Source organism: Stenotrophomonas sp. FW305-C-20-S1, from assembly GCF_058783335.1.
The window spans coordinates 1-57671 of record NZ_JBYTEK010000017.1; the positions used below are offsets into that span (position 1 = coordinate 1).

Below are 57671 nucleotides of genomic sequence, written 5' to 3' on the forward strand. Positions count from 1 at the left end.
GTTTCGGCTTTTTTTTTCGGGGAAAAGTGGGTCCGACCCCAAGAGCTGGCCCGGCAGATCGCGGAGGTCTGTCGAAGGCGGGGTGGGTCCGGTGGCAGGGGTGTCCGCGGCATGGATGCCGCGGCCAAGCTCCCATGGACGGGTTTACGGCGTCCCCTGCCACCGGACCCACCCCGCCTACCCACAGGAAGCCAGCTTTTGCTCTGGCTCTGGCCTTGGCTTCAAAGCCTCTGCAGGTGCAGGGCGCAGCCCTGCCGAACCACCCGAAACCCTTACTGGAGCAGCGAGCGCAGCATCCACGCGTATTTCTCGTGGGTCTGCAGGCGCTGGGTCATCAGATCCTCGGTCGGGGCGTCGTCAGCGTCGTCGGCCACATCCAGCACTTCACGTGCCGTACGGCATACCGCTTCGTTGGCGACCACCAACTGGCGTACCATTTCACGCCAGTCCGCACTGTCGGTCAGGCCCGGCTCCTCGACGATCGAGGTCAGCGCAGCAAATTCCCGGTAGGAGCCCGGGGCATTGAAGCCCAGTGCGCGGATGCGCTCGGCCACATCGTCCAGTGCCGCCCACTGCTCGGTGTACTGCGTCTCGAACATGGTGTGCAGCGAGTTGAACATCGACCCGGTGACATTCCAGTGGAAGTTGTGGGTCTTCAGATAGAGCGTGAACGCATCGGCCTGGAACCGCGCCAATCCGTCGGCGATCTTCTTGCGGTCGCCCTGGGTGATCCCGATATCGATGTTGGGGGCCGACGGCGCGGAAGCCGCAAGCTTCTGCTTGCCGGTCTTGGGCTTGGTCGTGCTCTTGGTCTTCGCCATGGGGTTCCTCCTTGTGGAATCGTTGGCCTTCACAGTAAATCAGTCGTGATGACTGGTCGCATTCAAAGTTTTAAACGAACCGATTGATGAACGCTATCGACAAAATGCCGCAGTCCCGCCAGCGCCAACAGCGTGCCGCCATCGACGGCGCCATGAGCCGCGACCGTGGACGATTGCTGGGAATGCTCTCGCGTTGCCAGGCCAAGCCACAGGATGCGGCGTTGGCCGCCAGTTTCGAGCAGGCCTTGCAGGTTTCGGTGCAGCGCCGGCAGGCGCGGGCGCAACAACAGCCGGCCATTACTCTGGACCCACAGCTGCCGATTGCGCGTGAAGCCGAGACCATCACCCAGTTGATCCGCGACCATCAGGTGGTGGTGATCGCCGGTGAAACCGGCTCGGGCAAGACCACCCAGCTACCGAAACTGTGCCTGGCCGCCGGCCGTGGCCAGGCCGGCATGATCGGCTGCACGCAGCCGCGCCGGATCGCCGCACGTGCGGTGGCCAGCCGTGTCGCGCAGGAACTGCAGAGTGAACTGGGCCAGCTGGTGGGCTACCAGGTGCGCTTCAACGACAAGGTCGGCGAAGACACCCGCATCAAGTTCATGACCGACGGCATCCTGCTGGCCGAAATCGCCAGTGATCGCTGGCTGTCGAACTACGACACGATCATCGTCGACGAAGCGCACGAACGCAGCCTCAACATCGACTTCCTGCTTGGCTATCTCAAGCAGCTGCTGCGCAAGCGCCCGGACCTGAAGCTGATCGTCACTTCGGCGACCATCGACACCGAGCGCTTCGCCCAGCATTTCGACAATGCGCCGGTGATCAGCGTCGAAGGCCGTACCTATCCGGTGGAGGTGCGCTATCGCGCGCTGGAAGGCGAGGGCGAAGACCAGGGCGAACGCACGGTCAACGATGCGATCGTTGCGGCCATCGACGAAATCACCCGCCTGGATTCCCGTGGCGACGTGCTGATCTTCCTGCCGGGCGAGCGTGAGATCCGCGATGCACACCAGTCACTGGAGCGGCGCAAGTACCGCAATACCGAAGTGCTGCCGCTGTACGCGCGGCTGTCCAACCAGGATCAGGACCGGGTGTTCAACCCCGGCCCGAACCGGCGCATCGTGCTGGCCACCAATGTGGCCGAGACCTCGTTGACGGTGCCGCGCATCCGTTATGTGGTCGACCCCGGTTTCGCCCGCGTCAAGCGTTACAGCCCGCGCAACAAGCTGGACCGGCTGCACATCGAGCCGATCTCGCAGGCCAGTGCCAACCAGCGCAAGGGCCGCTGTGGCCGCGTGGCCGAGGGCATCTGCTATCGCCTGTATGCCGAGGCCGATTTCCAGGCGCGGGCGGAGTTCACCGATCCGGAAATCCGTCGTTCCAGCCTGGCCGGGGTGATCCTGCGCATGCTGCAGCTTGGCCTGGGCCGCATCGAGGACTTCCCGTTCCTTGAGGCGCCGGATGAGCGGGCCGTCGCTGACGGTTGGCAGCATCTGACCGAGCTGGGGGCGATCGACAGCGAACGCCACCTGACCGCGATCGGCAAGCAGATGGCGCGCCTGCCGGTGGACGTGAAACTGGCGCGCATGCTGGTGGCGGCGCAGGCCGCGGGCTGCCTGCGACCGATGCTGGTGATCGCCTCGTTCCTGGGCATTCAGGATCCGCGCGAGCGGCCGCCCGAGGCGCGTGGCGCCGCCGACAACGCACACGCGCAGTTCGCCGATGGCCGCTCCGAGTTCGTCGGTGTGCTGCGCCTGTGGGATGCCTATCGCCAGTCCCATGAGGATCTGACCCAGTCCAAGCTGCGCGACTGGTGCGGCCGCCACTTCCTCGGCTTCCTGCGCATGCGTGAATGGCGCGAGCTGCATCGGCAGCTGCGCCTGCTGTGCGAGGAACTGGGCTGGAAGGAAGAGGCCCACGAAGCATCGATGGCACCGCTGCTGGCCGGCAGCAGTGCGCCGGCTCCGGCGCGCGATGATGCTGCTGCGGTGAAGGCGACCCGTGGCCAGCTGCACCGTGCCGCGCGCCTGGCCCGCGAGGGCAAGACCGAAACGGCGCCCGCGCCGGTCGCGGCCCGTGCGCAGAAGGACCAGGCGCCCGACGGCGGTGGTTACAGCGAACGCGTTCGCGCCACGGCTTACCAGACCCTGCATCGGGCGTTGGTGGCGGGCCTGCCCACGCAGATCGGCCATCGCAGCGAGAAGGGTGATTTCCAGGCGCCGCGCCAACGCCGTTTCCTGCCGTTCCCCGGTTCGACGCTGTCCAAGCGGCCGCCACCGTGGCTGCTGGCTGCCAACCTGCTGGATACGCAGAAGGTGTGGGGCATGACCCTGGCGGCGATCGAGCCGGACTGGGTGATTGCCGAACTGCCGCACCTGCTGCTGCGCAAGCACTTCGACCCGCACTGGTCACGTGCGCAGGGCCAGGTGCTGGCCTCCGAGCAGATCAGCCTGTTCGGGCTGGTGCTGGCGCCGAAGAAGCCGGTGCATTACGGCCGCATCAACGCCGGCGAGGCGCATGACATCTTCGTGCGGCAGGCACTGGTGACCGGTGAGATCAACACCCGCGCCAGCTTCGTGGCCGACAACCAGAAGGTGCTGGAGCAGGCGCGCGAGGAAGAAGCCAAGCTGCGCCGTGCCGGCATTGTTGCCGACGAGGACTGGCAGGCACGCTGGTACCTGGACCGGGTGCCGCCGCAGATCCATTCCGCGTCCGGGCTGGATGCGTGGTGGAAGGCGCTGCCGCCGGAACAGCGCAAGGGCCTGCACTGGTCGTTGATGGATCTGCTGCCGGGCGAAGGCAGCGAGCAGGAGCGCTACCCGAAGTACCTGGCGCTGGGCCAGGCGCGGTTGCCGCTGCACTACCGCTTCGAACCGGGGGCCGAAGATGACGGCGTGACCCTGGACGTGCCGCTGCATCTGCTCAATGCACTGGATGCAGTGCAGTTGGGGTGGCTGGCGCCGGGTTTCGTTGCCGACAAGGCGGCGGCCTTGATCCGCAGCCTGCCCAAGGCGATGCGGCGCAACTACGTGCCGGCACCGGATTTCGCGCGCGCGTTCTACGAGGCTTTCCCGCAGCCCAGCGCCGATGCGATCACCGGCGAGCTGGCGCGCTTCCTGTCCCGTGCAACCGGGGCAACCGTGGCCGCTACCGATTTCGAGCCCGGTTCAATCGAGCCGCACCTGCACATGAACCTGCGCCTGCGCGATGAGCAGGGCAAGGTGCTGGCAACCTCGCGCGACCTCGATGTGCTGCGTGCGAAGTTCGGCGGCCGTGCCGGCGATGCGTTCGCCGCACGAGCCGGGCGCGAGATGGCGGCCGATGGCCTGCGCACGTTCCCGGCCTCGCCGATTCTGCTGCAGGTACCGGGCGAGGCCGGCGTGCCGGCCTATCCCGCGCTGAAGGATGAGGGTGACAGCGTTGCACTGCGCATCTTTGCTGATCGCCAACAGGCCGAGGAAGCACACCCGCTGGGCGTGCGTCGACTGCTGGAGATCGGCCTGGGCGAGAAGATCAAGCAGGCACGCAAGCAGTTGCCGGTAGCAGCGAAAACCGGCCTGTTGTACGCCTCGATCGAAACCCAGGAACGCCTGCGTGGCGATCTGGTCGATGCAGCGATGAATGCCGTGCTGGCCGACGGCCTGGGCGATATCCGCGATGCGGCGGCGTTCGAGCAGCGTCGCGAACACGCCGCAAAAACGCTGTTCGGCGAAGCCATGCAGCGGTTGAAGCTGGCCGAGACGATCCTTGCCCTGGTGGCCGAATTGAAGCCGATGCTGGAAGCACCGTTGATGGGCTGGGCGCGCGGCAATCTGGATGACATGGAAGCGCAGCTGGTTGGGCTGATCCATCCCGGCTTCCTGCGCGACACGCCGGCCGATGCCCTGGCGCAGTACCCGCGATACCTGAAAGCGATGATCCTGCGCACCGAACGCGCCAAGCGCGATCCCCCGCGTGACCAGGCGCGCATGCTGGAACTGCACCCGTTCCTGGAGGCATTGCAGGTGGGCGAGCAGCAGGGCCTGCGCGAGCGGCCGCAGTGGCAGGCCTTGCGCTGGGATCTGGAGGAGCTGAGGGTTTCGTTGTTCGCGCAGGAGCTGGGCGCACGCACCGGCGTTTCGGCGAAGAAACTGGCACAGCGGGTGACCGCACTGCGCCAGGCCTCATAATCCCTGGGCTGGCCCCGCCGGGCACTCGCCGGCGGGGTCAAGCGGAATGGTATCCACGCATGGCGTGGATCTACTGCGGGACGTGGCGCAGCAGGTTGCCGCCGAGCATGGTCTCGGCGGTACCGGCTGGCAGCGCCGTTACTTGGTGCGGCGCACCTTGGGCTGGGTGTTCACGCCTTCGACCTTCAGGTACCACACGCCCATCACCCCGGGGCTGATGCTGACCTTCGGCGACTGCTTGCGTACACCGGAAATCGAGGTGGCATCGGTCTGTTCCCACTGCTGGCCATTGTCCAGCACGTAGATCCGGCCCTTGCCGAAACCGCGGAACTCGCCCTGCAGCACGCCGCTGATCGGCTCGTTGCTGCCGAAATCGAAGAAGCCGCGGTTCTTCACGATCACTTCCTGACGGCCTTCCTCGCGCGCTTCTTCGCGCACCGCAGCGACGGCCTCGGTGGTGGCGGCTTCAACTTTGCCCTGCAGCCAGCGGTTCAGCGTGGCCAGCTCGGCGGCATTGAGCTTGTCCAGGCCTGCGGCCTTGAATTCGGCCGGTGACATCTGCTGCTGCAGGTCACCCTGCACCACGCGCTGGGCCAGCGCAGGCGCCGACAGGGACAGCAGCACGGCGGCACAGGCCAGCAGGCGAGGGCGGAAAGGCAGGGTGATCGAAGGCATGGCGGAACTCTCCCGTGGATGTCGGCGAGTGTAGCGGCATGTCCACATTCCCGGCGATGCTGGCCGCGGCGATTGTTCCTGAACGGCTGCGGCGCTAGTGTAGGGGCTTCTGTCTTGCCTGCTCGATGCTGTGAACCGCGCTTCCGTCCCCGGCCTGGATGCCTTGTTGAACCGCCCCTCGGCAGCCGTGCTGCCGGCTCCGCTGCGCCAGGCCCTGCGCGGGTATTGGGAAGCGCCCGACTGCGACCCGCAGATGCGTGCCAGCTGGTCGGTGCTGGGCGATACCCTGGACGCGCTGGCGATGCTCTCGGCAGACGAGGGCGCCGTGGTGGCGGCCCTGCTGTTCGATCTGCCGGGCCTGCGCGTCCATCTCGACGCACTGCCGCTGGGCAGCCACAAAGCGGCGGTGATCGGCCTGCTTGATGGACAGGATGCGGCCGATCCCGTCTGGGCACTGCATGCCGGTCGCGAGGCCGGCCGCAACAGCGAAGGCCTGCGCCGGTTGCTGCTGGCGATCATCCGCGACCTGCGGGTGGTACCGATCCTGCTGGCCCGGCAGCTGGCGCGCATGCGCGCGGCCGACAAGCTCGATGAGGAGCAGCGCCGCGCGCTGGCCCAGTTGACCCGCGACATCCATGCGCCGCTGGCCAACCGGCTCGGTATCTGGCAGTTGAAGTGGGAACTGGAAGACCTGGCCTTCCGTCACCTGGAGCCGGACACCTACCGGCGCATCGCGCGTGAGGTCGACGAAACCCGCATCGCCCGCGAGCGCTACGTCGAGAATGTGAAAAAGGTGCTGTCGCGCGAACTGGGCGTGCAGGGCATCCGCGCCGAGGTCAGTGGCCGGCCCAAGCACATCTACAGCATCTGGCGGAAGATGCAGAAGAAGCGCCTGGCCTTCGACCAGCTGTATGACATCCGTGCGGTACGGGTGATGGTCGACGACGTCGCCGCCTGCTACGCCGCGCTCGGCGTGGTGCATGCGCTGTGGGCACCGGTGCCGAGCGAGTTCGACGATTACATCGCCCGGCCCAAGGCCAACGATTACCGCTCGCTGCACACGGCGGTGGTTGGCCCGGAAGGGCGCACCATTGAAGTGCAGATCCGCACCCACGACATGCACGCGCAGGCCGAGCTGGGCGTGGCCGCGCACTGGAAGTACAAGGAAGGCGGCAAGGGCGCGGAGAAGTCGTTCGATCGCAAGATCACCTGGATGCGGCAGCTGCTGGAGCAGGCGCAGGACGGGCAGGGCAATGAACTGGCCGGGGCGCTTGATGCCGAGCTGACCGAAGACCGTGTCTACGCGCTGACCCCGAAGGACGAGGTGCTGGACCTGCCGCAGGGCGCAACACCGCTGGATTTTGCCTACCAGGTGCACACCATGGTCGGGCACCGCTGCCGTGGGGCCAAGGTCAACGGCCGCATCGTGCCGTTGACCTACCGCCTGCGCAGCGGGGATCGCGTCGAGATCCTCACCGGCAAGGAGGCCGACCCGCGCCGCGACTGGCTGATGCCGGCCAACGGCTTCCTGGCCAGCAACCGCTCGCGCGAGAAGGTGCGCAGCTGGTTCCACAAGCTGGACCGTGCGCGCAACGTGCAGGCGGGGCGCGAGCTGCTGGAGCGCGAACTGAAGCGGCTGGGCCTGCAGCATTCGGACCTGTCCGCAGCGGCGAAGAAGTTCCACGCCGACAGCGTCGACGACCTGTACATCCAGGTGGCCCTGGGCGATACCGGCCCCAACCAGGTCAGCCGTTCGCTGCTGGAGGCCGAGCGTGCGGCCAGCCAGCCGGCGCCGACGTCGGCCTTGCCGCGGCCGACCGCGCGCCGCGAGAACCTGGGCAAGTCCAAGTTCACCGTACAGGGCGTGGGCAACCTGCTGGTGCAGCTGGCGCGTTGCTGCCAGCCGGTGGCGGGTGAACCGATTGTCGGCTACCTGACCCGTAGCCGTGGTGTCACGGTACATCGTGCAGACTGCGTGGCACTGGCACGGCTGGCTGCGACCAGCCCGCAGCGGATCCTGCCGGTGGAATGGGGCCAGGCCGGCGGTGGCTATGAAGTGGACGTGGTGGTCGACGCGGTCGACCGCCGCTGGTTGCTGAAGGACATCACCAACCTGATCGCACAGGAAGACGCCTACGTGCTGGACATCCACAGCGACAACGTCCGCAATAGTGGCCGCGCGCATCTGCGCCTGCGGTTGAAGGTCAGCGACTACGGCCAGTTGTCGAATCTGCTGGGCAAGCTCGATGCGTTGCCGGGCGTGAGCGAGGCGCGTCGTCTGGGCTGAGCTTCACGCTGCCCCGGCTACCCTGCACGCATGGAACGCGAGCCCCCGCATCGCTCACACGGCGCCGCACATCCGGCGCTGGATCGCGTTCGCCGTGAAAGCCGCTGGTGGTGGCTGCAGGCGCGCCATGCACGACGGGTGTGGCGTTGGGCACTGCTGGCTGCCGCAGCCGTGTTCGTGCTGCTGGTACTGGTGCGCAAACCGCTGGCGGACTGGTTCTGGGATGAGCCACAGATAGAACAGCTGCTGGCCGAGGGCGATCGCGCACTGAGCGAAGGACGCCTGACCGCGGCCGACGGCAGCGGCGCGCGAGAACGCTACCAGGCGGTGCTGGCCCTTGATGGCGACCGCCCGCAGGCGCGACAGGGCCTGGCCCGCACCGGCGCGGCAGCGTTGCAGCAGTCGCGTGAACGACTGCAGGCGGGCGACCTGGACGGCTGCGCGCAGGCGCTGGCGTTGGCACGTGAGCTGCAGGTGCCGCGCGCCGAGGCAGATGCGGTGGCCCAGCAGCTGCAGGCGCGTCGTCGTGCCGGCGCTGGCATCGGCGCCTTGCTTGCGCAGGCCCGCAATGCCTTTGCAGCGGGGCGGCTGGACGACGGCGACAGCAGCGCGCTGCCGTTGTTCCAGCGCGTGCTGGCACTGCAGCCGGACAACCTGCCTGCACTGGAGGGGCGCGAGGATGCATTGAGCGATCTGCTGCAGCAGGCGCGTGCACAGGCGGGGCGCGGCGAACTGGCTACGGCGGCAGCGATCCTGCAGCGCGCACGCCAGTTCGATCCAGGTCATTCCGAACTTCCTGCCAGCCAGGAAGCGCTGGCCCGTGCAATCGACCAGCGCCTGCAGCAGGGGCAGCGCGCGCTCAAACGGCAGCAGCTCGAGACGGCTGCCGATAGCTTCCAGGCCGTGCTGGCAGTCACCGCCGACGATCCCACGGCATTGCGTGGGCGCGAGCAGGTCGTGCAGGCGTTGCTGGCGCGCAGCCAGAAGCGGGCCGACGACTTCCAGTTCGAGGCGGCCGACAAGGACGCTGCGCTGGCCGCGGGGCTGGGTGCCTCGCAGGCAGCGCAGCAGCTGCTGGCACAGCGCCTGCAGCGTGCGCGCCAGGCGCGGCAGTCATTGCAGCAGCCGGGCATCAGCGCGGCCCAGCGTGAGCGCCAGCTGCGTGATCGGTTGCGCCAGATCGACCGCGCCGAGCGCGCCGGACAGTGGATCAGCCCTCCAGGTCACAGCGCCTTCGATGCGCTGCGCGAAGCGCAGGCACTGGCGCCGCGCGACAGCCGGGTCAAGGCAGCGGCAGCGCGTCTGCTGCCCGCCAGCCGGTCCTGTTTTGATGACAACCTGCGGCAGAACCGGGTGCAGGCTGCGGGCGCCTGCCTGCAGGCCTGGCAGACCCTGGCGCCGACCGCCACAGGGTTGCCCGATGCGCGTGCCCGCCTGGCACAACGCTGGCTGGCGATCGGCAGCGAACGGCTGGGTCGCGGTGATGTGGAGTTTGCCGCCTCGGCCGTAGAGCAGGTGCGGCGGCTGCAACCGGATCTGGCCGAGCTTCCCGCGTTCGAGGACCGCCTGCGGCACGCAGGCGGTCACATCGACTGATCGAAGAACACCCGCTGCACGGTTGCCGATGCGGCATCCAGCGAGAAATGCTCGGCCACGTTGGCCAGGCCGGCTGCTGCCAGCTGCTGCCACAGCACAGGGTCCTGGTACAGGCGGACCACCGCATCGGCAAAGCCGGTTGCATCGTCGGCCACCAGTACATCCTGGCCGGCGCGCAGGTGCATGCCTTCCACCGCGCAGGTGGTGCCGACCACGGGCTGGCCATGAGCCATGCTCAGGTTGATCTTGCCCTTCACGCCGGCGCCGAAACGCAGCGGCGCGATGGCGATGCGGGCACCGTCCATGTACGGAACGATGTCTTCGACGAAGCCATGCATCACCACGCCCGGCTGGGTAGCAGCCAGGTCAAGCAGCGTGTCCGGTGCGCCGGCACCGATGCAATGCAGGCGCACCTGCGGCAGTGCTGCGCGGATGTGCGGGAACACGTCGCCGATGAACCACTCCATCGCGTCCAGGTTCGGCGGATGGCGGAAGCCGCCAACGAACACCAGGTCGTGGCGCTGTGCGAACGGCGCGCCGGTGCCGGCGACTTCATGCAGGTTGGAAATCAGTTCCACCCGGACCTGGGGGGCATCAGCCTGCAGCTGTTCGCGCTCGGCGGCGCTGACCAGCACGGTGATGTCGCACCGGTCCATTACTGCCAGTTCGCTGGCGCGGGTGCGTTCGGCGTTGCGCAGCAGGCCAGCATCGCCGGCCACTTCCGCACCCCGGCGTTCGCGCAGGTAGTGCAGGTCGACGGTGTCGAACACGGTGCGCGCCTGCGGTGCATAGCGTTCAAGCAGCGGCAGGCATTCGTTGGCGACATGATGGCGCACCATCATCACCACGTTGAAACGGGTGCCGTGGCTGCGCAGCCAGCCTGCGACACCGTCCAGGAAGGGCGCATACCAGACTTCCACGCCCATCCGCTGCAGGGCTTCGGTCGCCACACCGCCGTGTTCGCGCCGGGTGGGCACGAACACCACGTGGGCGCCGCCCTGCAGCAGCAGGCGGATCAGGTTGACCTGGCGCAGCGAGCCGGAGTCGCGCTCCGGGCGCGGTACTTCCTCATCGAGGATCAGCACCTGGCGGCGGCCGCGCAGCAGCAGCGCCGGCGACGGTACCTCGCCGACCTTTGGATGGGAGGCCAGTTCAGCGGCCCATCTGGCTGCGAAAATTCCCTGGTTGCGTACCTGGTAGGCCTTCACACCGCTGCCGGTATCGGTGCCGTTGCTGGTGCCTTCATCGTGGATCACCCGGCTGGCCGGTTGCACCAGTACCCGCAGGCCCTGCGCACGCACGCGGAAGGCCAGGTCGGTGTCTTCGTAGTAGGCGGGCTTGTAGCGGGTGTCGAAGCCGCCCAGCTGCTGCCACAGGGCACGTGGCAGCATCAGCGCGGCGCCGGAGCAGTAGTCGACGTCGCGCAGGCTGGCAAAGCGCGGATCATCGGCCGCTTCGAAACGGCCGTAGCTCCAGCCGCTGCCATCGCTGAAGATCACCCCGCCCGATTCCTGCAGGCGGCCGTCGGGGTACAGCAGCTGGCTGCCGACCAGGCCGGCATCGGCGACGGTCGCAAAGGTGTCCAGCAATGCCTCCAGCCAGCCCGGCTGCGGCACGGTATCGTTGTTGAGCAGCACCACATAGCGGCCGCGCGTGCGCGACACGCCATCGTTGCAGGCCTCGATGAAACCACCGTTGTGCTCGCGGACTTCGTAGCGCAGGCCACTGATCTGCGGCATCCACTGCACCGTTGCGTCGCTGCTGCCGTCGTCCACCACCAGGATTTCGCAGGCCACCGACGGCGGGTGCGCGGCCAGGGCGCGCAGGCAGGCCAGGGTATGGTCGACGTGGTTGTAGACCGGAATGACGATGCTGACGTCCGGGGTATCGCTGGTGGGCACCGCAAAGGGAGCGAACGGTTGTGCCGGTGGCAGGTACAGCGGCTTGCGCGGTGCGGGCACCGCGCGCTGGGTGTGCACCCGTATCCGCTGCCAGGTGGCCCGCCAGCCGCGGGTACGCAGGCTGGCCAGGCTGCGGCGGGCCAAGCCGGTCAGGCGATTGATCAGGTAGCGGATTTCGGCCAGGGACATCGCCATCCGGTTGCAACTCCAGCTTAAGCAGGGGGGCCGGGAGAATTCGCCTGCCGCAGCGGCTGGGGTAGACTCGCCAGACCCTACATTGTCGCATTCCCGTGCCCCGACGCTACGATTCCGACGACATCGACGATTCCGACGACGACCTGCAGGACGATGGCAGCCCGCTCTGGCGCCGCCGACTGATCACCTGGACCATGGCGGCGGTCGCGTTGGGATTGGGTTTCCTGATCCCCTATACGCTGTACCTGAACCAGCAGGTGACGCAACGCTTCGGTGAACTGCGCTGGCAGATCCCGACGCGCGTCTATGCACGCCCGCTGGTGCTGATGCCCGGCAAGGCGATGGATGCGGCCACCCTGAAGACCGAACTGGCCGCCTCGGCCTATCGCGATGATGGCCAGGGCAAGGATCCGGCAACCTATGCGGTGCAGGGCGGGCGCTTCGTCATCTCCAGCCGCGGCTACAACGATGTCGATGGCCACGTTGCTGCGCGCCGGGTCGAGCTGTCGCTGTCCGGCGGCAGCATCGCCTCGCTGCGCGACGCCGACAGCCGCAAGGCGCTGAAGGCAGCCCGCATGGATCCTGCGCGCATTGCCACGCTGTATGGGCAGAAGCAGGAAGAACGCCGCCTGATCCGCATGAATGAGGCGCCGGACCTGTTGGTCACTGGCCTGCAGGCGGTCGAGGACAAGGACTTCAACCGCCATCACGGCATTGATCTGTCCGGCATCGCGCGCGCGGTCTGGGTGACTGTCCGCTCCGGTGGGCAGAGCCGCCAGGGCGCTTCCACCCTGACCCAGCAGCTGGCCCGCAGCGGCCTGCTGGGAATCGGCAAGGAACAGACCGTCACCCGCAAGTTCAACGAGGTGCTGTACGCGCTGATCATGGAAGCGCGCTATGACAAGCGCACCATCTTCGAGGCGTACCTCAACCAGGTGTATCTGGGCCAGCGCGGCAGCCAGGCGATCCACGGCATGTCCTCCGGTGCCGAGTTCTGGTTCGGCCGCGATCTCTCCTCGCTGGAAACCGAGCAGATCGCGCTGCTGATCGGCCTGGTCAAGGGACCGTCCTACTACGACCCGCGGCGCAATCCCGAGCGCGCGCTGGACCGTCGCAACTTCGTGCTGGGCAAACTGCACGAGGCGACCCTGATCGACGATGCCGAGTACCAGCGTGCGTTGAAAGCGCCGCTGGGCGTGCCCAAGACCCCGGGCCTGGTGGCAGCCAACCGTTTCCCGGCCTACGTTGACCTGGTGCGTCGCCAGCTTGCCCACGACTATCCGGAATCCGCCCTGCAGGGCGCTGGCCTGAGCGTGATGAGCGGCATGTCGCCGTCCGCGCAGGCTTATGCCGAAGGTGCGGTCACGCGCACCATCAAGTCGCTGGAAAGCAAGCGTCGCCCCGAGCTGCAGGCCGGCCTGGTGATGACCGACGTGCACAACGGTGACGTGGTGGCGGTGATCGGCAGCCGCGAAGTGTCCGAGGTCGGCTTCAACCGTGCCATCGAGGCGCAGCGCCCGGTCGGCTCGCTGCTCAAGCCATTCGTGTACCTGCTCGCACTGGCGCAGCCGGACCGCTATTCGCTGGCCAGTTGGGTCGATGATTCACCGGTGACGGTGCAGCTCAGCCGCGGCCGAAACTGGAACCCCGGCAATGCGGACAACCGCAGCCACGGCACCGTGCGCCTGATCGATGCGCTCGCCCACTCCTACAACCAGGCGACGGTACGGGTGGGCATGCAGGTCGGCCCGGAACGGGTGACGCAGCTGATCCACGTGCTGGCCGGCATCAAGGCCGAGGCGAACCCGGCGGTGATCCTCGGCTCGACCGACCAGAGCCCGTACGCGATGGCGCAGCTGTACCAGTTCCTGGCATCGGGCGGCGAGATCCAGCCGCTGCACGCGGTGCGTGGCGTCCTTGATCCGCAGGGCAAGCTGCTCAAGCGCTACGACAAGACCCCGGCACCGGCACAGGAAGGTGACTCGATTGCCGCCAACCTGATCAGCATCGGCCTGCAGCAGGTGGTGGCCAGTGGTACCGCGCAGCGTTTGAATGCCGATGGCCTGGGCCGCCTGCAGCCGGCCGGCAAGACCGGCACCACCAACGATGGCCGCGACAGCTGGTATGCCGGTTACACCGGCGATCACCTGGCGGTGATCTGGATGGGCAATGACCAGAACGAACAGGCCGGCCTGTATGGCGCCACCGGCGCGATGCGGGTGTGGTCGGGCATCTTCCAGCGCCTGCCGACGGCGCCGTTGAAGGTCAGCAACAAGGGCCTCGACTGGCAGCCGGTTGCGGCCACGGGAACCAACAGCACCGATGAAGGGTGCCCGGGTGCCCGCCGCTTCCCGTTCGTGGTGGGCTATGCGCCTGCGTATGAACCGTGCGCACCGGCGGCCTTGCCGGACGCGCAGGGCGGTGCGGAAGGCGAGGGCGGCGGCTGGCGCAGCTGGTTCGGCCTTGACCGTAAGCCCGAACCCGCCGCTGAACCTGCCGCAGCACCCGCTGCAGCGACTCCTCCTCCAAGCCGATGATGCCGATGACTATCCGTTCGCTGTTCCAGCCCCTGGTCCTGAGTGGCCTCAGCCTGGCCCTGGCGGCCTGCGTGAGCAGCGCGCCGCAGGTGGTCAAGCCGGTGGACACCACCACGCCCGCACAGCGGCTGGCAGCCGTGGAAGCCGCAGCCGGCCCGGATGACAAGGAACTGTCGGTGCAGCCACTGCGCGATTCCCAGGTTGAGGATCTGCGGCAGACGGCGCTGACCCAGCGCAAGGCCAATGATCTGGCTGGCGCGGCCGGCAGCCTGGACCAGGCGTTGCAGATCGTGGCCGGTGATCCGTCGGTATTGCAGGAACGCGCGGAACTGGCGCTGCTGCAGGGCCAGTGGGCGGAGGCGGAAACGTTCGCACGCAAGGCTGTGGATCTTGGCTCGAAGACGGGGCCGTTGTGCCGCCGGCACTGGGCGACGATCGAGCAGGCGCGCCTGGCGCGGGGCGAGAAGGAGAATGCGGTGTCCGCGCACGCGCAGATTGAAGGCTGCACGGTGCCGGGGATCAAGCGGTACTGAGTTTCCAGCCAACGGCGCAGCCCCTCGTGGCTGGCTGCCTGGTCGCGCAAAAGCCGCGCTGGCCGGGCAGGTTGGATTCGCGGGGGACGCCGTGAACCCATCCTTGGGGGCTTGGCCGCGGCATCCATGCCGCGGACACCCCCGCGAACCCAACCTGCCCGGCCTCTGACAGTTTCCGTGTGCGGCCAGCCACGGAAAAGAAAAAGAAAATCAATAGCGGGTCGCGCGCTGCGCGCACTCGCTGCGGGGTCGGATCCGTTTTCCGCAGGAGAACGGATCCGACCCCTTCCACTTTCTCCGTTACACCAACCGCATCTGCTCTGCCTTTGCATTCCGTTACCGGGAAACTGTCGAAGGCGGGGGGGCTGTGGGTTTGCGGGGTGTCCGCGGCATGGATGCCGCGGCCAACCCCCCAGGGATGGGTTTACGGCGTCCCGGCAGACCCACAGTCCCCCGCCAGCCCTCAGTCCAACCCAGAGCCATGAACAAACGCTGTTGCCGTTGCTTTTGCTTGTGCTCTGGCCTGAAACGGGTGCCGGGCAACGCCCGGCCGGGTATCCTTTCCACCTGATGTCCGACCTTGTCCATGCCAGCCGCGAAGCCCTCAGCGAAGGCGGCGCGCTCGCCTCCCATCTGGATGCGTTCGTCCCGCGTCCTGCGCAGCTGCGCCTTACCGAGGCCATTGCCGCGTCGATGCAGCAGCGCGACCTGCTGCTCGCCGAAGCCGGTACCGGCACCGGCAAGACCTTTGCCTACCTGGTGCCGGTGCTGCTGTCCGGAATGCGCACCATCATTTCCACCGGTACCCGTGCGCTGCAGGACCAGCTCTACCACCGTGACCTGCCGCGCGTGCGCCAGGCCCTGGGCGTCGGCCTGCGCAGCGCGCTGCTGAAGGGGCGCAGCAACTACCTGTGCCGCTACCGCCTGCAGCAGGCACGCGGCGAGCCGCGCTTCTCCAGCCCGGAACAGGCGGCACAGTTCCAGCGCATCCTGGCCTGGTCCGGTCGCTCGGAATCGGGCGATATCGCCGAACTCGATGGCCTGGCCGACGACTCGCCGCTGCTGCCGATGGTCACCTCCACCGTCGACAACTGCCTGGGCAACGAGTGTCCGTTCTGGGATGACTGCTTCGTCGTGCGGGCCCGCCAGCGTGCCCAGGCCGCCGACCTGGTCGTGGTCAACCACCACCTGCTGCTGGCCGACCTGGCGCTCAAGCAGGAGGGCTTCGGTGAACTGCTGCCCGGTGCGCAGGCCTTCGTCATCGACGAGGCCCATCAGCTGCCCGAACTGGCCGCGCAGTTCTTCGGCGAAGGCTTCGGCATGCGCCCCTGGCAGGAACTGGGCCGTGACTGCCTGGTTGAAGCGCGCGGCGTGGGTGGCGCACAGTCTGCACTGCAGGAACCGGTCGATCATCTGCAGCAGGCATTGTCTGCGCTGCGTACTGCGATGGAGGGGCTGCCCGCGCGTGGCACCCAATGGCGCGCGCTGGCAATGCCGCAGGTACGCGAGGGTTTCGATGCGGTGATGTCCAGCCTGGTGGTGCTGGAGCAGGCATTGCAACCGCTGCGCGAAGCCGCTGCTGGCCTCGATGCCTGCCATGCGCGCGCACGTGAGGCGATTTCGCGGCTGGGCCGTTGGCTGGGGGATGAAGAACCCGCGCTCGACTTCGATGCCGATCCCGCAGAAGCGACCGCCGGCGCTGCTGACGTGCTCTGGTATGAATTGACCGCGCGCGGTTTCCGCTGCCAGCGCACGCCGATGGATGTGTCCGCACCGCTGCGCGAACATCGCGAGCGCAGCCATGCCGCATGGATCTTCACTTCCGCCACGCTGACCGTTGGCGGTGGCTTCGAGCACATCGCCACGCGCCTGGGCCTGGATGATCCGCAGACGCTGGTACAGCCCAGTCCGTTCAACTGGCCCGAGCAGGCACTGTGCTACCTGCCTGAAGGCCTGCCGGATCCGGCTGCGCGCGGTTTCGGAACCGTACTGATCCAGGTCCTGCGTCCGGTGCTGCAGGCGTCGCAGGGCAGGGCGTTCCTGTTGTTTGCTTCGCATCGTGCGCTGCGCGAGGCGGCCGAGGCGCTGCGTGATGGGCCTTGGCCGCTGTTCGTGCAGGGCGAAGCGCCGCGCGCGACCCTGCTGCAGCGTTTCCGCGAATCCGGCAATGGCGTGCTGCTGGGCTCGGCCAGCTTCCGCGAGGGCGTGGATGTGGTCGGCGAGGCATTGAGCGTGGTGGTGATTGACAAGCTGCCCTTCGCCACGCCCGATGATCCGGTGTACGAAGCGCGGCTGGATGCCATACGCACCCAGGGCGGCAATCCCTTCCGCGACGAGCAGTTGCCGCAGGCGGTGATTGCCCTGAAGCAGGGCGTTGGCCGCCTGATCCGCAGCGAGACCGACCGTGGCGTGCTGGTGCTGTGCGACCCGCGCCTGCTCAACCGGGGTTATGGCAAGGTCTTCCTGCAGTCGCTGCCGCCGTTCCGGCGAACCCGGGCCTTGGCCGATGTGCAGGCCTTCTTTGCGCCACAATGGGCGCCCGTGACGGATGCCGCTGCCCCGACCGCCGCCGTGGCGGGGCCGGAGCCGGCTCCCGGCGCCACGTTCCCCCTGTTCTGACCCGATCCGATGAAACTGCTCGCCTTTGAAACCGCCACCGAAGCCTGTTCCGTAGCCCTGCATGTCGATGGGCAGGTACGGGAACGCTTCGAGATCGCCCCCCGCCGGCATGCCGAACTGAGCCTGCCGTGGGCGGAGGAGCTGCTGGCCGAGGCCGGCATCAGCCGCCGCCAGCTGGACGGCATCGCGCTCAGCCGTGGTCCCGGTGCGTTCACCGGTGTGCGCCTGGCGATCGCGTTGGCGCAGGGCATCGCGCTGGCGCTGGATCGGCCGTTGCTGCCGGTGTCGACGCTGCAGGTGCTGGCGCTGCGCGCGCCGGTGGAAGAGAAGCAGATCCTGTCGGCGATCGATGCGCGGATGGGCGAGTTGTACGTGGCACGCTTCGAGCGCGTGGATGGACTGCCGGTGGCGCGGGATGCCGAGCGCGTGTGCGTGCCGGCGGCGGTGTCGTTGCCGGATGCTGCGTCCGTCTACGGCGTCGGCACCGGGTTTGCCGCGGCCGAGGGCGCGCTGGTCGCGCAGCTGGGTGCTGGCCTGCGCCGCTTCGATGCAACGGCGCTGCCATGTGCAGCGGATGTGCTGGCACTGGCGGTACCGGCGTTCGCGCGCGGCGAAGGCATTGCGCCGGAGAAGGTCGAGCCGGCGTACCTGCGGGACAACGTGGCGCTGACGCTGGTCGAGCAGCAGGCGGCGCGGGATGCCAAGGCGAAGGCCAACGGCTGAGCCCCTCGTGGCGGGTGGTGGGTCGCTGAAAGCAGAAGCCGTGGGTTGGCCGGGCGGGTGGGCTGCGCAGGGGGCGCCGTGAATACGTCCATGTAGGCTCGGGCGCGCCATCCATGGCGCTTACGCCCCTGCGCAGCCCACCCGCCCGGCCACGGACAGTTTCCGTGCGCGTTCGCCACGGAAAATCAAAAAAAAATCAAATTCAAAAGCCGGTCGCTTCGCTCGCATCCACGCATGGCGTGGATCTACCGTGCAGGCATGGCGTGGATGCATCGTGTCGACCAAGGTCGACAGCTACCAACAGCAAAGATGCGCCGCGATCGGTCAGGGGTGGGGCGGTGTGGGCTTGCAGGACCGTTGGCGCCATGGATGGCGCCATCGAGCCCCCATGGATGGGTTTACGGCGTGTCCTGCAAGCCCACACCGCCCCGGCAAACCGTACAGCCCAACCGCCGCTCTTGATCTCGCCCTTGCAGTTGCAGCTGCTTGCAGCGGGTCCCGGGCCGCAGGCCCGGGCAGAAAACCTCACCGGTCGTCGCGCAGTTCGCCACCGGGCAGGAACACCCACGTGCGGGTGACCTGCAGGATGTCGATCTGGTCTTCGCTGTCGGGCAACGGCGGGAACGGTTGTGCCAGCTGGATCACCCGCAGCGCGGCCTCGTCCAGCAGCGGCGTGCCGCTGGACTTCAACACCCGGCTGCTTTCCACGCTGCCGTCGCGGCGTACCCCCACGCTGATCACCACCTGTCCCCCCAGCCGGCGCTGCCGCGCTTCGTCAGGGTAGTTCAGGTTGCCGACCTGCTCGGCGCGGTCCACCCACGCACGCAGGTAATTGGCGTAGGCGTATTCGCGCGTGCTGGCCGAAACGAATTTCCGGTTCGGGCGCTTGGCGTACTGCGCCGAACGCAGGTGCACTTCCGCCGCCAGCCGTGCCATTTCAGCATCGCGCTGTTCGCGCGCGGTCATCGGTGCATCCGGTGTTGGTTGCAGCGGGGTAGGGCGCGACTGCGCCACGGCCACGGTGTCCTGGCCATTGCGGCTGCTGACCACCCGCGCCTGCGGTGGCGGCACCGGCGCTGCCGACTGCTGCTGCTGGGGCACCGGACTGATACCGGCCTGGGCCTGCGGCACGATGCCGGCCTGATTGTCGCGGGGGCGCTGCGCACGATCGTGTTCGCCACCGCCTTCCTGGCTGGCGGCAGCCAGGAAATCGGCCTGCTTCGGAGTCAGCGCGGTGCGGGTCTGGCTGAAGATCACTTCCAGGGTCGGCACCAGGGGCGCGTCGCCTTTCACGGCAAAGCCGACCCCGAGGATCAGCAGGGCGTGCACCAGCACCGACAGGGCGATGGTGGCGCCCAGCCGCTGCGCTTCACGCGGCGGCGGGGCGAGGACGGCAGGTGCGGCATCCATCAGCGCAGATCGGCCTCGATCGCGTCGAACAGGGTGCCGGCGATGTTCAGGCCGTACTGCGCGTCCAGCTCGCGCACGCAGGTCGGGCTGGTCACGTTGACCTCGGTCAGGTAGTCGCCGATGACGTCCAGACCGACGAAACGCATGCCGCGACGCTTCATTTCCGGGCCGACCTGGGCGGCGATCCAGCGGTCGCGTTCGCTCAGTGGACGGCCTTCGCCACGGCCACCGGCGGCCAGGTTGCCGCGGAACTCATCGCCCTGCGGAATGCGCGCCAGGCAGTAATCGACCGGCTCGCCATCGACCAGCAGGATGCGCTTGTCGCCGGCAGTGATGTCGGGAATGAACTTCTGGGCCAGGGCGAGCTTGCGGCCGCCGTCGGTCAGCGTTTCCAGGATCACGTTCAGGTTGGGGTCGCCCTGTCCGCTGCGGAAGATCGAGCGTCCGCCCATGCCATCCAGCGGCTTCAGTACCGCCTGGCCGTGTTCCAGCGCGAAGGCCTTCAGTGCCTTGGCGTCGCGGCTGACCAGGGTCGGCGGGCAGCACTGCGGGAACAGCAGCGCGGCCAGCTTCTCGTTGTAGTCGCGCAGGCCCTGCGGGTTGTTGACCACGCACGCACCGGCGGCGGCAGCGACATCCAGCACCTGGGTGTCGTAGACATACTCGGCGTCGACCGGCGGGTCCTTGCGCATCAGCACGATCTGGCCGGGACCGAATTCGGTCCGGCTGAATGCGCCCAGCTCGTACCAGCCGGCCGGGTCGTCGCGCACCTGCAGGGGGGCGGTCCAGGCCACGGCCACCCCGCCTTCCAGCGCCAGCCCGCCCGGGCGCACGTAGTGCAGGGCATGGCCGCGGCGCTGGGCTTCCAGCAGCATGGCGAAGGTGGTGTCCTTGGCGATCTTGATGTGGGCGATGGGGTCCATCACCACGATGACGTTCAACGGCATGGGTGCACCTGTCAGGCAAGGCGTTGATGGTAGCGGCAACGCCGGCCGTGCGCCTCCCCGGCGATGTGCAACGCAGCGTCCCTTGCCGGGCTGCGCAGTGATTGCCAATCCGGTCACGTTCAGCCCGGCGCCACGCCCCGCGCCACGGACCGCCCTTGAAGCGGGCGCGGGAAGTGCGATATAGATACGCTTTCGCAGCGGCTCCCGCCAAAGATTGGGCCGTGCGCTTGGGGAATGGCAATGACTGAAAACACGACTGCGGGCGGGGAGCTCGCAGGACTCCGGGTGATGGTCATCGATGACTCGAAGACCATCCGCAGGACTGCGGAAACACTGCTGAAGCGCGAAGGCTGCGAAGTAGTGACCGCGACGGACGGTTTCGAGGCCCTGGCCAAGATTGCCGACCAGCAGCCGCAGATCATCTTCGTCGACATCATGATGCCGCGCCTGGATGGCTACCAGACCTGCGCACTGATCAAGGGAAACCAGCTGTTCAAGGCGACCCCGGTGATCATGCTGTCGTCCAAGGATGGTCTGTTCGACAAGGCGCGGGGGCGCATCGTCGGCTCGGAGCAATACCTGACCAAGCCATTCACGCGCGAAGAACTGCTGGGTGCCATCCGCACGTACGTCAACGCCTGACCAGGGGGGAAAGGCACAATGGCTCGTATCGTCCTGATCGAGGATTCACCGACCGACCGCGCGGTGTTCACCCAATGGCTGCGCCGTGCCGGCCATGAGGTGCTGGAAGCGGACAATGCCGAAGATGGCCTGCAGCTGGTCCGCGACCAGGTGCCGCAGCTGGTCCTGATGGACGTGGTGCTGCCGGGCATGAGCGGTTTCCAGGCGACCCGGGCGATGGCCCGCGACGCAGCGATCAAGCACATCCCGGTCATCATCGTCAGCACCAAGGCGATGGAAACCGACAAGGCCTGGGGGCTGCGCCAAGGCGCCGCCGATTACATCGTCAAGCCGCCGCGCGAGGAAGAACTCATCGCCCGGATCAACGAGCTGGTGGCCTGATGCGCTCGCCCTTCGACATTCTTGAAGCCTACGAACGGCGCAGCCTTGCCCACGCGGTGCAGCTGCCCGGGCGGCAGTTCGCCCAGGACCTGTGGCGTGGCGTCGGTTTCCGTGTTGGCCAGCGTCGGCTGGTGTCCGATTTCCGCGAAGTGGTGGAGATCGTGCCGATGCCGCCGGTGACCCCGGTGCCATGCGCGCAGCCGTGGCTGCTGGGCGTGGGCAACCTGCGCGGCAACCTGTTCCCGGTGGTCGACCTGAAGTACTTCCTGGAAGGAGCGCGTACCGTCCAGCAGGAAGGCCAGCGCGTGCTGATCATGCGCCAGGCCGGTGGCGACGTCGCCCTGACCATCGATGAACTGTTCGGCCAGCGCAGCTTCGAGCTGACCCAGCAGATCGAGGCCGGTTCACTGGCCGAGGGACGCTACGGGCACTTCGTCGATCGCGCTTTCCATGCCGATGGCAACGATTGGGGCGTGTTCTCGCTCTCGCTGCTGTCGCGTACCCCTGAATTCCGGCAAGCCGCGGCCTGAGGCCGGGCATCGCCCCCTGCATTGAAAATCGAGGTTGAACGATGAGTACTGCTTCGGATGCCACCAAGTCCGGCAAGCTGCGGCTGGGCGGCAGCAACCTCTGGCTGGCGCTGCTGGCCCTGTCGATGATCCTGTTCGGTGTGAACACCGGCGTGTCCACCTGGCAGGGCAGCCGCCTGGCCGATGCCGGTTCCAAGGCCGCGGACCTGCAGGTGCTGTCGCAGCAGCTGGCCAACCAGGGCCGTGACGCGGTCGGCGGCAACGCGCAGGCCTTCACCGCCTTCAAGGCCACCCGCAACGCGATCGAGCAGAACGTGTCGACCCTGCAGGGCCGCTACGGCAACGAGCCGGGCGTGTCCGGGGCGATCTCGACCCTGGCCGACACCTGGGCGCCGCTGGGCAAGCAGGCAGGCCAGCTGGTGGCCAGTGAACCGGCAGTGCTGGCCTTGGCCGGCAACGCCAACAACTTCTCCGGTGCGGTGCCGGGCCTGCAGGCCCAGTTGAACGAACTGGTGCGTGCGATGTCCGCCTCCGGCGCCCCGGCGTCGCAGGTCTACAGCGCCCTGCAGCAGGTGGTGGTCGCCGGTTCGATGGCGCGTCGCGTGACTGAAATCCGTGCTGGCGGCACGGCTGCGGCCGCTGCCGGTGACGCGCTGGCCCGCGACATCACCGTGTTCTCGCAGGTGCTCGACGCGCTGCGCAATGGCAACGAGGATCTGGGCATCACCGCCGTGCGCGGCGCTGCCGCCGTCGCTGCGCTGGAGCAGTCGCAGCAGAAGTGGCAGGCGATGAAGCAGGACGCCGACGCGATCCTGGCCAGCTCGCGCCAGCTGTTCGCCGCGCAGTCCGCTGCCTCCGCACTGGGCCAGGGTTCGGCGAAGATGCTGACCGACAGCCGCAAGCTGTTCGAAGCCTTCTCCTCGTTCGGTTCGGTGTCCGACACCCGCCTGTTCCCGAATTTCTGGATCGGCGTGGTGTCCGGTGCGCTGTCGCTGATCGCGATCATCGGTTTCGTCTCCACCAACGTGCGCAGCCGCTCGCGCGAGCAGGAACTGCGCTACCAGACCCAGGTGGAGTTCAACAGCCGCAACCAGCAGGCGATCATGCGGCTGCTGGACGAAATCTCCTCGCTCGGTGAGGGCGATCTGACCGTGAAAGCCTCGGTGACCGAGGACATGACCGGCGCGATCGCGGACGCCATCAACTACGCGGTGGATGAACTGCGCCACCTGGTGACCACCATCAACGACACCTCGGCCAAGGTCGCGCTGTCGACCCAGGAAACGCAGGCCACCGCGATGCAGCTGGCCGAAGCGGCCGGCCACCAGGCCAACCAGATCACCTCGGCATCGGACCGGATCGGCGAAATCGCCGCCAGCATCGAACAGGTATCGCGCAACTCGGCCGAGTCGGCCGACGTGGCACAGCGTTCGGTGGTGATCGCCGCCGAAGGTGCCGGCGTGGTCCGCGAGACCATCCAGGGCATGGACCAGATCCGCGACCAGATCCAGGAGACCTCCAAGCGCATCAAGCGACTGGGCGAATCCTCGCAGGAGATCGGCTCGATCGTGGAACTGATCAACGACATTTCCGAGCAGACCAACATCCTGGCATTGAACGCGGCCGTGCAGGCGGCTTCGGCCGGTGAAGCCGGTCGTGGTTTCGCGGTCGTGGCCGACGAAGTGCAGCGCCTGGCAGAGCGCACCTCCGGTGCGACCCGACGTATCGAGAACCTGGTGCAGGCCATCCAGGCCGACACCAACGAAGCGGTCACCTCGATGGAACAGACTACCGCCGAAGTGGTGTCTGGTGCACGCCTGGCCGAGGACGCTGGCACCGCGCTGACCGAGATCGAGCGCGTGTCCAACGCACTCAATACCCTCATCAAGAACATCTCCATCGCCGCCCAGCAGCAGTCGTCGGCGGCGTCGGACATCACCCGCACGATGGGCGTGATCCGCCAGATCACCGGCCAGACCTCGCAGGGTGCCGGGCAGACCGCCGAGTCGATCGGCCACCTGGCGCAGCTGGCGGCCGACCTGCGTCGTTCGGTCGCCGACTTCAAGCTGCCGGCGTGACACGGGCAGGGCGGCGAGCAAGGAACCAGTCGATGAAGCATTTCCATTCCCCACGCCAGGATCCGCGCGACCGTCGCGCGGCGGCGACCGGAGCGCATCCATGAGCAGCCTGCGCGATGCGATGAGCCACGCAGCCCTGGGCTGGGTCAAGCCCGAGCTGGACGAGACCCTGCGCCTGGTGCGCAACGAGGTCGAGTACTTCGCCGAAGATCCGGCCGACAGCAGCCGCATGCGCATCTGCGCCGGCTACCTGCACCAGGTGCAGGGCACGCTGCGCATGGTCGAACTGTATGCACCGGCGATGGTGGCCGAGGAGCTGGAACAGCTCGCCATCGCCGTCGGCAAGGGCGAGGTCGCCGAGCGCGACGAGGCCTGTGCCACCCTGATGCGCGGCAGCGTGCTGCTGCCCGATTACCTGGAGCGCCTGCAGAACGGACACCGTGACATCCCGATCGTGCTGCAGCCGCTGCTCAACGAGATCCGCGCCGCCCGTGGCGAAGCGCTGATCAACGACAGCGTGCTGTTCGCGTTCGCGCCCGATTCGGTGACCGCCACCGAAGCGGAACTGGACCATGCACGCGGCAGCCTCAGCGGCCGCAACCGCGAGCTGCTGGACACCGTTGGCAACGCGGTCAAGGAAGAACTGCTGCAGGTCAAGGACGCGCTGGACCTGCACCTGCGTACCGACGGGTCGCTGCAGCAGCTGCAGGAGCAGGTGACCAAGCTGGGTTCGGTGGCCGATACGCTGGGCATGCTCGGCCTGGGCGCTGCGCGGGGCGTGGTCGTGCAGCAGCGCGACGCGCTGCGCGGGGTTGTCGAGGGCCGCCAGCAGATCGACGAAGACATGCTGCTGGATATCGCCGGTGCGCTGCTCTATGTCGATGCATCGCTGGATGACCAGGTCGCACACCTCGGTGCCAGTGGCAGTGGCCAGGATGATCCGAGCGCGGTGGAGAACCGGCGCACGGTGGAAGTGCTGGCGCACGAGGCGATCGCCAATTTCGCCGCCGCCCGCGAACATTTCGTCGCTTTCATCGAAACCAGCTGGAACCACGCCGAACTGCAGGACGTGCCGCGCCTGCTCGGCGATGTCTCCGGCGCATTGCGCATGCTCGACCTGGGCACCGCGGCAGACTATCTGCGTGGCGTGCAGCAGTACATCGAAGCCGAACTGATCGGTCGTCAGCGGGTGCCCAGTGGTCGCCAGCTGGACACCCTGGCCGACGCCATGGCCAGCTTGGAGTACTACCTGGAAGCCCTGCGTGACCGCCGTCCGGGTCGCGAGGACATCCTCGACATCACCCGCAGCAGCCTGGAAGCGCTGCGCTACTGGCCGCTGCCCGAGCGCGGCGTGGTCGCTGCCGAAGACGTGCAGCCGGTCATGCGCGAAGCTGTGGTCGTGCCAGCCGAGCCGCTGCAGATCGAACCGCTGGATATCGACGTGCAGGCCTCCGCGCCGGCACCGGGTGACGTGCCGGCGCCGCTGCCCGATTTCACCTTCGACCCGCTGCCGGAGGCTACGCCCGCCGACAACGGCCTGATGTTCGGATCGCTGGGTACGCCAGCGTTGTCGGCCGAACCGCACGGCACCCCGCCGCCCCTGTTGTTCGCTGCCTCCAGCGCCCCCGCGCCGGAAGTGCCGCAGTGGGAACTGGGCGGATTCGACGCGCCGGCAGGGAGTGCTGCCGGACGCAGCGACGAGCGTGCGCCGACGTTCGACAGCTTCGATCCGGTCAGTTTCGATCCTGTGTCCGCCGAACAGTCCGACGCTGCTGCCTGGACGTTGTCCGCGATTCCGGTGCCGGAAGAGGGCGGCGCGCAGGCAAGCGTCGTAGACGGCAATGATGACGCCTTGCTGGCGACGTCGTTGGACGAGGCGTCGTCTGCCGCGTCGCTGGACGTGGTCATTTCGCCGGCCTTCGATCCGGTTGCCGCCGAGCAGGACGGCCAGACGTCGCTGAGCGACGATGTGGTGTTCCGTTTCGACAGCAGCCTGCTGCACAACGCCGATGACGTGTTGTCGCTGGAGGCAATGGAAACGCTGTCGTTGGACGACGAGCAGGCCTCGCCTGCGACGCTGGAGTTCATTGACGCCGGTGCGGTGGCGCAGGCCGACGATGGCCTGGCCATCACCGAACGGCTCGACTCCAGCGTTGACGGCGACGCCGCGATCGATGCCGCAGTCTACGTCGCACCGGCCGCTGATCTGCCCACATCCGAAGACCTGCCGGCATCGGCGGCTGTGCCGACCGTGGCGCTGGTCGATGTGGATACCATCGCGCCGATCGACTTCAGCGAGGCCGATGCGCAGTTCTTCGCAGAGCTGAATGCCGCCGCCGCTGGCTTCAATCCGCAGGCCATGCCGGCCGCCGTCGTGCCGACTGAGACCGTGCCGCCGGCCGTGGCCGAGGGCGGGTTCGATGCGGGCTTCGACGACGATGCCGAGAACATCGACCAGGACATCCGCGAGGTGTTCCTGGAAGAATTCGACGACGAGCTGGGCAATCTCGGCACGCTGCTGCCGGCATGGCGCATGCAACCGGACAACATGGACCGGCTACGGCCGATCCGCCGCATTTTCCACACACTGAAGGGCAGTGGCCGCTTGGTCGGCGCACGTACCCTGGGTGAGTTCGCGTGGAAGATCGAGGGCATGCTCAACCGCGTGCTCGATGGCACCCGTGCCCCCACGCCGGCGGTACTGGCGATGGTCGATCACGCATACACGGCACTGCCGCAGTTGAACGCGGCACTGCGCGATGGCCAGCGGGTCAGCGTCGACCTGCAGGCGATGCAGGCCATCGCCGATCGCGTGGGTGCAGGTGAAGAAACGTTCTACGTTGCGCTGCCGGGCGCCACCGCGCCGACGGCCGAAGCGCTGACCGATGCTGCCGCGCCGCTGGACAGCGCCGTGCCGGATGTCGATGCCCCCGCACAGAGCGCTGTTGAAGCGCCGGGTACCCCGGCCAACATCGACAGCGTGCTGCGTGAGATCCTGGAGGCCGAGGTGGAACTCCACCAGGCCACGCTGCAGGGCTGGTTGCGCTCGGCGCAGCAGGCGCCACAGCCGGTCAGCGATGCGTTGCTGCGCGCGGTGCACACCATGAACGGTGCCTTCGCGATGACCGAGGTGCCGGAAATCACCGCTGTGACTGGCGGCGCCGAGTCGTACATCAAGCGCGCGCTGGCCGCCGAGGTGGTGCCGGGTGATGACGCCGTGGCGGCCCTGGACGAGACCGCGCAGGCGATCAACGCGACCATGGACGCGCTGCAGGCCGAGCAGCCGCGGATTGCGCCGCAGGCTGAACTGGCGCAGCGCCTGCAGGCGCTGGCCGGCGAGCTGCCGGAAGCACGCTGGCCGATGGCCGGGCTGGACGTCGAGGATGAAGACGAAGACCCGCTGCTTCCGCTGGTCGCAGAAGCGGATGCCGCCGACGCCGACATGGTCGCGCCGGTGCATGCGGTGGAGAGCGAGCCGGAGGTCGAACGCGACACCGGTGCCGAGGTGCTGGAGGCGCTGCAGGTCAGCGAGGACGCGTTGAGCGATGCGGGCCTGGAGTCCGCCGAATTGACCGGCAGCGATGATCTGTCGCGCTACTTCGATGCAGGGTGGCCGTCGATGCCGGACGGCCCGGCGCCGGAGTCGACGCTGGAAGTGGCTGCTTCCACGCTCGTTGCCGCGGAAGTTGAAGCTGGGCAGGCGGTGGCGACATCGGAAGACACCGCATTGGAAGACACCGCGCTGACTGCGGCGGATGATCTGTCGCCGTATCTGGATGCCAGTGCGCTGCCGGTTGACGACCGCGATCCGGATGTCCTGGATGTCGCAAACGACCTGAATACGCCGCTGCCATCCACACCTGAAACGGCGGTGGATGAAGACGCTGCTGCGCTGCCGCTCGACAGCGAGCTGTCCAGCCTGCAGGATGAAATGGCTGTGCCGGGCTTCGCAGACCCGGTCACGCTGGAAGCCGCGCTCGAGGCCGGCCTTCACGTGATCGACGAGGAGCAGGGCCAGGACGAAGACGGGCAATGGCCCGTGCTCGGCCTGCAGGCCAGCGAACTCGCGCCTGGCGAGGCGGAAGCCTTTGCCGAGGATGCGGACGTCGGCGGGGAGGCGGCGGTCGGTGAAGGAGAGAGCACCGACCAGCCGTCCCCGGCGACGGTGGAAGACGTCGGGGCCGCGGAGACGGCGCAGGACGCCATTTCGCCCTCGCGTTTCTTCGAGCTGGAAGATGCTCCGGGCCAGGCTGCCGCGGCGGACAGCGGCATGATCGTGGTGCCGGTCGCGGCGGAAGCTGCGGCGGTCGAGGTCGAACCTGTCGCCTTCGACAGCGTCGATGCGGCGGTGCCGGCGGATGCGCCCCTGCCCGAAGCCCAGACCGAAGAAGCCCAGACCGACTCCGAATCCGAAGACAGCGCCGACCTGCTCGACTTCAGCATCTATGATCGCGAGCTGGTCGACATCTTCGTCGAGGAAGGCAAGGACCTGCTGGATCATTGCGATGGGCTGATCAGCGAGCTGCGCGAAGCGCCGCAGGATCGCGAAGCCCTGGCCGGCCTGCAGCGCGATCTGCATACGCTCAAGGGCGGCGCGCGCATGGCGGGCATCAATGCCATCGGTGATCTCGGCCACAGCATCGAATCGCTGCTGGAGGCTGTCGCTGGCGGGCGCACCGAGATCGAACGTCGTGATGTGCAGTTGCTGGAACGCGGTTTCGACCGTCTGCACCAGCTGCTGACCCGTACCGGCGAACATCGCATCGTCGAGCCGGCACAGGATCTGCTCGACGCCTTTGAAGCACGCACCACCACCGACATCACCGCCGCTGCCAGCGCAGCTGCAGCCAGTGCTGTCGTCGTGGCGGAGCAGGCCCCGCAGGCGGCTCCGGCCGTGGCCGTGGTCGATGCCCCGTTGTCGGCACCGTTGCCGGTGGAAGGTTCCAGCGAGGAAGACCCGCTGGCCCGTCCGCAGCAGGAACAGGTGCGTGTGCGCGCCGACCTGCTCGACCGCCTGGTCAACCACGCCGGTGAAGTGGCGATCTATCGTTCGCGCCTGGAACAGCAGCTCGGCGCCTTCCGTGGCGCGATGGGCGAACTGGAACGCACCAATGCGCGTCTGCGCGACCAGCTGCGTCGCCTGGACCTGGAAACCGAAGCGCAGATCGTGGCCCGCTACCAGCGCGAGCAGGATCAGGCCGACCAGAAGTTCGATCCACTGGAACTGGACCGTTTCTCCACCCTGCAGCAGCTCAGCCGCGCGCTGAACGAGTCGGCCGCCGATCTGGGTGGCCTGCAGGGCGTGCTGGATGATCTGTCGCGCCAGTACGATTCGCTCCTGCAGCAGCAGTCGCGTGTCAGTTCGGAACTGCAGGATGGCCTGATGCGCGCGCGCATGGTGCCGTTCGACGGCCTGGTGCCGCGCCTGCGCCGTGTGGTCCGCCAGGCCGGCATGGATACCGGCAAGCAGGTTCACCTGACCCTGGAAGGCACCCACGGCGAACTCGACCGCAACGTGCTCGATCGCATGGTCGCGCCGCTGGAGCACATGCTGCGCAACTCGGTTGCCCATGGCCTGGAAGCGCCGGAACAGCGTCGTGCCGCCGGCAAGCCGGAAGAAGGCGAAATCGCCATCCGCCTGCACCGCGAGGGCTCGGAAATCGTACTGGACGTGGCCGATGATGGCGCTGGCCTGGATCGTGAAGCGATCCGCCGTCGCGCCATCGACCGCGGCCTGCTGCCTGCCGATGCACAGCCGAGCGAACAGGAACTGGACAACCTGATCTTCGCGTCGGGCTTCTCCACCGCCGACCAGGTCAGCCAGCTGGCCGGCCGTGGCGTCGGCATGGACGTGGTCGGCAACGAAGTGCGCCAGCTCGGCGGCTCGGTCGACATCCAGTCAGTGCGTGGCCAGGGCGTGCGTTTCACCCTGCGCCTGCCGCAGACGCTGGCGGTCACCCAGGCGGTGTTCGTGCAGATCGGCGAAACCACCTTCGCGGTGCCGGTCGCCTCGGTCAGTGGTATTGGCCGGCTGTCGCACGAGCGCTTCGAAGCAGCCGACAGCAGCTACCGGTACGGTGGCGAAGACTATCCGCTGTACGACCTCGGCAGTCTGGTCGGCCAGGCCCCGGCACGCGCTGACGGCCAGGCCCAGGTGCCGCTGCTGCTGGTCCGCGCCGGCGACCTGCGCGCCGCCGTTGCGATCGATCAGGTGCTGGGCAACCGCGAAGTCGTGGTCAAGCCGGTGGGCCTGCAGATCGCCTCGGTGCCGGGCATCTACGGCGCCACCATCACCGGCGATGGCCGGGTGGTGGTGATCCTGGACGTGGCCCCGCTGGTGCGTCGTTTCCTGGCCAACCCGACCGCGCCGGTGCTGGTCAACGCACCCCGCCAGGAACGGCAGGTGCCGTTGGTGATGGTGGTGGACGATTCGCTGACCATGCGCAAGGTCACCGGCCGCATCCTCGAGCGTCACAACTTCGAGGTGAGCGTCGCCCGCGATGGCGTCGAAGCCCTGGAACAGCTGGAAGAGCGCGTGCCGGACCTGATGCTGCTGGACATCGAAATGCCGCGGATGGACGGCTACGAGCTGGCCACCGCGATGCGTGCCGACCCGCGCTACAAGGACGTGCCGATCGTGATGATCACCTCGCGCAGCGGCGACAAGCACCGCCAGCGCGCCTTCGAAATCGGTGTGCAGCGCTACCTGGGCAAGCCGTACCAGGAGCTGGACCTGATGCGTAACGTGTACGACTTGCTGGGGATTGCCCGTGTCCGTGAGTGACCTCGATCCGGTTCCGGCCGTAGCCCTGCTGGCCCGCCCGGGTGCGGCGCGTGAGCGCCTGCGCGAGGCGTTGGCCCATGCCGACGTGCAGATCGTGCTGGAAGACGATCCCATGACGCTGGAACCGCAGGCGCTGCATGATGCGCGCCCGCAGTTCGTGGTGATCGCGCTGGAAGCGGCCATTGAAGACGCGCTGGAGCGCCTGGAACCGGCGCTGTCGGCGCCGGGGTTGACCCTGGTGTTCGACGAGGCTGAATTGGCCGCGCGTCGCGATGGTTGGGAAGCGCAGCGCTGGGGCCGTCACCTTGCCGCCAAGCTGCACGGCCACCAGCAGGTGCTGCCGCCCGGCGCCGAGGACGAACCGGCACTGCAGCTGGAGCCGGGCCTGCCCTCGACGCCGCCGGTGCCGAAGGAAACCGCGCTGCAGCCGCACCTGGAACAGGCCCGTTCGTGGGCCGACGACGTGCCGGCTGATGGTCTCTATTCGCCGCCGGCACACCTGCACGAGCCCGTCGCGCTTGAGCAGGCGCTGGCTGCGCTGCAGCCGGTGCTGCCGGAAACGGCAGCGCCTGTGCAAGCCGCACCGGAACCGCCGCCGGTACCGGCAGCTGCGCCGTCGGTATTCACCGACCACACGGCCTGGTCGCTGGTTGACGAGGCCAGCGACGCGCCGGCAGTTGCATCGGCTGCCACCTCGACCGAATCGGCGGAACCTGCATTCGATACCGGACATCTTTCACTGGTCGACCTGGACGCTGCCGCGCCTGCAGGCAGTCGCTCCGGCGCACTGCTGGTACTGGCCGGTATCGGCGGTCCCGATGCGTTGCGTCGCCTGCTCGCTGCACTGCCCAGCGGGCTGGCCGTGCCGGTGCTGGTGCACATGCGCCTGGACGGCGGCCGCTACGGCAACCTGGTCAAGCAGATGGCGCGCGTATCGCCGCTGCCGGTGCAGCTGGCCGAAGCCGGCCAGCGCGCCACCGCTGGCGAAGTGCACGTGCTGGCCGATGACATCGGCGTGCACGCTGCTGCCGATGGCCTGTATTTCCAGAGCGAAGCGCAGGGCATCTCGATTGCCGCGTTGTCGGCCGAGCACAGCGCGCTGGTGCTGCTCAGCGGTGCCGATCTGGCCCATGTGGGCCCGGCGTTGGACCTCGCCGCCGCCGGTGCCTGGGTGGCCGGGCAGGTGGGCGAAGGCTGCTACGACCCGGCTGCGGCGACGGCGGTGGTCGCCGCCGGCATGGTGGCCGGTGAACCGCAGGAACTGGCGCAGGTGATCGCCGCGCGCTGGGGCCTGGATGACGACGGAGATGCCGCATGAGCTACGCCAGCAATGATGAGATCCGTGGCGTCCTGATCTCGGCCGGTGCCGAACGGGTTCTGCTGCCCAATGCAACCGTGGCCGAGATGATGTCGCGGGTGCCGGTGCAGGCGGTAGCCGACGCGCCGCGCTGGCTGGTGGGTGAGATCGGCTGGCACGGCTGGCAGGTGCCCCTGGTGTCGTTCGCACGGCTCTCCGGTTTGGGCGAAGAGACGGTGGCCGGCCACAACAAGGTGGTGGTGCTCAAGACCCTCAACGGCAACCCGCAGCGCCCCTACTACGCGCTGTTGACGCAGAGCTTCCCGCAGCTGATTTCGGTACCGCGCGATGGCCTGCTGGCCGACGCGTCCGAGGAAAACCTGCCTGACATCGTGCACATGCGCGTGCTGCTGGGCGAACAGAGCGCGCTGTTGCCGAATCTCGACGCGCTGGAAGCTGCGCTGGATTCGCTGACGGCCTGACCGGAATTCGCCGGGCCATGCCCAGCGAGCGCAGCAGCCACCGGAACGGTAGCGCCGGGCCATGCCCGGCGAGCGCAGCGGCCACCGGACCGGAGCCTTACCCCAGATCACCCAGCCGTGCCTGCAACGCTGCGATCGCGGCCAGGCCTGCGGTTTCCGTGCGCAGGATGCGAGGGCCCAACTGCAGGCCCTGGAAGCCTGCGGCGGCGAGCTGCTCACGGTCACGCGGCGACCAGCCACCTTCCGGGCCGATGGCGATCACCACGCCGCCGGCCGGCGCTGCCTGCAGTGTCGACAGCCGGTGCGCTCCCAGCGGGTCCAGGGTCAACCGCAACGTATCGGCGGGCAGTGCCGCGCTGGCCTGTGCCAGCGACTGCGGCGGTCCTACCTGCGGAATGCGCGCACGACCGGACTGCCCGCAGGCCGACTGCACGACGTTGTTCCAGTGCGCCACGCGTTTTTCCGCGCGAGCTGCATCCAGCTTCACTTCGGTGCGCTCGGCATTCACCGGCACGATGGCACTCACCCCCAGTTCGGTGGCCTTCTGCAGGATCAGGTCCATCTTTTCGCCGCGTGCAATGCCCTGCAGCAGGGTGATGGTCAGCGGCGACTCGTTGGCGATCACCTGCACCGCGTCGATGCGTACCTGTACCTCGCGTTTGCCGGCCATGGTCAGCGTCGCGGTGTAGTCATGGCCATCGCCGTTGAACAGCACGCAGGTATCACCCTCGCGCAGGCGCATCACCCGCACCAGGTGGTTGGCCGTCTCTTCCGGCAGGGTCACGGTCTGGCCGCTGTGCAGCGCCAGGTCGATGGGGCAGCGGGTCACGCGCATGCAATCGCCTCGTCGATGGCCGCCAGCGTGGTATGCGCCAGCAGCTCCAGTTGTTCATCGTCCACGCAGTACGGTGGCATCCAGTACAGCACGTTGCCCAGCGGGCGCAGCACCACGCCGCGCTTCAGCGCCGCCTTATAGGCGTGCAGCCCCAGCCGCAGCGCCGGATCGAAGGGCGTGCGCTTGTCACCGTTGCGGGTCAGTTCGAAGGCCACCACCATTCCGGCCTGGCGTACATCGGCCACGTGTGGATGGTCGGCGAACGGCGCGGCCAGGGTGCCCATCACCGAGGCGATGCCGCGATTGCGCGCGATCACATCGTCCTCGCCGAAGATGTCCAGCGTGGCCAGCGCCGCCGCACAGGCCAGCGGGTTGCCGGTATAGCTGTGCGAATGCAGGAAGGCACGTTCGCGCGAATCATCAAGGAAGGCGTCGTACAGCGTCTGCGTGGCCAGCACCGCAGCCAAGGGCAGGAAACCACCGGTCAGGCCCTTGGACAGGCACAGCAGGTCCGGCATCACCCCGGCCTGCTCGCAGGCGAACATCGTGCCGGTGCGGCCGAAGCCGGTGGCGATTTCGTCGGCGATCAGGAACGCTCCATGGGCATCACACAGTTCACGCGCGCGCTGCAGATAGGCCGGATCGTGCATGCGCATGCCACCGGCACACTGCAGCCGTGGCTCCAGGATCACCGCGCAGATCTCGCCCGGATGCTGGTCGAACAGCGTGGCCAGGCCATCGGCGGCCTGGCGTGCGCGGTCGGCCGCACTCTGCCCGGGTTCGGCCAGGTAGGCGTCGGGCGAGGGCGCAAACAGGCCCTCGGCCAGCAGCGGCGCGTAGACCCGGCGGTACAGCGGAATGTCGGCCAGTGCGAGGGCGCCCAGCGTCTCGCCGTGGTAGCCATTTTCCAGCGAGACGAAGCGCGTGCGCCGGGTCTCACCGCGGTTCTGGAAATACTGGAAGGCCATCTTCAGCGCCACTTCGACGCCGGCCGAACCGTTGTCGGCGTAGAACACCTTGGCCAGTGGCGCGCGGCCGGGCTGGCGCGGCGCGAGGGCCAACAGGCGCTCAGCCAGGGTGATCGCGGGCTCGTGGCCGAACCCGGCCAGCATCACCTGTTCCAGCTGCCCGGCCTGGGCAGCGATGGCAGCGCCGATGCGCGGCTCGGCATGGCCGAACAGGTTGGTCCACCAGCTGCTGACCGCATCCAGGTAGCGGTTGCCGTCGTGATCGATCAGCCAGGCGCCTTCGCCGCGGGCGATCGGCACCAGCGGCAACGTGTCCGGATGCTCGCGCATCTGCGTGCACGGGTGCCACAGGACCTTGAGGTCGCGTTGCCGCCAGTGCTGGACCAGCGGAGAGGGGGTTGGGTCTGCTAGCATTTCGGGCTCATGAACATGTTGCTGCCTGCACATTCTATCGGCCTCGGCGCACGCGCCGTCTGCCCCGGAGATTCCGCGTGAACGATGACCGCGCAAGGCGTCCTCTGCCGATCATCCATCGGATCACCGACGAGGAGAACGGGCCCTTCCAGCGCCAGCACCTGGACCTGGAGTTCTCCAACGGCGAACGCCGCCGCTTCGAACGCCTGGTCAGCCGTGGCCATGGCGCGGTGGTGGTGGTGCCGATGCTGGATGAAGAAACGGTGCTGCTGGTACGTGAATACGCGGCCGGCATGCACCGCTACGAGCTTGGCCTGGTGAAGGGCCGGATCGATGCCGGCGAAACGCCGGAGCAGGCCGCCGACCGTGAGCTGAAGGAAGAGGCCGGCTATGGCGCTCGGCGGGTCGACGTGCTGCGCGCGATGACCCTGGCGCCGACCTACATGAGCCATCAGTCCTGGCTGGTGGTCGCGCGCGACCTGTATCCGGAGAAGCTGGCCGGCGACGAGCCGGAGGAACTGGAAGTGGTGCCGTGGAAGCTGGCCGATCTGGACCAGTTGATGCTGCGCGAGGACTTTTCCGAAGGGCGTTCGCTGGCGGCGCTGTTCATCGCCCGCCAGTGGCTGCAGGGAGCACGATGATCAAGCTGACCACGGAACTGCGCGAAACCGCGATCGCCATCGCCCAGGAAGCCGGGCAGGCGATCATGCAGGTCTACAGCAACGGTTTCGATGTGACACTCAAGGACGACGACAGCCCGGTCACCGCTGCCGACCTTGCCGCCGACCGGGTGATCCAGCAGGGGCTGCGCCAGCTGACACCGGACCTGCCGATCCTGTCGGAGGAGTCGCCGCTGGTGCCCTGGGAGCAGCGGCAGCACTGGGGCGCGTACTGGCTGGTCGACCCGCTTGATGGCACCCGCGATTTCGTCAAGCGCAATGGCGAGTTCAGCGTCAACATCGCGCTGATCTACCAGGGCGCGCCGGCCTTCGGCGTGGTCCAGTCGCCGGTCACCGGCATTGTCTGGCACGCGATGCGAGGCGAGCTGGCGTATCGCCGGCAGGGTGTGCATGACACCGTGCTGCGTACCCGTGCACCCGCGACTGCGCCCCTTCGCGTTGCCGCCAGCCGCTCGCATCGTTCAGCGGAGACGAATGCCCTGCTGGCCCGCATGGGCGACATCGAGACCGTGGTGCAGGGCTCTTCGCTGAAATTCTGCCGGATCGCCGAAGGCGGACTGGATGTCTATCCGCGGCTGGGCCCGACCTCCGAATGGGATACCGCTGCTGGCCAGTGCGTGCTGCACGCGGCCGGTGGCGCGGTGCTCTCGGTCGGGACCGGCAAGCCGTTCCGCTACAACCGTCGGCCGACGCTGTTGAACGGCGATTTCATGGCGCTGGGCGATACCAGCCTGCCGTGGCGGGACTGGTTGTCCGATTGATCCAGGAGAAACGCATGAGCACGCACGAAACCCCTGCCACCGGCAACGCCAGCGCGGAGCTGGAGCGCCTGCTGGCCATCATGGCGCGCCTGCGCGACCCGCAGGGTGGCTGTCCCTGGGACCTGGAACAGAACTTCGCCTCCATCGCCCCCTATACGATCGAAGAAGCCTACGAAGTGGCCGACGCGATCGATCGGGGCGACCTCGACGACCTCTGCGATGAACTGGGTGACCTGCTGCTGCAGGTCGTGTTCCATGCGCGCATGGCTGAAGAACAGGGTGCGTTTGCCTTCGCCGAGGTCGCACGCGCGATCAGCGACAAGATGCAGCGGCGGCACCCGCATGTGTTTGCCGATGTCAGCGTCGACGATGCCGACGGCGTGATGCGCAACTGGGACGCGATCAAGCGTGCCGAGCGCGCGGCAAAGGGCGATCAGGACACCTCGGCGCTGGCCGGGATCTCCCGTGGCCTGCCGGAATGGCAGCGGGCGGTGAAGCTGCAGTCGCGCGCGGCCAAGGTGGGGTTCGACTGGCCCGGTCCGCTGCCGGTACTGGACAAGGCGGCCGAGGAACTGCAGGAACTGCGCGAAGAGTTCGAACGCGGTGACATCGTGCGCAACAAGGCGCGCCTGCAGGAGGAACTGGGTGACCTGCTGTTCGTGTGCGCCAACCTGGCGCGCCATGCGGACATCGATCTGGGTGCCGCGCTGCGTGGGGCCAACCACAAGTTCGAACGTCGCTTCCGTTCGATGGAGGCGCAGGCCGAGGCACAAGGCGATTCGCTGGCCGCACTCGATCTGGATGCGCAGGAAGCGCTCTGGCAGCACGCCAAGGCCACCGAAAAAGCGTGAAAACGCTCGGTCTGTTCCTGCTGACCGCGCTGGCCGAGATCATCGGCTGCTACCTGCCGTGGCTGTGGCTGCGCAAGGGTGGCAGTATCTGGCTGCTGTTGCCGGCGGCGGCCAGCCTGGCGTTGTTCGCCTGGCTGCTGACCCTGCACCCGACCGCCAGCGGACGCGTGTACGCAGCGTACGGTGGCGTGTACATCGGCACGGCGCTGTTCTGGCTGTGGCTGGTCGACGGCATCCGTCCCAGCCGTTGGGACATGCTGGGGGCTGCGCTTTGCCTGGCCGGCATGGCGGTGATCATGTTCGGGCCGCGGCAACCGGGGTAAGCCGGCTCGGCGCTCTTTCAACGCGCGTTGCAGCCCAGCGCCGCCAGGTTGATTGCGTCGGCCATGCGCCGGTAGCCCTCGTCGTTCGGGTGCAGATGATCGCGGGTGATGTCCGCCGGCAATGATTCCGTCTGTTTCGGATCACGCAGGGCCGCATCGAAATCCACCACGCCATCGAAGCCGGTGTCCTGGCCACGCGCCCACTGGTTGATCGCGGTGCGGGTGGCGGCCGATACCGGTTCGTAGCGCTCCGAATCGCCGAAGGGCGTCAGTGTGCCGAGATGAGCGCGGATACCATGTGCATGCAGCCGGGTGGCCACCTGGCGGTAGCCCAGCAGCATGTCTGCCGCGCTGCGTCCCGGCAGCGGCTGTGCGCCGCCACCGTGGCGGATGTCATTGATGCCTTCGAACAGGATCACCTGGTCGGCGTCGGCCACTGCGATCACGTCGCGATCCAGCCGTGACAGTGCGCTGTGGCTGCGGCCATGGTCCAGCAGCTTGTTGCCGCTGATGCCCTGGTTGAGCACGACGAAGCGGTCCGGGCACGCCTGCTGCAGGCGCTGGCCCAAGCGCTCGGGCCATTGGTTGAACGAGCCACGTGACGCCGTTGCGCCCTCGGTGATGGAATCACCCAGGGCCACGATCACCTGCGGCCGGTCCGCGCGCTGCACCAGTACCGCAGAGAACACGTTCTGCTGGTAGCCCACGCGCACGCTGTCGGCCACCGCGTCCTGCTTTCCGTCGGCCACCCGCACCACCGTACGGCGCACCGCAGGGCGGGTGGGCTGCGGGAAGTACGCGGTCACGCTGATCTCCTGCAGGGCGGCAACCCGCAAGGGCAGTGCATCACTGAGCAGCGCTGCGCCCACCGGTACGTCGATGGACGTGCGTCCATCGACGGTGACCGGCAGCGCTGCCGCCTTGCCATCCTTCAGGCGCACCCGTACATCTTCCACATGCAGCGGCGTGGTGCCCAGTTCGTTGCTGATGCGCAGCCGCAGCGCATCGCCCCTGCTACCCAGGCGCATGTCCTGGCGCACGGTCTGCGCTGCGAACTGCACGGGCGCGTCAGCGCTGCCATCCTTGCGGTCAGGCGCGGGCGAAGCGGTCCAGGCGGTGACCCAGACCGGTGCGGCCAGCGCCACGGGGGCGGCCACGGCGGTGCCGATGGCCAGGGAAAGCAGGGTGATCCAGCGCTGCATGGGCTTCGATCCGGTCAGGAGAAGTAGGTGCCGCCGTTGACGTCCAGGTTGGCACCGGTGATGAACGCTGCCGCTGCCGACGCCAGGTAGACCGCCGCATCGGCGGCTTCCTCCGGCAGGCCCTGGCGACGCAGCGGCGTCGCGCCGGCCACCGCCGTACGCACTTCCGGTTTGGTGAATTCGTCATGGAAGCGGGTGGCGATCATGCCGCAGCACAGTGCGTTGACGCGGATACCCTTCGGCCCCAGCTCCTTGGCCATGGCCCGGGTGAAGGTCATCACAGCCGCCTTGGCAGTGGCATAGATCGCCGCGCCAGGGCCTCCGCCATCACGACCGGCCTGCGAGGCGAAGTTCACGATCGCCGCGCCTTCGCCCATGTGCGGTACCACGGCGTGGGTGGTCAGGTAGGTGGAGGTCAGGTTGAGGTCGATGACCTTGTGGAAGAACGCTGGGTCGATGTCGGCCAGCGGACGACGCTCGACCATGCCGCCGGCCACGTTCACCAACACGTCGATGCGCTGGCCGAATGCAGCCTGCGTTGCTGCGACCAGGCCGGCCACGGCGGCGGGATCGGTGACGTCGGCGCGGTGGGCGATGGCCTGGCCGCCGGCCGCCTTGATCAGCGCCAGCGTCTCCTGCGCGCTGGCTTCGTCGTTGGCGTAGTTGAGGCAGACGCGTGCACCGGCCGCAGCCAGCTTGATCGAGACGGCACGGCCGATATCACGGCCACCACCGGTGACGATGGCCACCTTGTCCTGGAACGACATGCGGGAAACTCCTTGGTTTGCGGGGGAATGCGAGGGAATGGGGGCTCAACCGTCGGTGCGGTCGAGCTTGTGGATCGGTCCGGTCCACCACCACAGCGCGGCCAGCGACAGCGGCACCAGTGCGGCGACGAGGATGAAAATCGGTGCATAGGAATGGCGGGTCAGCACCGGCACCAGCCAGGTGGTGATCAACGTTCCGGCCACGGCGGCCAGGCCGCCGAGACCGGCCAGCGTGCCCACCGAGCGGCCGTCGAACAGATCGCCGGGCAGGGTCTGGATGTTGCCGATGGCGATCTGGAAACCGAACAGCACTGCTGCAATCGCCAGCACCGCAAACAGCGGCTGGTTGGCCAGTACCGCGCCCAGCAGGGCCGGTGCCATGATCACGCAGCCCAGCGAAATCGACAGCTTGCGCGCACGGTCCACGCTCTGGCCGGCATTGATCAGGCGCCCCGACAGCCAGCCGCCGCTCAGGCTGCCGAGCATGGCGCCGACGAAGGGCACCCAGGCGAACAGGCCGATCTGCTTGATGTCGAAGCCGAAGGTCTCGGCCAGATAGATCGGCAGCCACGACACGAACAGCCACCAGATCGGATCCAGCAGGAAACGGCAGGCGAGCATGCCCCAGCTCTGCCGGTGGGCCAGCAGCGAACGCACGCTGACCTTCGGTGCATCCACGCGTTGCTGGCCAGCCTGGTCTTCCATGATCAGGCGCCGCTCGGCGTCACTCACCCACGGATGCTTGTCCGGGCCGGCGCGATAGACGAACAGCCATGGCAGCAGCCACAGGAAGCCAAGTGCACCGACCAGCACGAAGGTGCCGCGCCAGCCAAGCCACAGGTACATGCCGGCGATGGCCGGTGCCGAAACGATGGCACCGATGGACGCGCCCGCGTTGAAGATGCCCTGTGCGAGGGCACGCTCACGCGCGGGGAACCACTCGGCATTGGCTTTCACCGCGCCGGGCCAGGCACCGGCTTCGCTGATGCCCAGCATCGCCCGCACCACGCTGAAGGAGAGCATGGAGTGGGTGACCGAATGCAGCGCGATCGAGATCGACCACACACTGATCGACAACGCGAACCCCAGCCGCGTCCCGATCATGTCGAACAGGCGCCCGAACAGGAACTGGCCGGCGGCATAGAACAGCATGAACACGGTCACCAGCAGTGCGTAATCGTCCTTGGTCGCGCCGACTTCCCTGGCGATCTCCGGCCACATCACCGCCAGTGCATTGCGGTCGATGTAGTTGATCACCGTGGCCACCGCGATCAGGCCGACGATCAGCCAGCGCACGGCCGAGCGCACCGGCACCTTGCGCAGCGTGGCCACGGCCGAGGGGCCGTTCATCGTGCCTCACCCTTGCTGCGGTCCATGCGCGCATGGCTGCCGCTCCAGCGGTAGGCATGGCCATCCACCGTCACGCTGTGTTCGCCCTTCGCGTCGCTGTCGTCGGCCACGCCGAGTGCGATGCGGGCGCCGCTGGCCAGGCGCAGCTCGAGCACCTCGGCATCATTGCCGCGGGTGCGGCTGATCTGCTTGATGCGGCTGTCGGCACCGTGCACGTACTCGGCGGTGCCGTTGTACTCGCCATGCGGCTCCAGAACGCTGAAGAAGGTCACATCCTTCTGTCCTTCCACGCGCTGCAGCAGCGCCGGTTCGCGGCGCAGGTTGAACTCGGGATCATTGGCACCGCTCTCCACCAGCAACGCCTGCGCCGGCGCGCTGCTGCCGAAGCGGTAGGTGTAGAAGCGTCCGTCGAGCAGCCACGCCAGCGTGCGCGGCTCACTGCCGGCCTTGCTGCGTGCGTCCAGCCACAGGTGCTGGTAGCCGTTGTCGCTGCCGAGCACCGGGCGCTGGGCAGGGAAATGCTCGGCCTCGAAACCGGTGGTGACGATGTGGCCGTTGAAGTGCAGCGGCAGGTCGTAGCGTGCAGCCTTGTCGCCGTGCACCTGCAGCAGGTCCAGCACCACCGGCAGGCCCAGTTCGGGGTGGCGCAGCAGTGCCTGGGTGCGGGTGAACACCACGCCCGGATAGGCATCGCGCATCGTCGCCGAGGCGATCTGGGTATCTGCGTCGGCCTGGAAGAAGCGCACCTGCGGGGCGAGTTCCTCACCGCGCTTCCAGTCGCCCTTGAAGTGGCTCTGCTCGTTCACCACCAGCGTGTTGTGGGCCACGGTCTGCTTGGCCCAGCTGCGGTTCTCGGCCAGATAGATGCCACCGCGCTTGGCTTCCACGTTGAGGAAGCGCGCCGCGCCGTAGTCGGTCACCACGGCGTTGCCATTGTCGTAGAACAGCCAGTTGAGCTTGTCGAAGTGGCCGTGGCCCATGCCCTGCATGGTGTCCTTCTGCACCAGCACCTGGCCGCGTTCGCCGCCCATGCGCAGGATCGCCAGGCCGCCGCGTTCACCGTCCGGGCCGTCGCGCAGCAGCATCGGCCGGTAGTCGAACGGTTTGGCTTTGTTGGCTGCCAACGCCTGCGCCACCTGCAGCCCTTCCGGCGACAGCAGCAGGCGTTTCTGCTGCTGGGCGACCGACAGCAGACGGTCATCGCCGGCCTGCGCATAGGCGATGCCGATGCCAGCCACCAGCTCTTCGGTATCGATGCCCTTGTCCAGGATCGCATCGTTGATCGGGAAGAACAGGCCGTCGTAGCTGGTCTGCACCAGCACGTCCACCGCCTTCAGCAGCACGCCGTCGCGGCGCGCGAAGATCTTCCGCTGCGGCTCGTTGCGTTCGATCGCGTTGGCAAACAGCAGGAACGGCGCCAGCGCATAGCGCTGGTAGTAGGGGCCTTCCTCGTAATACCCATCGGGCGAGAACAGCAGGTCGATCTGCCGCAGGAAACCGAACTGGTCATCCTTGCGGCTGCCGCGCAGCGATTTCTCCACCAGTTCGCGATCACGCAGCACGTAGCCGGTCATGCCGGTGGCGGCCACCGCCCAGGTCGCGTGGTTGTGGATCTGGTCGTAGTTCTTCGGCTCGCTGGCCAGGAACTCGGCCATCGGCCGGAACACCTGCGATTCGATGGTCTGCCGATCCTGCGGCGACAGCGCATCGCGGATCGCGTCGTAGCCCTGGATGGCGTTGACCAGCCAGACCGAATCGTTGAGCACCTGCCAGAACACCCGGCCGGGAATCTGCCCGCGTCCTTCCGGATGCGGGCCGAGGGTCGGGTAGAGCTTGGCGTACTGCAGCAGCATGTCGCGCGAATAGGCGACATAGGCCTTGTCGCCGGTCAGCCGGTACAGGGTGCCGGCGGCCAGCAGGGCCTGGTAGTTGCGCTTGTGCTGCTCATGGGTGCGACCGCCGCCCTTGTCCTTCGGCACCGGCACGTCGATGCCGGCCTTCATCATCTTCTGCAGCGATTTCTGCGTACGCGCCTGTTCCTTGGCGAACCACGGATAGCGGCTGCCTTCGCTGGCCATCTGCTGCCACTGCGCGGCGGTCACCAGTACCGGCGCGGTATCGCCTTGTCGCGCGGCTGCGGCAGGTGCCGCATGCAGCGGTGCCGTCGGCAACAGGGTGAAGGGAGCGGCCAGGGCGAGGGCGAGCGCCAGACGGTGGGAACAAAGGGACAGCGGCTGCAACCTCATCGATCAACTCCGGTGCTGGTGCGTGACAGGGCAACCTCGCCCACCTTGGGATACCAGTCCACCCCCGTCTGTTCGCGCGGGGTCATTGCCAGCGCCGGATCGGCGCCGAGGGTGGGCAGGGGCGTTGCCGGCACCCACAGGCTGCTGGCGGCCTGCTGCAGGGTAATGCTGGCGCTGCTCACCCCGCCCGGGAACACGCTGCTGGCCTGCGGCGACTGCACGTTGTTGCTGAAGGCGATACCGGCCAGCGAACTGGCCGCATTCGGTGGATTCTTGCTGGTGCGGTTGACGATCAGGTTGCCGCTGAAGTGGCTGTTGCTGGCGGCAACCACGATCCCCTTGGTTTCGTCATGGCCCACACCGAAGCTGATCTTCGCCACGTCGACGAAGGTGTTGCGGCTGATGGTCGCGTTGACCACCGGCGCGTAGCCGGACAACGGCGGATTGGCCTGTGCATCCATCACCGCCAGTGCCGAGCGGTTGCTGGAGCCGGCCAGCCGTTCGAAGTAGTTGTTGCTGACGGTCTGGTCGGCATTGATGATGCGCACGCCGCCGGTGCCGGCCTTGTCGTCGCCGAGGAAGAGGTTGTCGACCACCCGGTTGCCGTTGCCATGGCGCAGAGTCAGCGCGCCGGCCGAACGATAGAACACGTTGCTGCGGAAGGTATTGCCGCCGGACTTGCTGGAGACGATCTCGGTCTCGCCATCGCAGCCCTCGAACCAGTTGTGCTCCACCGTGCTGTTGGAATCGCTCAGCGAGGTGTCGCTGGTGCCGACACGGATCGTCTCTCCGCCATTGACGCCCAGCGCTGGCCGCGGGCCGAACCAGTTGTGGTCGATGCGGTGCTGGTTGTCCAGGCCCTGGGTGGCATCGCGCACCACCACCACCGTCGGGCCAGCGTTGGTCTTGCCGCGCAGCTGGCTGTGGTCGAGGCGGTTGTTGCTGCCGTACAGCGACACCCAGTAGTCCTGGTCGCTGCCATCGGGGTTGCTGTAGTCATCGATGACCAGGCCGGTGACGCGGCTGTGGCTGGCCACTGCCTTGCTCGACTCGCGGAACGCCACCACGGCGTCACCCGGGGTGTAGCCGTTGCGGAATACCAGGTTGGAGACCTGCAGGTAGCTGCCGGCCAGGCGCAGGTCCGACCCCCCGCTGAGGATCACCTTGCCCGGCGTCTGCGCGCGCAGCACGATCGGTGCGGCGGCGGTGCCCTGGCCCTTCAGCAGCAGGCGCGCATCGGTCCAGGTGCCATCGGCCAGCACGATTTCATCGCCGGGTTGCAGTGCGGCAGCGGCGGTGGCGAACTCGGCGGCATCATGGACCAGCCAGCTCGCAGCGTTCGCCGGCAAGCTGGTCAGGCAGTATGCCAGTCCAATTGCCAGGCAATATCCAAGGGCGGGTTTCGAAAGGCGGTGCGAAGTCGGTTGAATGCGCATGAAGTCCTTCCAGAGACGGCGGTGCCGCGGTTTCGGAGTGGGTGTGCATACCACTTGGTAGGTGTGTTGTAAGCCACGTTGCGCGCAAAGTCATGCTGCATCAGCACATGAAATGCCGGGCAACCGGTCTGAATCAAAGGTATTACGAAAAATCCAGTCCAGTTGGTTGACATTTCTGTGTCGGCGTGTCGAAGCTGCGTCCCACGCCTACCGTCCGGGCGATCCTTTGGGAGGAGGAAAACCATGCGGCAACCAGCCGGAGTTGTACGTCGTACACCGTTGTCACCCACACCGCTGATCGTGGCACTGCTCGCTGCGTTGGCGGCTTCACCGGCCGTGCAGGCGCAGTCTGCCGGTAGCGGTTCCGGGCAGGACGCCACCACCCTGGACCAGGTCCAGGTCACCGGCATCCGCGAATCGATGCAGAGCTCGATCAACAAGAAGCGCGACGACACGGTGATCGCCGATGTGTTGTCGGCCGATGACATCGGCGACCTGCCCGCGCCATCTCTGGCCGATGCGATCGAAACGCTGACCGGTGCCGCCTCGACCCGCGACAAGACCGGCGCATCGGAAATCTCGATCCGTGGTCTCGGCGCCTTCCTCAGCAGCACCAACTTCAACGGCCGCGAGATCACCAACGGCAGCGGCGACCGCTCGGTGAACTTCAACATGTTCCCGGCCGAGCTGATCAATACGGTGGCGATCTACAAGACCCAGCGTGCCGACATCATCGAAGGCGGTGTCGCCGGCACCATCGGGCTGGAAACGGTCAAGCCGCTGGAGTACGGCAAGCGCTCGGCGCAGATCGATCTGCGCGGCAGCTGGGCCGAGTATGACAAGAAGTACCGCGACGACGATGGCATCGGTTATCGCGGTACCGCCAGCTACATCGACCAGTTCGAATTCGGCAACGGCCAGAAGCTCGGCATCTCGCTGGGCATCCAGCGGCTGGAGGGCACCGATCCGGAGGAGAGCATCACCAGCGGCTCCACCTGGTATGCCTGCGATGGCAGGCAGAACGTGGCCAATGCCAACTGCAATGAAGTCAGCGCCCAGGCCATCGCCAACGGCGCGCCGTACTACCTGGTGCCAAGCAGCCGCATCTATCGCCTGAAGCAGGAACGCAATGATCGCCAGAGCGAATTCGCGGCGATCCAATGGCGGCCCAACGACGTGGTCGAGGTCAACCTCGATTTCGAACATACCGAGCGCAACTGGGACGAGGACCGCAGCGACCTGAGCCTGTCCAATGCACGACGCGGCATCACCCAGCGCGAGGTGGACGAGGACGGCATCGTCCGCCACCTGCATGGCAGCACTTCCATCGATTCGACCTCCAACCGCTACTGGCGCGGCGAGGAATACACCGGTGGTGGCCTCAATCTGATCCTGCGCCCCAGCCCGGCCTGGGAGCTGTCCACCGATCTTTCCTATTCGCATACCAACCGCCTGGACAGCGAGCGCATGACCCGGCTGCGCGCCAACCAGCGCGACGTCAACAATGCCATCGTGCCGGGCATCAGCAGCGGCGCCACCGGCTATGTCGACTACGACTGGGACTGGCATGGCGAGGTGCCGAGCGTCGCGCTGGCGCCGAACTTCGACCCGAACAACTGGGATGCCTACACCGGCGCGGCGCGGGTGACCTCCAGCGCGACCGAGAACGACCACAAGATCAAGGCCGGCCGCTTCGATGCCAGCTTCATGCCCGAGTCCGGTTTCTTCACCCGCATCAAGGGCGGCGTGCGCGCCAGCCAGGCCGACTACCGCCTGCGCGACAACACCCTGGTGACCGACTACGACCAGCGCGTAGCGGCCGACAAGGCGAAGATCATTGCCGCCAACCGTGCCTGCCGTGCACCGTTCCCGCAGGACGATTTCATGGATGCGGCCAGCGGCAATACGATCTCCTCGTGGGCGTACTTCGATCCGAGCTGCCTCTACGCGTCCTTCCGCGGCACCAGCGACAGTGGCCTGGACCCGGACTTCCAGGACCCGAACAACGTCGATGTGATCGAGAAAACCCGCGCGCTGTACCTGATGGGTGAATTCAGCAGCACGCTGTTCGGCCTGCCGGTCACCGGCAATGTCGGCCTGCGCTGGGTCAAGACCGACGTGCGTTCGGAAGGCGTGCGCACCGACCTGGCGGTCATCGACAACGGCGACGGCACGATCCGCTTGCAACCCACTGGTGATTTCACCACCCAGGTGTTCAAGGCGGGCAACGACAAGCTGCTGCCAAGCCTGAATGCCGCGTTCGAGCTGAAGCCGGACCTGTTGCTGCGGGTGGGCGCGTACCGGGCGATGTCACGCCCGGATATCGCCGCACTCGGTGCCGGGCGAACCATCAATGTCAGCAGCGATGCCACCTATACCGGCCTGGCCGACGCGCTGGACGACATCAGTGCCAGCGGCAATCCGGCTGCGCAGCCGCTTATGTCCTGGAACGGCGATGTCTCGCTTGAGTGGTATGCGAACCCGGATACGCTGCTGGCCGGTGCGGTGTACTGGAAGCAGTTCAACGGCGGCACCGCCACCGCGCTGGTGCCGGAGACCTACACCCTCAACGGACAGACGGTGACCGTACCGGTGCGCCAGCAGGTGACCACCGATGAAGACAGCACCCTGACCGGTATCGAGCTCAGTGCCACCCACCGGTTCTCGTACCTGCCCAAGCCGTTCGATGGCCTTGGCTTCAAGGTCAGCTACAACTATGCCGACGCCGACTACCAGACCCAGGATTCGCGGTTGGGCGAGCAGTTGGCCGCCGATGGATCGATCATTCCGGCCATCGTTCCGCCGGCCGGCCTGAGCGGCTTCTCGCGGCATGTGCTGTCCGGTTCCCTCTACTGGGATGTGGGCCGCTTCAACATCCAGGCCATCGGCAAGTTCCGTTCGCACTATTACCAGGACTTCACCGGCAACACGGCGCAGCAGAACCGCTACTACGATGACAACACCAGCGTCGACCTGCGTCTGCGTTACCGGGTGAACAAGCAGCTGTCGCTGTCGCTGGAACTGATGAACCTGACCGACGAGCCACGCGTGGCGTACCAGCCGCTTTACGGGAATTTCCGCGAGGTGGTGAGCTACGGGCGGCGCGCGTATTTCGGTGTACGATACAAGTTCTGAACAGGGCGGCGCGGCCAATGGTCGCGCCGTCGCTCCAACCGGACCCGCACCGTGCCCGGTGGCCGGGGACGGGCCCGGAGGGAACCGCCAAGGGTCAGCCGCATGTCCGCCAACCGTCTCTACCAGACCATCGCCGCCAAGCTCCGCAAGCTGATCGAGGATGGCGAATATCCGTCGGGTTCGCGCCTTCCGGGCGAACGTGAACTTGCCGAACGCTTCGGCGTCAGCCGGGTCACCATCCGTGAGGCGGAAATCGCCCTGGAAGCGCAGGGCTGGATCGCGATCCGTATCGGTTCGGGCGTCTATGTGAAGCCGCGCCCGGCCCAGGCTGCCGGCGGGCTGCCCGATATCAGCGCCTTCGACCTGACCGCGGCGCGTGCCGTGTTCGAAGCGGAAGCTGCAGCGCTGGCGGCAAGCAATATCGATGAGGCCGGCATCGCCGAGCTGCAGGTGCTGGCTGAAGCGCTGTGCCGGCGTGACCTTACCGATGAAGAGGCCGGCGACTACGACCGCCGCTTCCACCTGGCCATCGCCCGCCTGTCGGGCAACCCGGTGGTCGAGTATTTCGTGCAGCAGATCTGGCGCATGCGCAGCGAGCTGCCGCGGGTGACCGAGGTCTACGCACGGGTGTGCCATGACGATGGTGCCAGCCGCGCCGACGAGCACATGGCGATCTTCGAGGGGCTGCGCGCGCGCGATCCCGTCGCTGCACGCAATGCGATGCGCCATCACTTCCAGCGCCTGTTCGAGGCGATGCTGGAGGCGACCGAAAGCCAGGCGCTGGCCGAGATCCGCCGGCAGACCCAGCAGGACCGCGAGCGCTTCCTGGCCACGACCCGGATCTGAGCGGGTTCATCCTGCAGCGCCGGGCCACGCTCGGCTGCTTTCGGCTGGAACGTGCGGTACCCGCACCGCCTGCATCCACGCGCTATGCTGGGCTCCGGACGTCTCCCATAAGGAAAGCGCGATGTTCCCGACCATGTTCTTCAGCGCGGTGCTGGCCTTCGTGGCCGTGGTCATCCTGTTCAAGGCAGTGCGGATGGTGCCACAGGGCTATGAATGGACCGTCGAGCGGTTCGGCCGTTACACCCACACCATGTCGCCCGGCCTGCATTTCCTGATCCCGATCGTCTACGGGGTGGGGCGCAAGGTGAACATGATGGAACAGGTGCTGGACGTGCCCGGCCAGGAAGTGATCACCAAGGACAACGCCGCCGTGCGCGTCGATGGCGTGGTGTTCTTCCAGGTACTGGACGCGGCCAAGGCCGCCTACGAGGTATCGGTGCTGGAAGTGGCGATGATCGCCCTGGTGCAGACCAACATCCGTACCGTGATCGGCTCGATGGACCTGGATGAATCGCTCAGCCAGCGCGAGGTGATCAACGCCAAGCTGCTCAGCGTGGTCGATCATGCGACCAACCCGTGGGGCGTGAAGGTCAACCGCATCGAGATCCGCGACATCCAGCCGCCGCGCGACCTGCTCGATGCGATGGCACGGCAGATGAAGGCCGAGCGCGAGAAGCGCGCGCAGATCCTCGAGGCGGAAGGTTCGCGGCAGTCTGAGATCCTGCGTGCCGAAGGCGAGAAGCAGGCTACGGTGCTGGAGGCGGAGGGGCGGCGCGAGGCCGCATTCCGCGACGCCGAAGCACGCGAGCGCCTGGCCGAAGCCGAAGCGAAGGCGACCCAGGTGGTGTCGGCGGCGATCGCCGACGGCGACGTCCAGGCCATCAACTACTTCATCGCCCAGAAGTATGTGGAAGCGTTCAAGGAACTGGCCACGTCGCCGAACCAGAAGCTGGTGCTGATGCCGATGGAGGCCAGCGGAGTGATTGGTTCGATCGCCGGCGTGGCCGAGCTGGCCAAGCAGGCCCTGTCCAACCAGGAAACCCGGCCGCCGGCAAAGCGGCCGCCACCGATTGGAGGCTGACATGCGCTGGGAAGTCGTTGCCTGGGGTGCGTTGGCCTTGCTGCTGTTCGCCGCCGAAGCGCTGGCGCCCGGCGCGTTCATGCTGTGGATCGGCATCGGTGCGGCGGCGGTGTTCGCGCTGGTAGCGGTGTTCGCCGATATCCCGGTGCTGTGGCAGGTGGTCGCTTTCGTGGTGCTGAGCGTGCTGTCCATCCAGTGCTACCGGCACTGGGGCAAGCCGCGTGCGCGGCAGAGCGACGCGCCGCTGCTGAACCGCCGCGCTGAACAGCTGGTCGGGCGGGTGGTGCCCTTGCAGCAGGCCATCGTTGCCGGGCAGGGCAGGGTCAGCATCGACGACGCGTCGTGGCAGGTGAGTGGGCCGGAGCTGCCGGCCGGCACGCTGGTGCGGGTGGTGGCGGTGCAGGGCAGTGCGCTGGTGGTCGAGGCGGTCGCCTAGGGTTTCCAGCCAACGGCGCAGCCCCTCGTGTGTGGCCGCTGAAAGCAGATGCTGGGTTGGGTCGGGCGGGTGGGCTGTGCAGGGGGCGCCGCAAGTACGTCCTTGTAGGCTTGGCCGCGGCATCCATGCCGCGGACACCGCCGCCGGTCGCTGCGCTCTGTGTGCCCGGGGTCGGATCCCTTTCCGCAGGCAATGGCTTCGACACTTCTCTCCATATATGTATCGACATCCACAACCGCTCTTGCCTTCCGTCCCGTCATCGGGAACCTGTCGGGGTGGGGCGGTGTGGGGTGGAGGGACCGCAGGCGCCATGGATGGCGCCTACGAGCCTACACGGACGTACTTGCGGCGCGTCCCGCAACCCCACATCGCCCCACCAGCCCACAGACGTCGCCGAGCCGATACGCTTTGGCCGTTGCCGTTGCCTGGCTTACAAAGCGCCCGCCGGCCGCAGGCCGGCCAACATCCCCCCGCTGCGCTGCGGCGCGACCTGCGGCCGACCGATCTGGGATAATGCGCGTTCTTGTTTCCTCTGCTGCCGGACCCGGTCATGACCCAGAAGACGCTGCTCAACGATACCCACCGCGCCCTTGGCGCCAAGATGGTCGATTTCGGGGGTTGGGACATGCCCATCCACTACGGCTCGCAGCTGGACGAGCACCACCTGGTGCGTCGTGAGTCGGGCGTGTTCGACGTCAGCCACATGACCGTGGTCGACCTGCGCGGCGACCAGGTCAAGCCGTTCCTGCGCCGCCTGCTGGCCAACTCGGTCGACAAGCTCAAGGCCACCGGCAAGGCGCTGTACTCGTGCATGCTGAATCCGCAGGGCGGCGTCATCGACGACCTGATCGTCTATTACTTGGGCGAGGACTTCTTCCGCATGGTGGTCAACGCCTCCACCCGCGAGAAGGATCTGGCGTGGCTGCGCGAGCAGGCTGCGCCGTTCAACGTCTCGGTCGAACAGCGTCCGGACCTGGCGATCCTCGCCGTGCAGGGGCCGCAGGCGCGCGACATCGTCATCGGCCTGGCCCGCGAAGCCGACCGTGAGTCGCTTGGCAAGCTCGGCCGTTTCGCCGCGCTGCAGGTGCAGTCCGACGACGGCGTTGAACTGTTCGTCGCCCGCACCGGCTACACCGGCGAAGACGGTTTCGAGATCCTGCTGCCGCAGGATGCCGTGGTCGCGTTCTGGAACCGCCTGCTTGCTGCCGGCGTGAAGCCGGCCGGTCTTGGCGCGCGCGATACCCTGCGCCTGGAAGCCGGCATGAATCTGTACGGCCAGGACATGGACGAAGCAATCAGCCCCTACGAAGCGGCGCTGGCCTGGACGGTGTCGCTGGACGAGGGCCGCGACTTCATCGGCCGCGACGTGCTGGAGGCGCAGAAGGCGGCTGGCAACGCACGTCAGATGATCGGCCTGGTGATGGATGAGAAGGGCGTGCTGCGCCATGGCCAGGCGGTCACCACTGCCAGCGGCCAGGGCGAGATCCTGTCCGGCACCTTCTCGCCGACCCTGGCCAAGGGCATCGCATTCGCGCGCGTGCCGGCCGGTGAACTCGGTCAGGTCACCGTCGACATCCGCGGCCGTCAGGTGCCGGTGCGGGTGGTCAAGTTCCCGTTCGTGCGCGAAGGCCAGGCCCAGCCCGGCGTGCTTGGCGACGCCTGATCCAAACATGCCGGTCGTCACTGCCAGCAGTGGCGGCCGGTTGGTTACACTAGCCCCGTTTTTTCCACCCCCTGCATATCTCTGGAGCAGTCCCATGAGCGAGATCCCCGGCGACCTCAAGTTCCTCAAGTCCCATGAGTGGGCCCGTGTCGAAGGCAATGGCCGCGTGACCGTCGGTATTTCCGACCACGCCCAGGGCCTGCTGGGTGACCTGGTCTACGTCGAGCTGCCCGAAGTCGGCGCGACCGCCAAGGCCAACGAGCAGATCGCGGTCGTCGAGTCGGTGAAGGCCGCCTCCGACGTCTACAGCCCGATCAGCGGCACCATCGTCGAGGTCAACTCGGCACTGGCCGACAAGCCGGAAACCATCAACGAAGACGCCTACGGCGATGGCTGGATGTTCGTCGTCGAAGTGTCCAACAGCGACGAGCTCAACGAGCTGCTGGACCCGGACGCGTACGCCGAAGGCCTGGAAGACGAAGAGCACTGAGTCGTCGTTTCCCCGGTACGAAAACGGCCACCCTCGGGTGGCCGTTTTCGATTTGGAGGAGGCTTCGAACTTATGCCGGCCGGTTCGCCGCATGCCATCGCCATGGCATCAGTCGGTGTTGAGCGCGGCCAAAAGGCGTGCGCAGTTTTGCGCAAATCCGCGTTTCCACCCCCGCGGCGGCGCGCCCGGATGTGAAAAGTTTTTGGCCTTGTTGCAGGTCCGTTGTGCTGGCGTTGGCGCGTGCGCTGCCATGCATGGCCGCGCCGCCGCGTAGCGTTCTGCTTCAGGCCCCTACATGACGCAGAGTGCTTATTTCAAGTGTTTTTTCTTCGCTGTTCGTGCGCAGTTGATGGCAGCGACGATGCGCGATGCAGTGTTTGCCGGCGCTCGCGGAGGAACATCGGCAGGCGCGGGAAGGGCTTCCGGGACGCGGCGGATGTGAAAATTTTTCGCGGGGGTTGTTGACAGTAAAAAAAACCGTGATTAGGTTTCGCCTCAGCAGACCTTGCCTGCCAAACCGAGTGCGCAGAATCAATCGTCCGATGCGAAGCAGCCCCTCGAAGACCACCGCGATCCTCAAGACGGTGGACATGGCTCCGCTTCCCCCGGAGAAATGCAAGGCGACCCCTGTTCCGATGCCTGCTCCGCCGATCGTGGCGGGCATCACCGCATCCGTAACGGCGCGCCCGACGCGCCGGCGGTCCCCGCACGCAGCATGGGCGGGTTTGATCCACCTGGGCGTTTCAACTCCCTATCACTGACGAGGAGCCATCACCATGGCAACCAAGAAAGCTGCGAAGAAAAAGCCCGCCGCCAAGAAAGCGGTGAAGAAGGTCGCCAAGAAGGCCGCTGCCAAGAAGGCAGTGAAGAAGGTCGCGAAGAAGGCGACTGCCAAGAAGGCAGTGAAGAAGGCTGCCAAGAAGGTCGCCAAGAAGGCCACGGCGAAGAAGACAGTGAAGAAGGCTGCGAAGAAGGTAGCCAAGAAGTCCACTGCCAAGAAGGCCGTAAAGAAGACCGCGAAGAAGGCCGTCAAGAAGGTAGCCAAGAAGGCCACCAAGAAGACTGCCAAGAAAGCCGCCAAGAAGACCACTGCCCGCAAGCCGGCCAAGAAGGTCGCCAAGAAGGCAGTGAAGAAGGCGACAAAGAAGACCGCCAAGAAGGCAGTGAAGAAGACTGCGAAGAAGGCGACCAAGAAGGCTGCCCCGAAGAAGGCTGCCAAGAAGGTTGCCAAGCGCAAGCCGGCCGCCCGCAAGAAGAAGGCCGCTCCGGTGGCCCTTCCGGCAACTCCGGCACCGCTGATCTAAGTACTTCCCGATAGCCGTACCCTGAGACCCCTTCCCCGACTGCCCAGCGGGGAGGGGGTTTTTTTATGGGCTGTGTGCGCCTGGCCAGCTGCGTTCACCCGCTGCGTCGCAGGGAAACCGCTCGACCAGGAAATCCACGAAGCTGCGCAGCCGGGTTGAGTGATACCGGTCGTGCGGATAGACCACGTGCATGGGCCTACCGCGCCGGCCATGTTCCGGCAGCAACGGGACCAGGCCACCCGCATCGATGTCTGCTGCCAGCAGCAGGCTCGACTGCAGGATGATGCCCAGGCCCTGCAGCGCGGCCAGCCGCAACGCTTCGCCGTTGTTGATCTGCAACCGTCCCGAAGGCGGCGCTGGCAATGCCACTTCGTTGCCCAGCCAGTGCGACAGCGCAGCAGGATCCAGCGACAGGCATTGATGCTGCTGCAGCTCCTGCGCGTTGTGCGGCGTGCCATGCCGTGCGAGATAGGCCGGCGATGCACACAGGGTCAGCCGGTAGGCGCTGAGCGGACGCGCTACGAGATGCGTGGCGTCGGCCAGCGTGCCGATGCGGATGGCGGCCTCGAACCCCTCATCGGCCAGTTCGACCACGCGATCGGTCAGGACCAGTTCGACACTGACCTCGGGGTAGCGGTCCATGTAGGTCGACAGTGCCGGCACCAGCGCATGCGTGCCGAAGATCACCGGTGCACTGATCCGCAGCGTGCCCGCCGGTGCCAGGTGGTGATGCTGGGCCTGCGCATCGGTTTCCTCCACCAGGCGCAGGATCTCTTTGCAGCGGCCGAAGTAGGCCTCACCGAAAGCGGTCATATGCTGCCGACGGGTCGTGCGGTTCAACAACTGCATGCCCAGCCGTTCTTCCAGGGCGCGCAGGTGCTTGCCGGCCATCGTCGCGGAGATGTCCAGTGCCGATGCCGCGGCACTGAGGCTGCCCTTTTCCACGGCCAGCACATAGACCTGCATGCTCTCCAACAGGTTCATCTGACACCCCGGGTTCTGAATGTTGAAACCTCGCCGGAGTTTATCAATCGAGGGTGTTCAAAGAGCATGTCCGCACGGCCAGATGGGCCGGCAGAACTGGCAGGGCAACACATGAAACTGGATCTTGAAGGACGTACCGCGCTGGTCACCGGCGCAGGCAGTGGCATCGGCGCAGGTGTTGCGCGGGTACTGGCGAGGCAGGGTGTGCGCGTGGCGATCACCGCGCGGCGGCAGGCGCCGTTGCAATCGGTGGCGGCCGCGATCGAGGCGGCGGGTGGACCGGTACCCGTCGTGTTGGTGGGCGATCTGACCGACGCCGACGATGTGCAGCGCATCGCCAGCGCTTCGCTGCAGGCGCTGCAGCACGTGGACATCCTGGTCAACGCGGCCGGTGGCGCACGGTTGGCCGGGGTGGCCGCAGCAGACGAGGTGTGGGACGAGGCGATGGCACTGAACTTCTCGGCGGCACGACGGCTGACGCAGGCGTTGCTGCCGTCGATGCGGGCCAATGGCTGGGGGCGTGTGATCAACCTCAGCGGGTCGATGGAGCCGCGTGCGGTGAATGCCGCGAGCCCGGCGAAGGCGGCGCTGCATCTGTGGAGCAAGGGGCTGTCCTGCGATGTGGCGGGCGAGGGCATCACCATCAACTCGATCGCGCCGGGGCGGATCAACAGCGCGCAGATCCTGGATCGGCTGCATCCCACGGAAGAGAGCCGGCGTGAGTTCATCGCCCGCAACATCCCGATGGGGCGTTTCGGCGAACCAGAGGAGGTGGCGCACCTGGTTGCGTTCCTGGCGTCGCCGTTGGCGGGGTACATCACCGGGGCGGTGATTCCGGTGGATGGCGGAATGCACTACTTCGCCCACTAGCATCCCGGGCGCGCCTGATTCTACGAAACGGTGAAGGCAGGGATGCTCAGCGCTGCGTAAACAAGCGAAAAGGGCGACCCGTAGGCCGCCCTTCTGTTTACGGTCGAGCTCGCCAGCTCAGCGCGGCGAGGCCACCGCGCGGTTGCCCGAAGCGCCCTTGCCCTTGCGCTTGTCCTGCTGTGCCGGGGTGGCGCCCTCGGCCATCAGGTTGTCGCCGCCGAAGTCGGTGTCCACGTCCAGCCAACGCTGCGACGGCAGGCCGAGGGCTGCGTCGAGCACGGTCGGCAGCAGGCCGCTGGGCAGGCCGCTTTCACCGTTCCACATGATGGCGATGCCGAGGTCGCGCTCGGGCACCAGTGCAACAAGGCCGCGGTAGCCCTGCACCGCGCCGGCATGGAACACGACATCGTGACCGGCGTAGTCGAAGGTGCGCCAGCCCAGCGCGTAGCCGGCCGAGTGCAGGCGTTCGCGGCGCCAGCCCGAACGCATCTCGCCCGGTGTGTTGATCAGGCTGGAGTGCAGCGTGGCCAGCAGCGGCGCCGGCAGCACGTCCGGACGGTGGCCGGTATGGGCCAACAGCCACTGCGCCATGTCACTGGCACTGGCGTTGACGCCGGCAGCAGGGGCGACGCGGTAATAGGTCGGCTTCGGCGTCAGCGACACCCAGCCATTGCGGCTGCGCACGTGCGGGCGCGCCCAGCGCGAGCTGGCCTGGATGCCGGCCAGGCCGAGGCTGGCATCGTTCATGCCGAGCGGCTTGAAGATGCGGCGTTCGACCGACTGCTCGTAGAAGCTGCCGGAGGCGGCATACACGACGTCGCCGATCAGGCTGAAGGCCACGTTCTGGTAGGCGTAGCAGTCGCCCGGCAGGCACTTCAGGCTGGTGTTGGCCAGCTTCTGGGTCAGCGCGTAGTACTCGGCATTGCCTTCGATGTCGCGATCATAGGCGTTGTACGGCAGGCCGACGCGGTGGCTGAGTACATCGGCCACGGTCAGGCGGTCGGTGGCCTCCGGCGAGTTCAGGCGGAAGCCCGGCACGTAGTCGGTGACCTTGCTGTCCCAGCGCAGGGTACCGTCGTTGACCAGCAGGCCGGCCATGGTGCCGGCAAAGGCCTTGGACAGCGACGCCAGGCGGAACACGGTGTGGGCGTCGACCGGCAACGGGTTGTTGACGTCGGTGACGCCGTAGCCGCGCGCGCTGAGCACGCGGCCGCCCTGCACGATGGCTACTGCCATGCCCGGCACGCGCTCGCCATAGGTGAGCTGCTGCGCCATCGATTCGATGTTGGCGACGTTGAAACCGGCAGCGGGCAACTGCACCTGCGGCACCAGCCCGGTGCGGTAGGCCGCAGGCTGGGTGTGGGCGACGGCGCCACCGGCAGCGGTTTCGATGTTGGTCGGCATCGGCGGCAAGGCCGGCGGGGTCTGCGCGGTGGTGGACAAGGCAAGGGGCATCAACATGCCCAGCAAACCGGTGGCCGCCGAACGGATCGGACGACGCAGGCTGTTCTTTTTCATCGGTTGGAACCCGTGCGCGACTGCTGGGGTTGATTCTAGCGCCGCTTTTCGCCTGTGCACAAACAAAGCGAAGATGAATGCGCATCTCGTTGAAAAAGTTGGATTTTTGACGCCAGAAAAGCGTGTATCACAAGGTGTCCGCCGGGCCAGTCCGTGACACTGCGTTGCAGCCATCGGCGCCGCCTGCGCTGGCGATGTTGCAGTGCATTGGATAACGTACGCGCTTCACTGCCCCCGGAGCCTGCCATGCCGCTGTCCAACCGCCGTTTGCGGGCGAGGGGAGCCGCGTGAGCGCGGCGCGGGAGAGCGGGGCACTGAAGGGCCTGCTGGCCGCGCTGCGCGAGTCGCCGGCGCTGTGGTGGTCGTTCCTGTACTTCTTCTGCCTGCTCAGCGGCTACTACGTGCTGCGGCCGGTACGCGAGGCGATGGCCGCTTCGGCCGACCTGGAGACGGTGTTCCCGGCGGCGTTGATCGCCTGGTTCGCCAGCCATGGCATCGCCCTGAAGGACTTCGTCCTGCAGTTCCTGTTCTCCTGCGTGTTCGTGATCATGCTGGTGCTGCAGCCGGTCTATGGCTGGCTGGTCAGCCGCTTCCCGCGGCGGGTGTTCCTGCCGACGGTGTACGGCTTCTTCATCGCCACCCTGCTGGGCTTCTACGCACTGTTCGACAGCGGCGTACCGGGGCGGGGCATGGCGTTCTTCTTCTGGATCACCGTGTTCAACCTGTTTGCGGTCGCGGTGTTCTGGAGCTTCATGGCCGATGTGTTCTCCAATGCGCAGGCGCGGGCCTACTACGGCTACATCGGTGCGGCCGGCACTGTTGGCGCCTTCCTCGGCCCGATCATCACCAGTGCGCTGGTGCAGCGGGTGGGCATCGCCAACCTGATGCTGGTTTCGGCCGG

Annotated in this window: 42 protein-coding genes (1 of these 42 running past the window's edge); 27 read left to right on the forward strand and 15 right to left on the reverse strand. The window is 67.2% G+C overall.

Going from position 1 to position 57671, the window contains the following annotated elements; all coding sequences use genetic code 11:
* Positions 1–272: 272 nt before the first annotated feature.
* Positions 273–821, reverse strand: a complete 549-nt coding sequence (locus AC3WTC_RS10985; RefSeq protein ID WP_025879374.1) for a Dps family protein — start codon at positions 819–821, stop codon at positions 273–275.
* Positions 822–907: 86 nt separating this feature from the next.
* On the opposite strand from AC3WTC_RS10985, the gene hrpA reads away from it, so the two are divergent.
* Positions 908–4993 carry an ATP-dependent RNA helicase HrpA gene (hrpA, locus tag AC3WTC_RS10990; protein WP_492711418.1) on the forward strand — a complete coding sequence of 1362 codons (4086 nt, stop codon included), beginning with the start codon at positions 908–910 and terminating at the stop codon, positions 4991–4993.
* Between the two features lie 138 nt (positions 4994–5131).
* Here the strand turns inward: hrpA and AC3WTC_RS10995 are convergent, their stop codons facing one another.
* Positions 5132–5668 carry a hypothetical protein gene (locus AC3WTC_RS10995; RefSeq protein ID WP_080150500.1) on the reverse strand — a complete coding sequence of 179 codons (537 nt, stop codon included), beginning with the start codon at positions 5666–5668 and terminating at the stop codon, positions 5132–5134.
* A 130-nt stretch (positions 5669–5798) separates the two neighbouring features.
* Here AC3WTC_RS10995 and AC3WTC_RS11000 point away from each other — a divergent pair, with 130 nt between their 5' ends.
* The gene (locus tag AC3WTC_RS11000; protein WP_492711419.1) at positions 5799–7955 is read left to right on the forward strand and encodes a bifunctional (p)ppGpp synthetase/guanosine-3',5'-bis(diphosphate) 3'-pyrophosphohydrolase; all 2157 of its coding nucleotides are present in this window, start codon (positions 5799–5801) and stop codon (positions 7953–7955) included.
* Positions 7956–7985: 30 nt separating this feature from the next.
* Positions 7986–9551 (forward strand): tetratricopeptide repeat protein, encoded by a 1566-nt coding sequence (locus tag AC3WTC_RS11005; protein ID WP_492711420.1) that lies wholly within the window; start codon positions 7986–7988, stop codon positions 9549–9551.
* Here AC3WTC_RS11005 and AC3WTC_RS11010 read toward each other — a convergent pair.
* Complete coding sequence (locus tag AC3WTC_RS11010; protein WP_492711421.1) at positions 9539–11647, reverse strand: glycosyltransferase; 2109 nt, start codon at positions 11645–11647, stop codon at positions 9539–9541. The two genes, AC3WTC_RS11005 and AC3WTC_RS11010, sit on opposite strands and share 13 nt — an antisense overlap.
* Before the next feature lie 95 nt (positions 11648–11742).
* Here AC3WTC_RS11010 and mrcB point away from each other — a divergent pair, with 95 nt between their 5' ends.
* The 4 genes from mrcB to tsaB all read left to right on the forward strand — a co-directional run bounded on the left by mrcB (position 11743) and on the right by tsaB (position 18059).
* A complete protein-coding gene (mrcB, locus tag AC3WTC_RS11015; protein WP_032974979.1) occupies positions 11743–14184 on the forward strand; it encodes a penicillin-binding protein 1B in 2442 nt (813 codons plus the stop codon).
* Complete coding sequence (locus AC3WTC_RS11020) at positions 14181–14717, forward strand: hypothetical protein (RefSeq protein WP_080150494.1); 537 nt, start codon at positions 14181–14183, stop codon at positions 14715–14717. The genes mrcB and AC3WTC_RS11020 overlap by 4 nt, the downstream gene beginning before the upstream one ends.
* 570 nt (positions 14718–15287) lie before the next feature.
* Positions 15288–17336, forward strand: coding sequence for a DNA repair helicase YoaA (gene yoaA, locus AC3WTC_RS11025; RefSeq protein WP_492711422.1), 2049 nt, complete (start codon positions 15288–15290; stop codon positions 17334–17336).
* A gap of 9 nt (positions 17337–17345) precedes the next feature.
* The gene (gene tsaB / locus AC3WTC_RS11030; protein WP_492711423.1) at positions 17346–18059 is read left to right on the forward strand and encodes a tRNA (adenosine(37)-N6)-threonylcarbamoyltransferase complex dimerization subunit type 1 TsaB; all 714 of its coding nucleotides are present in this window, start codon (positions 17346–17348) and stop codon (positions 18057–18059) included.
* Positions 18060–18584: 525 nt separating this feature from the next.
* On the opposite strand, the gene AC3WTC_RS11035 is transcribed toward tsaB, so the two are convergent.
* Together AC3WTC_RS11035 and gshB are read right to left on the reverse strand one after the other, a co-directional pair.
* On the reverse strand, positions 18585–19469 hold the full coding sequence (locus AC3WTC_RS11035) for an energy transducer TonB family protein (protein WP_025877745.1): 885 nt from the start codon (positions 19467–19469) through the stop codon (positions 18585–18587).
* The gene (gene gshB, locus AC3WTC_RS11040; protein ID WP_049466293.1) at positions 19469–20416 is read right to left on the reverse strand and encodes a glutathione synthase; all 948 of its coding nucleotides are present in this window, start codon (positions 20414–20416) and stop codon (positions 19469–19471) included. Before gshB ends, AC3WTC_RS11035 begins: the two co-directional genes overlap by 1 nt.
* 240 nt (positions 20417–20656) lie before the next feature.
* Here gshB and pilG point away from each other — a divergent pair, with 240 nt between their 5' ends.
* The 7 genes from pilG to AC3WTC_RS11075 all read left to right on the forward strand — a co-directional run bounded on the left by pilG (position 20657) and on the right by AC3WTC_RS11075 (position 32610).
* A complete protein-coding gene (gene pilG / locus AC3WTC_RS11045; RefSeq protein ID WP_005418455.1) occupies positions 20657–21058 on the forward strand; it encodes a twitching motility response regulator PilG in 402 nt (133 codons plus the stop codon).
* 18 nt (positions 21059–21076) lie between these two features.
* A complete protein-coding gene (locus AC3WTC_RS11050; RefSeq protein WP_025877749.1) occupies positions 21077–21439 on the forward strand; it encodes a response regulator in 363 nt (120 codons plus the stop codon).
* Positions 21439–21969 carry a chemotaxis protein CheW gene (locus AC3WTC_RS11055; RefSeq protein ID WP_025877750.1) on the forward strand — a complete coding sequence of 177 codons (531 nt, stop codon included), beginning with the start codon at positions 21439–21441 and terminating at the stop codon, positions 21967–21969. The genes AC3WTC_RS11050 and AC3WTC_RS11055 overlap by 1 nt, the downstream gene beginning before the upstream one ends.
* 41 nt (positions 21970–22010) lie before the next feature.
* Positions 22011–24047, forward strand: a complete 2037-nt coding sequence (locus tag AC3WTC_RS11060) for a methyl-accepting chemotaxis protein (RefSeq protein ID WP_059064855.1) — start codon at positions 22011–22013, stop codon at positions 24045–24047.
* Positions 24048–24147: 100 nt separating this feature from the next.
* Positions 24148–30831, forward strand: coding sequence for an Hpt domain-containing protein (locus tag AC3WTC_RS11065; protein WP_492711424.1), 6684 nt, complete (start codon positions 24148–24150; stop codon positions 30829–30831).
* On the forward strand, positions 30818–32149 hold the full coding sequence (locus tag AC3WTC_RS11070) for a chemotaxis protein CheB (protein WP_492711425.1): 1332 nt from the start codon (positions 30818–30820) through the stop codon (positions 32147–32149). Before AC3WTC_RS11065 ends, AC3WTC_RS11070 begins: the two co-directional genes overlap by 14 nt.
* On the forward strand, positions 32146–32610 hold the full coding sequence (locus tag AC3WTC_RS11075; RefSeq protein ID WP_025877758.1) for a chemotaxis protein CheW: 465 nt from the start codon (positions 32146–32148) through the stop codon (positions 32608–32610). The genes AC3WTC_RS11070 and AC3WTC_RS11075 overlap by 4 nt, the downstream gene beginning before the upstream one ends.
* Positions 32611–32707: 97 nt before the next feature.
* Here AC3WTC_RS11075 and AC3WTC_RS11080 read toward each other — a convergent pair whose 3' ends face one another.
* A complete protein-coding gene (locus AC3WTC_RS11080; protein ID WP_032974971.1) occupies positions 32708–33445 on the reverse strand; it encodes a 16S rRNA (uracil(1498)-N(3))-methyltransferase in 738 nt (245 codons plus the stop codon).
* A complete protein-coding gene (bioA, locus tag AC3WTC_RS11085) occupies positions 33436–34827 on the reverse strand; it encodes an adenosylmethionine--8-amino-7-oxononanoate transaminase (RefSeq protein ID WP_492711426.1) in 1392 nt (463 codons plus the stop codon). Before bioA ends, AC3WTC_RS11080 begins: the two co-directional genes overlap by 10 nt.
* Positions 34828–34904: 77 nt before the next feature.
* On the opposite strand from bioA, the gene nudE reads away from it, so the two are divergent.
* Genes nudE through AC3WTC_RS11105 form a run of 4 tightly spaced genes read left to right on the forward strand, consistent with a single transcriptional unit; the run spans position 34905 to position 37442 of the window.
* Positions 34905–35468 (forward strand): ADP compounds hydrolase NudE, encoded by a 564-nt coding sequence (gene nudE, locus AC3WTC_RS11090; RefSeq protein ID WP_025877762.1) that lies wholly within the window; start codon positions 34905–34907, stop codon positions 35466–35468.
* Positions 35465–36268, forward strand: a complete 804-nt coding sequence (gene cysQ / locus AC3WTC_RS11095; protein WP_492711427.1) for a 3'(2'),5'-bisphosphate nucleotidase CysQ — start codon at positions 35465–35467, stop codon at positions 36266–36268. Before nudE ends, cysQ begins: the two co-directional genes overlap by 4 nt.
* Positions 36269–36282: 14 nt before the next feature.
* Complete coding sequence (mazG, locus tag AC3WTC_RS11100) at positions 36283–37119, forward strand: nucleoside triphosphate pyrophosphohydrolase (protein WP_492711428.1); 837 nt, start codon at positions 36283–36285, stop codon at positions 37117–37119.
* Positions 37116–37442, forward strand: coding sequence for a YnfA family protein (locus AC3WTC_RS11105; RefSeq protein ID WP_032974968.1), 327 nt, complete (start codon positions 37116–37118; stop codon positions 37440–37442). The genes mazG and AC3WTC_RS11105 overlap by 4 nt, the downstream gene beginning before the upstream one ends.
* 17 nt (positions 37443–37459) lie before the next feature.
* On the opposite strand, the gene AC3WTC_RS11110 is transcribed toward AC3WTC_RS11105, so the two are convergent.
* From AC3WTC_RS11110 to AC3WTC_RS11130, 5 genes are read right to left on the reverse strand one after another with little or no spacing between them, the layout of a single operon-like run.
* A complete protein-coding gene (locus AC3WTC_RS11110; protein ID WP_483021545.1) occupies positions 37460–38644 on the reverse strand; it encodes a GDSL-type esterase/lipase family protein in 1185 nt (394 codons plus the stop codon).
* A 14-nt stretch (positions 38645–38658) separates the two neighbouring features.
* A complete protein-coding gene (locus AC3WTC_RS11115) occupies positions 38659–39411 on the reverse strand; it encodes an SDR family NAD(P)-dependent oxidoreductase (protein WP_032974965.1) in 753 nt (250 codons plus the stop codon).
* 45 nt (positions 39412–39456) lie between these two features.
* Positions 39457–40761: an MFS transporter gene (locus AC3WTC_RS11120; RefSeq protein WP_492711429.1), complete on the reverse strand. Its 1305-nt coding sequence runs from the start codon at positions 40759–40761 to the stop codon at positions 39457–39459.
* On the reverse strand, positions 40758–43007 hold the full coding sequence (locus tag AC3WTC_RS11125) for an oligoalginate lyase (protein WP_492711430.1): 2250 nt from the start codon (positions 43005–43007) through the stop codon (positions 40758–40760). Before AC3WTC_RS11125 ends, AC3WTC_RS11120 begins: the two co-directional genes overlap by 4 nt.
* A complete protein-coding gene (locus AC3WTC_RS11130; RefSeq protein ID WP_492711431.1) occupies positions 43004–44356 on the reverse strand; it encodes a polysaccharide lyase 6 family protein in 1353 nt (450 codons plus the stop codon). The genes AC3WTC_RS11125 and AC3WTC_RS11130 overlap by 4 nt, the downstream gene beginning before the upstream one ends.
* A gap of 330 nt (positions 44357–44686) precedes the next feature.
* On the opposite strand from AC3WTC_RS11130, the gene AC3WTC_RS11135 reads away from it, so the two are divergent.
* The 6 genes from AC3WTC_RS11135 to gcvH all read left to right on the forward strand — a co-directional run bounded on the left by AC3WTC_RS11135 (position 44687) and on the right by gcvH (position 52094).
* The gene (locus tag AC3WTC_RS11135) at positions 44687–47578 is read left to right on the forward strand and encodes a TonB-dependent receptor (protein ID WP_492711432.1); all 2892 of its coding nucleotides are present in this window, start codon (positions 44687–44689) and stop codon (positions 47576–47578) included.
* 102 nt (positions 47579–47680) lie between these two features.
* Positions 47681–48424, forward strand: a complete 744-nt coding sequence (locus AC3WTC_RS11140) for a FadR/GntR family transcriptional regulator (protein WP_025877780.1) — start codon at positions 47681–47683, stop codon at positions 48422–48424.
* A 121-nt stretch (positions 48425–48545) separates the two neighbouring features.
* The gene (locus tag AC3WTC_RS11145) at positions 48546–49505 is read left to right on the forward strand and encodes an SPFH domain-containing protein (protein WP_025877782.1); all 960 of its coding nucleotides are present in this window, start codon (positions 48546–48548) and stop codon (positions 49503–49505) included.
* A 1-nt stretch (position 49506) separates the two neighbouring features.
* Positions 49507–49941 carry an NfeD family protein gene (locus AC3WTC_RS11150; protein ID WP_025877784.1) on the forward strand — a complete coding sequence of 145 codons (435 nt, stop codon included), beginning with the start codon at positions 49507–49509 and terminating at the stop codon, positions 49939–49941.
* A 550-nt stretch (positions 49942–50491) separates the two neighbouring features.
* Positions 50492–51604: a glycine cleavage system aminomethyltransferase GcvT gene (gene gcvT, locus AC3WTC_RS11155; RefSeq protein ID WP_218787856.1), complete on the forward strand. Its 1113-nt coding sequence runs from the start codon at positions 50492–50494 to the stop codon at positions 51602–51604.
* A gap of 94 nt (positions 51605–51698) precedes the next feature.
* The gene (gene gcvH / locus AC3WTC_RS11160) at positions 51699–52094 is read left to right on the forward strand and encodes a glycine cleavage system protein GcvH (protein ID WP_025877788.1); all 396 of its coding nucleotides are present in this window, start codon (positions 51699–51701) and stop codon (positions 52092–52094) included.
* A gap of 283 nt (positions 52095–52377) precedes the next feature.
* On the opposite strand, the gene AC3WTC_RS11165 is transcribed toward gcvH, so the two are convergent.
* Entirely contained in the window at positions 52378–52758 is a 381-nt protein-coding gene (locus AC3WTC_RS11165) for a hypothetical protein (protein WP_133119355.1), read from the reverse strand.
* 112 nt (positions 52759–52870) lie between these two features.
* Between AC3WTC_RS11165 and AC3WTC_RS11170 the strand changes: the two genes are divergently transcribed.
* Positions 52871–53398: a hypothetical protein gene (locus tag AC3WTC_RS11170; RefSeq protein ID WP_033831786.1), complete on the forward strand. Its 528-nt coding sequence runs from the start codon at positions 52871–52873 to the stop codon at positions 53396–53398.
* 63 nt (positions 53399–53461) lie between these two features.
* On the opposite strand, the gene AC3WTC_RS11175 is transcribed toward AC3WTC_RS11170, so the two are convergent.
* The gene (locus tag AC3WTC_RS11175) at positions 53462–54382 is read right to left on the reverse strand and encodes a LysR family transcriptional regulator (RefSeq protein WP_154880957.1); all 921 of its coding nucleotides are present in this window, start codon (positions 54380–54382) and stop codon (positions 53462–53464) included.
* Positions 54383–54493: 111 nt separating this feature from the next.
* Between AC3WTC_RS11175 and AC3WTC_RS11180 the strand changes: the two genes are divergently transcribed.
* Positions 54494–55252, forward strand: coding sequence for an SDR family NAD(P)-dependent oxidoreductase (locus AC3WTC_RS11180; protein WP_100436799.1), 759 nt, complete (start codon positions 54494–54496; stop codon positions 55250–55252).
* A 117-nt stretch (positions 55253–55369) separates the two neighbouring features.
* Here AC3WTC_RS11180 and AC3WTC_RS11185 read toward each other — a convergent pair whose 3' ends face one another.
* Positions 55370–56770, reverse strand: a complete 1401-nt coding sequence (locus AC3WTC_RS11185; RefSeq protein WP_059064832.1) for a serine hydrolase domain-containing protein — start codon at positions 56768–56770, stop codon at positions 55370–55372.
* Positions 56771–57057: 287 nt separating this feature from the next.
* Between AC3WTC_RS11185 and AC3WTC_RS11190 the strand changes: the two genes are divergently transcribed.
* A protein-coding gene (locus AC3WTC_RS11190) for an NTP/NDP exchange transporter (RefSeq protein WP_140227784.1) crosses the window boundary here: on the forward strand, positions 57058–57671 show its start. 715 nt of this gene lie beyond the right edge of the window; the window shows 614 of its 1329 coding nt (coding positions 1–614); it begins with the start codon at positions 57058–57060; its stop codon lies beyond the right edge, outside the window.

Coding starts and splice junctions, on each gene's coding strand:
- AC3WTC_RS11055 (WP_025877750.1), top strand. CDS start 21,439: ATGCGCTCGCCCTTCGACATTCTTGAAGCCTACGAACGGCGCAGCCTT.
- AC3WTC_RS11180 (WP_100436799.1), top strand. CDS start 54,494: ATGAAACTGGATCTTGAAGGACGTACCGCGCTGGTCACCGGCGCAGGC.
- AC3WTC_RS11140 (WP_025877780.1), top strand. CDS start 47,681: ATGTCCGCCAACCGTCTCTACCAGACCATCGCCGCCAAGCTCCGCAAG.
- AC3WTC_RS11075 (WP_025877758.1), top strand. CDS start 32,146: ATGAGCTACGCCAGCAATGATGAGATCCGTGGCGTCCTGATCTCGGCC.
- AC3WTC_RS11175 (WP_154880957.1), bottom strand. CDS start 54,382: ATGAACCTGTTGGAGAGCATGCAGGTCTATGTGCTGGCCGTGGAAAAG.
- AC3WTC_RS11185 (WP_059064832.1), bottom strand. CDS start 56,770: ATGAAAAAGAACAGCCTGCGTCGTCCGATCCGTTCGGCGGCCACCGGT.
- AC3WTC_RS11060 (WP_059064855.1), top strand. CDS start 22,011: ATGAGTACTGCTTCGGATGCCACCAAGTCCGGCAAGCTGCGGCTGGGC.
- AC3WTC_RS11145 (WP_025877782.1), top strand. CDS start 48,546: ATGTTCCCGACCATGTTCTTCAGCGCGGTGCTGGCCTTCGTGGCCGTG.
- gshB (WP_049466293.1), bottom strand. CDS start 20,416: ATGCCGTTGAACGTCATCGTGGTGATGGACCCCATCGCCCACATCAAG.
- AC3WTC_RS11125 (WP_492711430.1), bottom strand. CDS start 43,007: ATGAGGTTGCAGCCGCTGTCCCTTTGTTCCCACCGTCTGGCGCTCGCC.
- AC3WTC_RS11165 (WP_133119355.1), bottom strand. CDS start 52,758: ATGCCCGCCACGATCGGCGGAGCAGGCATCGGAACAGGGGTCGCCTTG.
- AC3WTC_RS11035 (WP_025877745.1), bottom strand. CDS start 19,469: ATGGATGCCGCACCTGCCGTCCTCGCCCCGCCGCCGCGTGAAGCGCAG.
- hrpA (WP_492711418.1), top strand. CDS start 908: ATGAACGCTATCGACAAAATGCCGCAGTCCCGCCAGCGCCAACAGCGT.
- AC3WTC_RS10985 (WP_025879374.1), bottom strand. CDS start 821: ATGGCGAAGACCAAGAGCACGACCAAGCCCAAGACCGGCAAGCAGAAG.
- AC3WTC_RS11050 (WP_025877749.1), top strand. CDS start 21,077: ATGGCTCGTATCGTCCTGATCGAGGATTCACCGACCGACCGCGCGGTG.
- cysQ (WP_492711427.1), top strand. CDS start 35,465: ATGATCAAGCTGACCACGGAACTGCGCGAAACCGCGATCGCCATCGCC.
- AC3WTC_RS11115 (WP_032974965.1), bottom strand. CDS start 39,411: ATGTCGTTCCAGGACAAGGTGGCCATCGTCACCGGTGGTGGCCGTGAT.
- tsaB (WP_492711423.1), top strand. CDS start 17,346: ATGAAACTGCTCGCCTTTGAAACCGCCACCGAAGCCTGTTCCGTAGCC.
- AC3WTC_RS11020 (WP_080150494.1), top strand. CDS start 14,181: ATGATGCCGATGACTATCCGTTCGCTGTTCCAGCCCCTGGTCCTGAGT.
- mazG (WP_492711428.1), top strand. CDS start 36,283: ATGAGCACGCACGAAACCCCTGCCACCGGCAACGCCAGCGCGGAGCTG.
- AC3WTC_RS11065 (WP_492711424.1), top strand. CDS start 24,148: ATGAGCAGCCTGCGCGATGCGATGAGCCACGCAGCCCTGGGCTGGGTC.
- pilG (WP_005418455.1), top strand. CDS start 20,657: ATGACTGAAAACACGACTGCGGGCGGGGAGCTCGCAGGACTCCGGGTG.
- AC3WTC_RS11135 (WP_492711432.1), top strand. CDS start 44,687: ATGCGGCAACCAGCCGGAGTTGTACGTCGTACACCGTTGTCACCCACA.
- AC3WTC_RS11170 (WP_033831786.1), top strand. CDS start 52,871: ATGGCAACCAAGAAAGCTGCGAAGAAAAAGCCCGCCGCCAAGAAAGCG.
- AC3WTC_RS11150 (WP_025877784.1), top strand. CDS start 49,507: ATGCGCTGGGAAGTCGTTGCCTGGGGTGCGTTGGCCTTGCTGCTGTTC.
- AC3WTC_RS10995 (WP_080150500.1), bottom strand. CDS start 5,668: ATGCCTTCGATCACCCTGCCTTTCCGCCCTCGCCTGCTGGCCTGTGCC.
- AC3WTC_RS11110 (WP_483021545.1), bottom strand. CDS start 38,644: ATGCAGCGCTGGATCACCCTGCTTTCCCTGGCCATCGGCACCGCCGTG.
- gcvT (WP_218787856.1), top strand. CDS start 50,492: ATGACCCAGAAGACGCTGCTCAACGATACCCACCGCGCCCTTGGCGCC.
- AC3WTC_RS11120 (WP_492711429.1), bottom strand. CDS start 40,761: ATGAACGGCCCCTCGGCCGTGGCCACGCTGCGCAAGGTGCCGGTGCGC.
- AC3WTC_RS11005 (WP_492711420.1), top strand. CDS start 7,986: ATGGAACGCGAGCCCCCGCATCGCTCACACGGCGCCGCACATCCGGCG.
- gcvH (WP_025877788.1), top strand. CDS start 51,699: ATGAGCGAGATCCCCGGCGACCTCAAGTTCCTCAAGTCCCATGAGTGG.
- AC3WTC_RS11010 (WP_492711421.1), bottom strand. CDS start 11,647: ATGGCGATGTCCCTGGCCGAAATCCGCTACCTGATCAATCGCCTGACC.
- bioA (WP_492711426.1), bottom strand. CDS start 34,827: ATGCTAGCAGACCCAACCCCCTCTCCGCTGGTCCAGCACTGGCGGCAA.
- AC3WTC_RS11080 (WP_032974971.1), bottom strand. CDS start 33,445: ATGCGCGTGACCCGCTGCCCCATCGACCTGGCGCTGCACAGCGGCCAG.
- yoaA (WP_492711422.1), top strand. CDS start 15,288: ATGTCCGACCTTGTCCATGCCAGCCGCGAAGCCCTCAGCGAAGGCGGC.